At 66.4% G+C, this 54,628-nt stretch carries 60 protein-coding genes and 1 tRNA gene (2 of these 61 cut by a window edge); 35 read left to right on the top strand and 26 right to left on the bottom strand.

Features of this window, described 5'->3' with window-relative positions; translation table 11 throughout:
- The 9 genes from thrC to coxB form a co-directional block, all read right to left on the bottom strand.
- Positions 1-406: the 5' portion of a threonine synthase gene (gene thrC, locus NYR55_RS10045; RefSeq protein WP_260021136.1), read on the bottom strand. Its footprint begins 992 nt before the window's first position; the window shows 406 of its 1,398 coding nt (coding positions 1-406); its start codon is at positions 404-406; its stop codon lies beyond the left edge, outside the window.
- Between the two features lie 13 nt (positions 407-419).
- Positions 420-1,052, bottom strand: coding sequence for an SURF1 family protein (locus tag NYR55_RS10040; RefSeq protein WP_260021135.1), 633 nt, complete (start codon positions 1,050-1,052; stop codon positions 420-422).
- A gap of 170 nt (positions 1,053-1,222) precedes the next feature.
- The gene (locus tag NYR55_RS10035; protein ID WP_260021134.1) at positions 1,223-2,137 is read right to left on the bottom strand and encodes a cytochrome c oxidase subunit 3; all 915 of its coding nucleotides are present in this window, start codon (positions 2,135-2,137) and stop codon (positions 1,223-1,225) included.
- A gap of 112 nt (positions 2,138-2,249) precedes the next feature.
- Complete coding sequence (locus NYR55_RS10030) at positions 2,250-2,774, bottom strand: cytochrome c oxidase assembly protein (RefSeq protein WP_260021133.1); 525 nt, start codon at positions 2,772-2,774, stop codon at positions 2,250-2,252.
- The gene (locus NYR55_RS10025) at positions 2,771-2,905 is read right to left on the bottom strand and encodes a hypothetical protein (protein WP_260021131.1); all 135 of its coding nucleotides are present in this window, start codon (positions 2,903-2,905) and stop codon (positions 2,771-2,773) included. Before NYR55_RS10025 ends, NYR55_RS10030 begins: the two co-directional genes overlap by 4 nt.
- Positions 2,902-3,822: a heme o synthase gene (locus NYR55_RS10020; protein WP_260021130.1), complete on the bottom strand. Its 921-nt coding sequence runs from the start codon at positions 3,820-3,822 to the stop codon at positions 2,902-2,904. The genes NYR55_RS10025 and NYR55_RS10020 overlap by 4 nt, the downstream gene beginning before the upstream one ends.
- A 55-nt stretch (positions 3,823-3,877) precedes the next feature.
- Positions 3,878-4,519 carry a YoaK family protein gene (locus NYR55_RS10015; RefSeq protein ID WP_260021129.1) on the bottom strand — a complete coding sequence of 214 codons (642 nt, stop codon included), beginning with the start codon at positions 4,517-4,519 and terminating at the stop codon, positions 3,878-3,880.
- 82 nt (positions 4,520-4,601) lie between these two features.
- Complete coding sequence (gene ctaD / locus NYR55_RS10010; RefSeq protein ID WP_260021128.1) at positions 4,602-6,284, bottom strand: cytochrome c oxidase subunit I; 1,683 nt, start codon at positions 6,282-6,284, stop codon at positions 4,602-4,604.
- A gap of 4 nt (positions 6,285-6,288) precedes the next feature.
- Entirely contained in the window at positions 6,289-7,368 is a 1,080-nt protein-coding gene (gene coxB / locus NYR55_RS10005; protein ID WP_260021127.1) for a cytochrome c oxidase subunit II, read from the bottom strand.
- 223 nt (positions 7,369-7,591) lie between these two features.
- Between coxB and pyrE the strand changes: the two genes are divergently transcribed.
- From pyrE to NYR55_RS09950, 11 genes are all read left to right on the top strand, one after another.
- On the top strand, positions 7,592-8,173 hold the full coding sequence (pyrE, locus tag NYR55_RS10000) for an orotate phosphoribosyltransferase (protein ID WP_260021628.1): 582 nt from the start codon (positions 7,592-7,594) through the stop codon (positions 8,171-8,173).
- Positions 8,170-9,309, top strand: a complete 1,140-nt coding sequence (locus NYR55_RS09995) for a serine hydrolase domain-containing protein (RefSeq protein WP_260021126.1) — start codon at positions 8,170-8,172, stop codon at positions 9,307-9,309. The genes pyrE and NYR55_RS09995 overlap by 4 nt, the downstream gene beginning before the upstream one ends.
- Positions 9,306-10,034: a pyridoxine 5'-phosphate synthase gene (locus NYR55_RS09990; RefSeq protein ID WP_260021125.1), complete on the top strand. Its 729-nt coding sequence runs from the start codon at positions 9,306-9,308 to the stop codon at positions 10,032-10,034. The genes NYR55_RS09995 and NYR55_RS09990 overlap by 4 nt, the downstream gene beginning before the upstream one ends.
- Positions 10,035-10,179: 145 nt before the next feature.
- The gene (gene acpS / locus NYR55_RS09985; protein ID WP_260021124.1) at positions 10,180-10,584 is read left to right on the top strand and encodes a holo-ACP synthase; all 405 of its coding nucleotides are present in this window, start codon (positions 10,180-10,182) and stop codon (positions 10,582-10,584) included.
- Between the two features lie 12 nt (positions 10,585-10,596).
- On the top strand, positions 10,597-11,475 hold the full coding sequence (gene lepB, locus NYR55_RS09980) for a signal peptidase I (protein WP_260021123.1): 879 nt from the start codon (positions 10,597-10,599) through the stop codon (positions 11,473-11,475).
- Entirely contained in the window at positions 11,472-12,575 is a 1,104-nt protein-coding gene (locus tag NYR55_RS09975; RefSeq protein WP_260021122.1) for an AI-2E family transporter, read from the top strand. Before lepB ends, NYR55_RS09975 begins: the two co-directional genes overlap by 4 nt.
- Complete coding sequence (gene maiA / locus NYR55_RS09970; protein ID WP_260021121.1) at positions 12,575-13,204, top strand: maleylacetoacetate isomerase; 630 nt, start codon at positions 12,575-12,577, stop codon at positions 13,202-13,204. Before NYR55_RS09975 ends, maiA begins: the two co-directional genes overlap by 1 nt.
- 100 nt (positions 13,205-13,304) lie before the next feature.
- Complete coding sequence (locus NYR55_RS09965) at positions 13,305-14,228, top strand: hypothetical protein (protein WP_260021120.1); 924 nt, start codon at positions 13,305-13,307, stop codon at positions 14,226-14,228.
- Positions 14,225-14,755, top strand: coding sequence for a DUF2141 domain-containing protein (locus NYR55_RS09960; RefSeq protein WP_260021119.1), 531 nt, complete (start codon positions 14,225-14,227; stop codon positions 14,753-14,755). The genes NYR55_RS09965 and NYR55_RS09960 overlap by 4 nt, the downstream gene beginning before the upstream one ends.
- Before the next feature lie 28 nt (positions 14,756-14,783).
- Positions 14,784-15,974: a glycosyltransferase gene (locus tag NYR55_RS09955; protein WP_260021118.1), complete on the top strand. Its 1,191-nt coding sequence runs from the start codon at positions 14,784-14,786 to the stop codon at positions 15,972-15,974.
- A gap of 67 nt (positions 15,975-16,041) precedes the next feature.
- On the top strand, positions 16,042-17,661 hold the full coding sequence (locus tag NYR55_RS09950; RefSeq protein WP_260021117.1) for an alkaline phosphatase D family protein: 1,620 nt from the start codon (positions 16,042-16,044) through the stop codon (positions 17,659-17,661).
- Here the strand turns inward: NYR55_RS09950 and NYR55_RS09945 are convergent.
- Positions 17,658-18,029: a bleomycin resistance protein gene (locus tag NYR55_RS09945; RefSeq protein ID WP_260021116.1), complete on the bottom strand. Its 372-nt coding sequence runs from the start codon at positions 18,027-18,029 to the stop codon at positions 17,658-17,660. The two genes, NYR55_RS09950 and NYR55_RS09945, sit on opposite strands and share 4 nt — an antisense overlap.
- Positions 18,026-18,814: an SDR family oxidoreductase gene (locus NYR55_RS09940; RefSeq protein WP_260021114.1), complete on the bottom strand. Its 789-nt coding sequence runs from the start codon at positions 18,812-18,814 to the stop codon at positions 18,026-18,028. The genes NYR55_RS09945 and NYR55_RS09940 overlap by 4 nt, the downstream gene beginning before the upstream one ends.
- A 146-nt stretch (positions 18,815-18,960) precedes the next feature.
- Here NYR55_RS09940 and NYR55_RS09935 point away from each other — a divergent pair, with 146 nt between their 5' ends.
- A complete protein-coding gene (locus tag NYR55_RS09935; RefSeq protein ID WP_260021113.1) occupies positions 18,961-19,737 on the top strand; it encodes an ATP-binding cassette domain-containing protein in 777 nt (258 codons plus the stop codon).
- A complete protein-coding gene (locus tag NYR55_RS09930) occupies positions 19,734-21,284 on the top strand; it encodes an ABC transporter permease/substrate-binding protein (RefSeq protein ID WP_260021112.1) in 1,551 nt (516 codons plus the stop codon). Before NYR55_RS09935 ends, NYR55_RS09930 begins: the two co-directional genes overlap by 4 nt.
- On the opposite strand, the gene NYR55_RS09925 is transcribed toward NYR55_RS09930, so the two are convergent.
- Together NYR55_RS09925 and NYR55_RS09920 are read right to left on the bottom strand one after the other, a co-directional pair.
- A complete protein-coding gene (locus NYR55_RS09925) occupies positions 21,253-21,750 on the bottom strand; it encodes a DUF427 domain-containing protein (RefSeq protein ID WP_260021111.1) in 498 nt (165 codons plus the stop codon). The genes NYR55_RS09930 and NYR55_RS09925 overlap by 32 nt on opposite strands.
- The gene (locus tag NYR55_RS09920; protein ID WP_260021110.1) at positions 21,747-22,100 is read right to left on the bottom strand and encodes a DUF393 domain-containing protein; all 354 of its coding nucleotides are present in this window, start codon (positions 22,098-22,100) and stop codon (positions 21,747-21,749) included. The genes NYR55_RS09925 and NYR55_RS09920 overlap by 4 nt, the downstream gene beginning before the upstream one ends.
- A gap of 62 nt (positions 22,101-22,162) precedes the next feature.
- On the opposite strand from NYR55_RS09920, the gene NYR55_RS09915 reads away from it, so the two are divergent.
- The 3 genes from NYR55_RS09915 (at position 22,163) to NYR55_RS09905 (ending at position 24,935) form a co-directional block, all read left to right on the top strand.
- Positions 22,163-23,113 (top strand): FAD-dependent oxidoreductase, encoded by a 951-nt coding sequence (locus NYR55_RS09915; protein WP_260021109.1) that lies wholly within the window; start codon positions 22,163-22,165, stop codon positions 23,111-23,113.
- Positions 23,110-24,297, top strand: a complete 1,188-nt coding sequence (locus tag NYR55_RS09910; protein ID WP_260021108.1) for an NAD(P)/FAD-dependent oxidoreductase — start codon at positions 23,110-23,112, stop codon at positions 24,295-24,297. The genes NYR55_RS09915 and NYR55_RS09910 overlap by 4 nt, the downstream gene beginning before the upstream one ends.
- Before the next feature lie 272 nt (positions 24,298-24,569).
- On the top strand, positions 24,570-24,935 hold the full coding sequence (locus NYR55_RS09905; protein ID WP_260021107.1) for a hypothetical protein: 366 nt from the start codon (positions 24,570-24,572) through the stop codon (positions 24,933-24,935).
- Positions 24,936-25,290: 355 nt separating this feature from the next.
- Here the strand turns inward: NYR55_RS09905 and NYR55_RS09900 are convergent, their stop codons facing one another.
- The 5 genes from NYR55_RS09900 to ubiG all read right to left on the bottom strand — a co-directional run bounded on the left by NYR55_RS09900 (position 25,291) and on the right by ubiG (position 28,695).
- A complete protein-coding gene (locus tag NYR55_RS09900; RefSeq protein ID WP_260021106.1) occupies positions 25,291-25,422 on the bottom strand; it encodes a hypothetical protein in 132 nt (43 codons plus the stop codon).
- Complete coding sequence (gene ung, locus NYR55_RS09895; protein ID WP_260021105.1) at positions 25,419-26,117, bottom strand: uracil-DNA glycosylase; 699 nt, start codon at positions 26,115-26,117, stop codon at positions 25,419-25,421. The genes NYR55_RS09900 and ung overlap by 4 nt, the downstream gene beginning before the upstream one ends.
- Positions 26,118-26,122: 5 nt before the next feature.
- Positions 26,123-26,404, bottom strand: a complete 282-nt coding sequence (locus tag NYR55_RS09890) for a DUF427 domain-containing protein (protein ID WP_260021104.1) — start codon at positions 26,402-26,404, stop codon at positions 26,123-26,125.
- Entirely contained in the window at positions 26,404-27,864 is a 1,461-nt protein-coding gene (locus NYR55_RS09885; protein WP_260021103.1) for a S41 family peptidase, read from the bottom strand. The genes NYR55_RS09890 and NYR55_RS09885 overlap by 1 nt, the downstream gene beginning before the upstream one ends.
- A gap of 84 nt (positions 27,865-27,948) precedes the next feature.
- Positions 27,949-28,695, bottom strand: a complete 747-nt coding sequence (gene ubiG, locus NYR55_RS09880) for a bifunctional 2-polyprenyl-6-hydroxyphenol methylase/3-demethylubiquinol 3-O-methyltransferase UbiG (protein WP_260021102.1) — start codon at positions 28,693-28,695, stop codon at positions 27,949-27,951.
- 55 nt (positions 28,696-28,750) lie between these two features.
- Between ubiG and NYR55_RS09875 the strand changes: the two genes are divergently transcribed.
- Positions 28,751-30,007, top strand: a complete 1,257-nt coding sequence (locus NYR55_RS09875) for an aspartate kinase (RefSeq protein ID WP_260021101.1) — start codon at positions 28,751-28,753, stop codon at positions 30,005-30,007.
- 247 nt (positions 30,008-30,254) lie between these two features.
- Here NYR55_RS09875 and NYR55_RS09870 read toward each other — a convergent pair whose 3' ends face one another.
- On the bottom strand, positions 30,255-30,575 hold the full coding sequence (locus NYR55_RS09870) for a hypothetical protein (RefSeq protein ID WP_260021100.1): 321 nt from the start codon (positions 30,573-30,575) through the stop codon (positions 30,255-30,257).
- 449 nt (positions 30,576-31,024) lie between these two features.
- Between NYR55_RS09870 and NYR55_RS09865 the strand changes: the two genes are divergently transcribed.
- Positions 31,025-32,056 (top strand): nitronate monooxygenase family protein, encoded by a 1,032-nt coding sequence (locus NYR55_RS09865; RefSeq protein WP_260021099.1) that lies wholly within the window; start codon positions 31,025-31,027, stop codon positions 32,054-32,056.
- 159 nt (positions 32,057-32,215) lie between these two features.
- Here NYR55_RS09865 and ubiA read toward each other — a convergent pair whose 3' ends face one another.
- Positions 32,216-33,130 carry a 4-hydroxybenzoate octaprenyltransferase gene (gene ubiA, locus NYR55_RS09860; RefSeq protein ID WP_260021098.1) on the bottom strand — a complete coding sequence of 305 codons (915 nt, stop codon included), beginning with the start codon at positions 33,128-33,130 and terminating at the stop codon, positions 32,216-32,218.
- Positions 33,131-33,233: 103 nt separating this feature from the next.
- On the bottom strand, positions 33,234-33,890 hold the full coding sequence (locus NYR55_RS09855; RefSeq protein WP_279338687.1) for an HPP family protein: 657 nt from the start codon (positions 33,888-33,890) through the stop codon (positions 33,234-33,236).
- 144 nt (positions 33,891-34,034) lie between these two features.
- Between NYR55_RS09855 and NYR55_RS09850 the strand changes: the two genes are divergently transcribed.
- The 4 genes from NYR55_RS09850 (at position 34,035) to NYR55_RS09835 (ending at position 38,208) form a co-directional block, all read left to right on the top strand.
- On the top strand, positions 34,035-35,117 hold the full coding sequence (locus tag NYR55_RS09850) for an oxidoreductase (RefSeq protein ID WP_260021096.1): 1,083 nt from the start codon (positions 34,035-34,037) through the stop codon (positions 35,115-35,117).
- Between the two features lie 169 nt (positions 35,118-35,286).
- Positions 35,287-36,030 carry a 16S rRNA (uracil(1498)-N(3))-methyltransferase gene (locus NYR55_RS09845; protein WP_260021095.1) on the top strand — a complete coding sequence of 248 codons (744 nt, stop codon included), beginning with the start codon at positions 35,287-35,289 and terminating at the stop codon, positions 36,028-36,030.
- A 144-nt stretch (positions 36,031-36,174) separates the two neighbouring features.
- Positions 36,175-36,486: a GIY-YIG nuclease family protein gene (locus tag NYR55_RS09840; protein WP_260021094.1), complete on the top strand. Its 312-nt coding sequence runs from the start codon at positions 36,175-36,177 to the stop codon at positions 36,484-36,486.
- A gap of 348 nt (positions 36,487-36,834) precedes the next feature.
- A complete protein-coding gene (locus NYR55_RS09835; protein WP_260021093.1) occupies positions 36,835-38,208 on the top strand; it encodes a glutamate--cysteine ligase in 1,374 nt (457 codons plus the stop codon).
- Between the two features lie 4 nt (positions 38,209-38,212).
- Here NYR55_RS09835 and mnmA read toward each other — a convergent pair whose 3' ends face one another.
- A complete protein-coding gene (gene mnmA, locus NYR55_RS09830; RefSeq protein WP_260021092.1) occupies positions 38,213-39,322 on the bottom strand; it encodes a tRNA 2-thiouridine(34) synthase MnmA in 1,110 nt (369 codons plus the stop codon).
- A gap of 127 nt (positions 39,323-39,449) precedes the next feature.
- On the opposite strand from mnmA, the gene NYR55_RS09825 reads away from it, so the two are divergent.
- The 3 genes from NYR55_RS09825 to NYR55_RS09815 all read left to right on the top strand — a co-directional run bounded on the left by NYR55_RS09825 (position 39,450) and on the right by NYR55_RS09815 (position 40,534).
- On the top strand, positions 39,450-39,731 hold the full coding sequence (locus NYR55_RS09825; protein ID WP_260021091.1) for a hypothetical protein: 282 nt from the start codon (positions 39,450-39,452) through the stop codon (positions 39,729-39,731).
- A 75-nt stretch (positions 39,732-39,806) separates the two neighbouring features.
- Positions 39,807-40,106 (top strand): DUF1153 domain-containing protein, encoded by a 300-nt coding sequence (locus tag NYR55_RS09820; protein WP_260021090.1) that lies wholly within the window; start codon positions 39,807-39,809, stop codon positions 40,104-40,106.
- Between the two features lie 164 nt (positions 40,107-40,270).
- Entirely contained in the window at positions 40,271-40,534 is a 264-nt protein-coding gene (locus NYR55_RS09815) for a GlsB/YeaQ/YmgE family stress response membrane protein (RefSeq protein WP_260021088.1), read from the top strand.
- A gap of 65 nt (positions 40,535-40,599) precedes the next feature.
- On the opposite strand, the gene NYR55_RS09810 is transcribed toward NYR55_RS09815, so the two are convergent.
- Both NYR55_RS09810 and NYR55_RS09805 read right to left on the bottom strand, forming a co-directional pair.
- Positions 40,600-41,322: an SIMPL domain-containing protein gene (locus NYR55_RS09810; RefSeq protein ID WP_260021086.1), complete on the bottom strand. Its 723-nt coding sequence runs from the start codon at positions 41,320-41,322 to the stop codon at positions 40,600-40,602.
- A gap of 88 nt (positions 41,323-41,410) precedes the next feature.
- Positions 41,411-41,668: a GlsB/YeaQ/YmgE family stress response membrane protein gene (locus NYR55_RS09805; protein ID WP_260021084.1), complete on the bottom strand. Its 258-nt coding sequence runs from the start codon at positions 41,666-41,668 to the stop codon at positions 41,411-41,413.
- 249 nt (positions 41,669-41,917) lie between these two features.
- On the opposite strand from NYR55_RS09805, the gene NYR55_RS09800 reads away from it, so the two are divergent.
- The 3 genes from NYR55_RS09800 to NYR55_RS09790 are packed head-to-tail and all read left to right on the top strand — an operon-like array spanning position 41,918 to position 47,640.
- Positions 41,918-43,135 (top strand): efflux RND transporter periplasmic adaptor subunit, encoded by a 1,218-nt coding sequence (locus NYR55_RS09800; protein WP_260021083.1) that lies wholly within the window; start codon positions 41,918-41,920, stop codon positions 43,133-43,135.
- Between the two features lie 46 nt (positions 43,136-43,181).
- Entirely contained in the window at positions 43,182-46,340 is a 3,159-nt protein-coding gene (locus NYR55_RS09795; protein ID WP_260021082.1) for an efflux RND transporter permease subunit, read from the top strand.
- A gap of 31 nt (positions 46,341-46,371) precedes the next feature.
- Positions 46,372-47,640, top strand: coding sequence for a DUF445 domain-containing protein (locus NYR55_RS09790; protein ID WP_260021081.1), 1,269 nt, complete (start codon positions 46,372-46,374; stop codon positions 47,638-47,640).
- A gap of 2 nt (positions 47,641-47,642) precedes the next feature.
- On the opposite strand, the gene NYR55_RS09785 is transcribed toward NYR55_RS09790, so the two are convergent.
- The gene (locus NYR55_RS09785) at positions 47,643-48,383 is read right to left on the bottom strand and encodes an HAD-IB family hydrolase (protein WP_260021080.1); all 741 of its coding nucleotides are present in this window, start codon (positions 48,381-48,383) and stop codon (positions 47,643-47,645) included.
- An 11-nt stretch (positions 48,384-48,394) separates the two neighbouring features.
- On the opposite strand from NYR55_RS09785, the gene NYR55_RS09780 reads away from it, so the two are divergent.
- From NYR55_RS09780 to NYR55_RS09765, 4 genes are read left to right on the top strand one after another with little or no spacing between them, the layout of a single operon-like run.
- A complete protein-coding gene (locus tag NYR55_RS09780) occupies positions 48,395-49,510 on the top strand; it encodes an ABC transporter permease (protein WP_260021079.1) in 1,116 nt (371 codons plus the stop codon).
- Positions 49,507-50,307, top strand: coding sequence for an ABC transporter ATP-binding protein (locus NYR55_RS09775; RefSeq protein WP_260021078.1), 801 nt, complete (start codon positions 49,507-49,509; stop codon positions 50,305-50,307). Before NYR55_RS09780 ends, NYR55_RS09775 begins: the two co-directional genes overlap by 4 nt.
- 7 nt (positions 50,308-50,314) lie before the next feature.
- Positions 50,315-51,286, top strand: coding sequence for an MlaD family protein (locus tag NYR55_RS09770; RefSeq protein ID WP_260021077.1), 972 nt, complete (start codon positions 50,315-50,317; stop codon positions 51,284-51,286).
- Between the two features lie 5 nt (positions 51,287-51,291).
- Positions 51,292-51,891, top strand: coding sequence for an ABC-type transport auxiliary lipoprotein family protein (locus tag NYR55_RS09765; RefSeq protein ID WP_260021075.1), 600 nt, complete (start codon positions 51,292-51,294; stop codon positions 51,889-51,891).
- Positions 51,892-51,909: 18 nt separating this feature from the next.
- Here the strand turns inward: NYR55_RS09765 and NYR55_RS09760 are convergent, their stop codons facing one another.
- The gene (locus NYR55_RS09760) at positions 51,910-52,740 is read right to left on the bottom strand and encodes a peptidylprolyl isomerase (RefSeq protein WP_260021624.1); all 831 of its coding nucleotides are present in this window, start codon (positions 52,738-52,740) and stop codon (positions 51,910-51,912) included.
- Between the two features lie 175 nt (positions 52,741-52,915).
- Between NYR55_RS09760 and NYR55_RS09755 the strand changes: the two genes are divergently transcribed.
- From NYR55_RS09755 to NYR55_RS09745, 3 genes are all read left to right on the top strand, one after another.
- Positions 52,916-53,006, top strand: a tRNA-Ser gene (locus NYR55_RS09755).
- Positions 53,007-53,188: 182 nt separating this feature from the next.
- Positions 53,189-54,532 carry an integrase arm-type DNA-binding domain-containing protein gene (locus NYR55_RS09750; RefSeq protein WP_260021074.1) on the top strand — a complete coding sequence of 448 codons (1,344 nt, stop codon included), beginning with the start codon at positions 53,189-53,191 and terminating at the stop codon, positions 54,530-54,532.
- 48 nt (positions 54,533-54,580) lie between these two features.
- On the top strand, positions 54,581-54,628 hold the 5' end (the start) of the coding sequence (locus tag NYR55_RS09745; protein WP_260021073.1) for a type II toxin-antitoxin system RelE/ParE family toxin. Its footprint extends 291 nt past the window's final position; 48 of the gene's 339 nt are visible here — the first part of the coding sequence; it begins with the start codon at positions 54,581-54,583; the stop codon falls past the right edge of the window.

Here is a 54,628-nt window from a genome sequence, read left to right as displayed (position 1 = left end):
TGGTCAGGTGCTGGTCCGTGCCCTTCAGGAACTTTTCGAACAACAGGCCCAGCAATTGCAGCGCCACGTCCTTGAACGCCAGCGTCGGGCCGTGGAACAGCTCAAGCAACCAGTGGCGGTGATCCAGCTGGACCAGCGGCGTCACGCCCCGATGCGAAAACCGGCCATACGCCTGGGTGCACAGGGCGCGCAGCTCATCCTCGGACAGGGCGTCGGCAACGAAGGGCGCCATCACCCGCACCGCCGTTTCGACATAGTCCAGCCCGGCCAGCGCCGCGATCGCATCCCGGCTCATCACCGGCCATGTTTCGGGCACGTACAGCCCGCCATCGGCCGCCAGACCCGCCAGCGTCACGTCCCGGAACCCCAGAACGGGCGCATTTCCCCTGCTGCTCACATACTGCATAATGGCCGGGCGATTAGCCGCCGGGGCGCGGCGCGGCAAGCTTTGTTGCGCGCGCCCGCAGCGCCAGGAAATAAATGATCGCAGCGACCAGCGCGAAAAAGAACCACTGCCCGGCATAGGCCAGGTGATTGTTCGGCACATTGGCCGGGTCGGGCCGCGGGCTGGCGGCAAGGCCGGGGGCCGGCGTTTCGGATACCAGCATCAGCGGCCGGTCCGTTTCCCGGGATCCGGCCAGCCAGTCGCCCAGCACCGATCGCGTGCTCGGCGCTTCGGTGATCGTGCCGGTCACGTCCCCGCCGCGCCATTGCGGCCTGAAACCGGGATCACGGATCGACCCCATGTCGACGGGGATCAACGCGCCCTCCGCGCCGGTGCGGCATTGCGCGATGTGGCGATATCCGCCCTTGCCCGCGCCGCCCACGTCCCAGCGGACGACCTCCAGACAGAACAGGCTGGACCGGCGGAACATCGCGGCCGGATCGGCGGCGCGGGGAAAGCTCATCACCGGCAGGTCGCGATTCGCGGCATATTGCGCCAGCAACGCTTCCTTTTCAGACCGCCGCTGCAACTGCCACACGCCAAGGCCGATCATCACCGCAATGGCGGCGGCAACGATCAGGGTGGGGATCAGGGGCAGTCGCTTCACCTGGGTCAACTTTCGTGGGTTCATCCGGTCCGGCACGGACGACGAACCGGATAGGGCAATTTCCGGGGCGGCGCAAAGCGGCCTGTACACGCGGCGGTGCCCCGAATGGCAAACGGGCCGGCACCCCGATGGATGCCGGCCCGCTTGGCCTTTGTCTGTCGCGCTTGGGTTCAGCCGTGAACCGGCGCGCCCCAGCCACCCCAGACATAGACGACGACGAACAGGAACAGCCACACCACGTCGACGAAATGCCAGTACCAGGCAGCGGCTTCGAAACCGAAATGCTGGCGGGGCGTGAAATCGCCGCGATACAGGCGGGCCAGACAGACGATCAGAAAGATCGTGCCGACCAGCACGTGAAAGCCGTGGAACCCGGTCGCCATGTAAAAGGCGGAGCTGAAGTTCGATCCGCCGAAGCCGAACGGCGCATGGGCATATTCATATGCCTGCACCGCGGAAAAGATCGCGCCCAGGATGATGGTCAGCCACAGGCCCTTCTTGGCCGAATCCTTGTCGCCAACACCGATCAGGCCCCACAGGCCGCGCAGCTCGCCGCCGCGCTGGTTGTGGATGATGCCGTGATGGGCCCAGGTCACCGTGGTGCCCGACAACAGCAGGATCATGGTGTTCAGCAGCGGAAAGCCGAACGCATCGACCACTTCCAGCCCTTTGGGCGGCCATTGCAGCAGGGCAGCGGCGCCTTCCTGACCCAGCAGGTTGGTGACAGTCCCTTCAGCGTCGATTTCCAGCGGCACGGGGAACAGCGAAAAATCGAACCATGCCCAGAACCATCCGACGAAGAACATGACTTCGGATGCGATGAACAGGATCATGCCATAGCGCAGGTGAAGCTGAACGACGGGGGTGTGATCGCCCGCATTGGCCTCGCGGACCACATCGGCCCACCAGAAATACATGGTGGCCAGCACGCCGGCCAGGCCCATCAGGAACACCCAGCCGCCGCCGACCGCTTCGTGCATCCACATGATGCCGCCCGACGCCATCGCCAGCGCCGAGAAGGAACCCATCAGCGGCCAAAGGCTGGGGGGCAGAATATGGTAATCGTGGTTCTTGGCTCCGGCCATGATCCGTCCCTAGTCGAAAGTCTTTCCCTGCCGCCTTAAGCGGCGCGGCGGGGAGCGTCAACGGCTCGCACGGCGGATCGTGGCGGGCGTACCCAATGGGTTAACCGGCGGGCTACTCGGCCTTGCTGGGATAAAAGGTGTAGCTGAGCGTGATCGCCTGCACATCCTTGGTATCGGGATCGCTGTGCAGCTTGGGATCGACATAATAGATCACCGGCATCCGCACTTCCTGACCCGGCTGCAACGTCTGCTGGGTAAAGCAGAAACACTGGATCTTGGTGAAATACTGGCCCGCCGCGGCCGGGGTGACGTTAAACGTCGCGGTGCCGGTGATCGGTACCGAACTGGTGTTGCGGGCGGTAAAGAACGCCATGTTGCGGCCGCCGATATCGACCGACACCGAACGCTGTTCCGGCTGGAACTGCCATGGCAGCGACGGGCTGACATTGCTGTCGAATTTGACGACCACCTTTTCGCCGGTCGAACCGGGGGCCGCATCGCCGCGATTGGTGGTGCCGTTCAGGCCGGTGACCTGACAGAACATCTGGTACAGCGGCACGCTGGCAAAGCCCAGGCCAGTCATCCCGGCCACACCCAGCACCGCCAGCATGGCCGTCCGGATCTTGCGGTCGATCATTGGAACCCTGCCTTGATCTTGGCGATGGTGATGGCGAACATCAGCACGCAGAACGCGACCAGCAACAGCGCGGTGACGCGCGACCGGCTTTTCTGTCGCTCGCGGACCAGCTTTTCCTGTTCAGGGGTCATGCCACGAACCTGTCGACAACCAGCGCGCCGAACAGCGCGAACAGGTAAAGGATGGAATATTTGAACAACCGCTTTTCGGGCAGCATCCGGTCGTCCGGTCCCGTCGTCGTGCGCAGCGCGACCGGCACGGTCAGCGCGGCGAACAGGGCGGACAGCAGCACCGCCGACCAGCCATAAATGGCACCGGCCAGGCCCAGCGGCCACGGCACCACGGCACAGGCGGCCATGGGCAGCGTGTACAAGCCGATCTGATGCCGGGTCGTCCGCTCGCCCGCCACGACGGGCAGCATCGGCACGCCGGCATTGGCGTAATCCAGCCGTACGAACAGCGCCAGCGCCCAGAAATGCGGCGGCGTCCACAGGAAGATCAGCAGGAACAACAGGAACGGCAACAGCGTGACGTCCCCCGTCGCCGCCGCCCATCCGATCAGCGGCGGAAACGCACCCGCCGCTCCGCCGATCACGATGTTCTGCGGCGTGCGCGGCTTCAGCCAGATGGTGTAGATGACGACATAGAACAGGATCGATGCGAGCAGGATCGCAGCGGCCAGGTAATTCAGCGCCAGGCCCATCAGGATCACCGATCCGGCGCCAACGCCCACCCCGAAATGCAGCGCGGACTGTTTGTCCATCCGGCCCGCAGGCAGCGGCCGCTTGGCCGTGCGCTTCATCTTGCCGTCCAGCTCGGCCTCGTACCACTGGTTCAGCGCGCCTGCGGCACCGGCGGCCAGCGCGATGCACAGGATCGCAGTGAACGCCAGCACGGGCGGCAACTGAACCGGCGCGGCCAGCATCCCGGCCAGGCCGGTATAGACGACAAGCGTCATCACCCGGGGCTTGGTCAGCGCCAGGAAATCGCGCCAGTCGGCGGGAATCGCCACGGTCGCGGCGGGGGTGGCTGTGTTGGGTGTCATCATCGAACTCGCCCGCCCTATATAGGGCGGATTGGGGCGAAGGAAGGGCAGCAATCCATTACCCTGTCCGCGCCGGGACACGTTCGCGCAGGAACAGGGCTGCGGCGATCAGCAGCGCGGCCAATGCAGCGGGCCACAGCGCCTGAATGCCCAGCCAATGATGGGCCATGCCGCCCGCAACCGCGCCCAGGATCAGGCCGGCCCACAGGATGGCAAACGGGACCCATCCCCATCGGTCGCCGCCGGCCAGAGCATAGCCGATTCGTTGCCCGACCTTGACCAGTGTGCCGGTCATGTAGGTCAGGCTTACCGCCTCGCCCGCCACGACCAGCACGGCGTTCTCGGCACCCATGGCAAAGGCAAGGATGGCCAGCGTCGCGGACACCGGCAAGTAACCGGCCGTCGCCGCTGCGATTGCCACGCACAGGGCAACCAGCGCGACCAGCATCGACCGCCGGGTGATCCAGCGGCGGACCAGCGTGCCGGCCGCGACCCCGGCGACGAACGCGGCGATCAGCATGGCGGCGATGGCCGCATCGCCCATCCGCCCGGCAATGCCCACGCCGGTCCGCGTCGAATTGCCCGTCATGAACGACACGAAAAAGCCGCCGGACGCTACAAAACCGACCGCGTCGACATATCCCGCCAATGCTGCCAGCAGGATGGCGATCCGCCGCTCGGCCGGGTCCAGCCGGATCACCGGATGCCGCGCCCCGCCAATGACGAAACGCCCCGGAGTTTCCCCCGGGGCGCTCGTTCATTTCTGTCCGTCGGGACGGGGATCAATGACCCTTGCCGCCCTCGATCACCGGCAGCGTCTCGAACTGGTGGAACGGCGGCGGGCTGGACAGCGTCCATTCCAGCGTCGTTGCACCTTCGCCCCACGGATTGCCCTCGGCCTTCCGACCGGCGGCGAGCGAGTAGAAAATGTTGATGAAGAAGATCACCATGCCGGCGGCCATGATGAAATAGCCATAGCTGGCGATTTCATTCCAGTACGCCATCGCGTCCGGATAATCCGGGTAACGGCGCGGCATCGACTGGGCACCCAGGAAGTGCATCGGGAAGAACAGCACGTTCACGCCGATGAAGAACACCCAGAAGTGCAGCTGGCCGAGCAATTCGGAATACATCTTACCGAACATCTTCGGGAACCAGTAATAGAACCCGGCGAACAGGGCGAACACCGCACCCAGCGAGAGGACGTAGTGGAAGTGCGCGACCACGTAATAGGTGTCGTGCAGGATGTCGTCCACGCCGCCATTGGCCAGCACGACGCCGGTCACGCCGCCGACGGTGAACATGAAGATGAAACCGATCGCCCAGACCATCGGGGTCTTGAAGCTGATCGATCCGCCCCACATGGTCGCGATCCAGCTGAAGATCTTGATGCCGGTCGGCACCGCGATGATCATGGTGGCAGCGGTGAAGTACATCTTGGTGTTCACGCTCAGGCCGGTGGTGAACATGTGGTGAGCCCACACGACGAACCCGACAACGCCGATGGCGACCATGGCATAGGCCATGCCGAGATAGCCAAAGACGGGCTTGCGGCTGAACGTCGACACGATCTGGCTGACGATGCCAAAGCCCGGCAGGATCATGATGTACACTTCGGGGTGGCCAAAGAACCAGAACAGATGCTGGTACAGCACCGGATCGCCGCCGCCGGCGGGATCAAAGAAGGTGGTGCCGAAATTGCGGTCGGTCAGCAGCATGGTGATTGCCGCAGCCAGCACCGGCAGCGCCAGCAGCAGCAGGAACGCGGTGACCAGCACCGACCACACGAACAGCGGCATCCGGTGCAGCGTCATGCCCGGCGCGCGCATGTTGAAGATGGTCGTGATGAAATTGATCGCACCCAGGATCGAACTTGCACCCGACAGGTGGAGCGACAGGATCGCCATGTCCACTGCCGGACCCTGATGACCGATGGTCGACAGCGTCGGATAGACGGTCCAGCCGGTACCCGCCCCCGCGCCGAAGAAGGGCGAGGCGAGCAGCAGGATGAACGACGGCGGCAGCAGCCAGAACGAGACGTTGTTCATGCGCGGGAACGCCATGTCCGGCGCACCGATCATGATCGGCACGAACCAGTTACCGAACCCGCCGATGATCGCCGGCATGACCATGAAGAACACCATGATCAGGCCGTGCGCCGTGATCAGCACGTTCCACAGGTTCAGGCCCTGATCGAAACTGACCTGCGATCCGGCCAGATAGCTGGCCCAGGTGGGCAGATACTGGATGCCGGGCTGAGCCAGCTCGACGCGCATCAAGCCGGAAATCCCGCCCCCGATGATCCCCGCAAAGATCGCGAAGATCAGATAGAGGGTGCCGATGTCCTTGTGATTGGTCGACATGAACCAGCGGGCGAAAAAGCCCGGCTTGTGATCCGCGTCATGATGGTCATGCGCGTGGCCGTGCGCGTCGAACGCGCTGGGGTTGAGTGCAGAATCGGTCATGGCCTTAATTGCCCTGATTGCCGGCGGCCCAGTCGGCCGCGCTGTCATTGGTTACGGCGGCAGCATCGGCCGCATTCACGGTTGCCGCTTCCGGCGTCATCGTCGCGGCGGCGCTGGCGGCCGCGGTCGCGGCGCTCGGCATGGTGCCGCCCTTGGCAGCGACCCACTGCGCGAATTCGGCCTGCGACACGACTTCGACCGCGATCGGCATATAGCCGTGGCGGGCGCCGCACAGTTCGGAACACTGGCCGAAATAGACGCCTTCCTTTTCGATGGTGAACGTCGTCTCGTTCAGGCGGCCGGGGATCGCGTCCAGCTTGATCCACGCGGCGGGCAGCGCCCAGCTGTGGATCACGTCATTGGCTGTCGTGATCAGGCGGATCGGCGTGTTCACGGGCAGCACGACGCGCGTGTCGGTCGCCAGCAAGCGGGGGCCGTCGCGATCGGTGCGGAACCGGTCGCCCTTGCCGACCTCGCTCTGCTCCTTCAGCATGTTGGCGGTCAGCGACACGCCGCCATGATCGGGATATTCATACGACCAGTACCACTGGTTGCCGATCGCCTTCAGCGTCACGGCATTGGCTGGGGCAGGCTTGTACTGGTTGGCCAGCAGGCGGATCGACGGGAACGCGATGGCCAGCAGGATCAGCGCCGGCGCAACGGTCCACACAACCTCGATCAGCGTGTTGTGCGAATTCTTTGACGGCACCGGGTTGGCGGCGCGGCGATAGCGGAAGATCACCCAGATCAGCAGGCCGAGCACGAACACCGAGATGATCGTGATGATCGGCATCAGCATCACATTGTGCAGCCACAGGCCGTCGCGGCCATTGGGCGACACCTGATCCTGCAGGCCGATGGCGTTCGCAATCGGCTGACCCACGCCGGGGGTCGGCGCGCGCTTGAACGAGCCATCCGGGTTAAGCGTGGGGTCCGCCGGCTTGGCGGGCGTGGCTGCCGCATCGGCGGCCGGGGCGGCGGCGGTCGGCGCGGCGGCGGCGGGCACAACGGCCCCATCCACCGGCGCGGCTTGTTGGGCCAGGGCCATGCCAGGCCCGGCCAATGCAAGCAGGGCGGCGAGCATGAAGGATTTTCGTCCAGACAGATGCATCGTCGTCGTTCGTCCGTTTCTGATCCGCGCCCGCGCCAGACAATTCGGCCGGGTGCTGTGCGGGAAAATACCCGACAGGCGGCCTATACGACGCGTATTCCAGCGCCTCAAGCATTGATCCTGCCTTTTTTGGAAACATTGCAGCCGGGGTCCGGCGGCTCTAAGGGAACAGCGCGCGGATCACCGGGGAATGATGATGACCGACGAGGATATTCTGGCTGAATTTCGGGCGGCGGATGCGCTGCTTGAGGGGCATTTCATCCTGTCGTCCGGCTTGCGCAGCTCACGCTATCTGCAATGCGCACGGGTGCTGATGAACCCGGCACGGGGTGCCCGTCTGGCGAATGAACTGGTCGCCCGACTTCCCGAATCGGTTCGTTCCGCGATCCAGGCGGTCGTCTCGCCCGCCATGGGCGGCGTCATCGCCGGGCATGAAATGGGCCGGGCGCTTGGCGTCGATGCCATGTTCCTGGAACGGCCCGATGGGGTGTTCCACCTGCGCCGCGGTTTCCGCCTTGATCCCGGCACGCGCGTGCTGATGATGGAGGATGTGGTGACGACCGGCCTTTCCTCGCGTGAGGCGATCCGGGCGATCCGCGAAGCGGGCGGCGAAGTGGTTGCCGCCGCCGCCCTCGTTGACCGGTCCAACGGCACGGCCGACCTTGGCGTCCCCTTCCATCCGCTGATCCGGCTGGAAGTCGCCACCTATGCCGCCGATGCGCTGCCCCCCGAACTGGCAGCGATCCCCGCCATCAAGCCGGGCAGCCGCGCGGCATGATCCGCCGGCTGCGCGCCGCCGCCGCAGCGATGCTGTCCCCCCTGGCGTTGCTGGCAATGGGCGCGGCCGCGCATCAGGCCCCCTCTGGTCAGGCCGGCTCTGCCATCGATGAGGCGGCGCTGGCCGCTGCCGTGAACCCGGAAACCGCGCCGGGCACCATCCTGATCGCGCGAGGCGATACCGTGATCTACGAGCGGGCGTTCGGGCTGATCGACCCGCGGGCCACGGAGACCCACCGGCTGGGTGCCGTGTGGCGCTGGGCGTCGGTGACCAAACAGGTCACCGCCACCATGGCCATGCAGGAAGTGGCGGCAGGTCGACTCGATCTGGATGCGCCCATCACGCGCTACCTGCCCGACAGCAAGGCACCCTATGCCGGTCAGATCACGGCCCGGATGCTGATGCAGCACGTATCCGGCCTGCCCCGGACCGAAGAAGGGCCGGCGGGCATGGACGGCTGGTCGACCTTTTACAGCGTCGATCGGGACAGCCCGCAAACTGGGCGCAGCTGGTGCGAAGGGCCGACGACGCGCAAGCCATTGTCCGAATTCTTCTATGGCGACTGCGACTTCATCATAATGGCGGCGGTGGTGGAGGCGACCAGCTGCAAACCGCTTGCCACCCTGATCGACGAACGCATCGCCCGGCCGCTCGGCCTGACCAGCATCGGCCTGTTTCCCGGCGCGGCACCCACCGTGCCGGGCTTTGCCGACGGCAAGCCCGAATCAACGGCGTTCCGGCTGGAAAATTTCGGTGGAGCCGGCGCGCTGTACGGCACGACCCGCGATCTTCTGGCATTTGACCGAGCGTTGATGACCGGCAAGCTCCTGCCCGATCCGCAGCGGGCGGTGATGTGGACCGGCAAACCCGAATATGGCTATGCCGCACTCGGCCAATGGTCGTTCAGCTCGCCGTTGAAGGATTGCGGCAACGTGCCGGTGCGGATCGTCGAACGGCGCGGCTTTATCGGCGGGGTCGTCCTGCGCAACATCATCCTGCCCGATCAGGACATGGTCGTCATCATGACGTCCAACCGGGCCGAGGCCGAAGCGGCCTTTGGCGAAATCTGGCAGCAGGCGGGCATCACCCATGACGTGCTGCGCGCCGCCCTATGCTCAACCGGAGTGCCTTCATGACCGAATTCCTGCGTCTCGGCGTCAATATCGACCATGTCGCCACCGTGCGGAATGCACGGGGCAGCGGCTTTCCCGATCCGGTGCGGGCCGCGCTGCTGGCGGCGGATGCGGGCGCCGACGGCATTACCGCGCATCTGCGCGAGGATCGCCGCCACATCACCGATGACGACATCGCCCGCCTGTCAGACGGATTGCCGATCCCGCTTAACCTGGAAATGGCGATGACGGACGAGATGCTGGCGATTGCCTTGCGCCACCGTCCCCACGCCGCCTGCATCGTGCCGGAAAAGCGCGAGGAGCGGACGACCGAGGGCGGGCTCGATGCCACCGGTCTCCACAATCAGCTTGCCCGGTTCTGCGATGCGCTCACCGATGCAGGCATCCGCGTCAGCCTGTTCATCGAACCCGATCCGCGTCAGATCGAGGCGGCGCTGCGGCTCAAGGTGCCGGTGATCGAACTGCACACCGGCCTCTATTGCGAGCTGGAGGGCGAGGCACAGACCGCCGAACTGCGCCGGATCAGCGATGCCGCCGCGCTCGCCGCCAAGAACGGCATCGAGGTACATGCCGGGCACGGCCTCACCTTTGACAACGTGGTGCCCATCGCCGCCATCCCGCAACTGCGCGAATTGAACATCGGCCATTTCCTGATCGGGGAAGCGATCTTCGACGGCCTTGGCCCGGTGGTACGGCGGATGCGCAACCTGATGGATCAGGCGCGGTGAGGGCCTTTTCTGCGCCTCACGGCGGCACGGCACCGGCCCGCTCCCCCGCCCCGCCACCCATTTCAGCATATCCTGTCGATGGGTGGCGGGGCGGGGGAGCGGGCCGGTGCCGCCTTCCCGATCGTCAGATCGGGACAAAGGCTCCATGATCCTCGGCCTCGGCTCGGACCTGTGCAATATCGAGCGGATCCAGCGGTCGATCGATCGGTACGGGGACCGGTTCATGCGCCGTTGCTTCACCGAAATCGAACGGGCAAAGGCGCAGCGGCGGCCCTATACGGCGGCGGGAACGCTGGCCAAGCGGTTCGCCGCGAAAGAGGCGTTTTCCAAGGCGGTCGGCACCGGGTTCAGCCGCGGCGTGTTCATGAGCGACATCGGCGTGGTCAACGCGCCCTCCGGCGCCCCCACCCTGGCGCTGACCGGCGGGGCAAAGGCGCGACTTGACGCGATGACGCCGCCGGGCCACGCAGTCCGCGTGCATCTGACGATGACCGACGATCATCCATGGGCTCAGGCCTTTGTGGTGATCGAGGCGGTCCCGCTGACCTGAGTTAGGACGATTATGGCCGCCGATCCTGTGGCGACGACGAACGAAACCCCCGCCGCTGCGCCTGCAAAGGGCGGCACCGACTGGTGGGGAGAGGCAAAGGGCCTGTTCTGGCTGATCCTCGCCGTGCTCGGCTTTCACAGCTTCATTGCCAAGCCGTTCTACATCCCGTCGGAATCGATGATGCCGGTGCTGATGAAGGGCGACCGGCTGGTCGTCACCAAATATCCCTATGGCTATTCGTTCGTCAGCCCGACCTTTCACATCCTGCCCTTCATTCCGGGCCGGGTGTTCGGCAGCCTGCCGGAACGCGGCGACATCGTCATCGTCACCCCGCCCCAGTCCGGCACGGATTATATCAAGCGGGTGATCGGCCTGCCCGGTGACCGGATCGAGGTGAATAATGGCGTCGTCTCGCTGAACGACGAACCGCTGAAGCGGGTGCGCAGTGCCGACCGCATCATCCCCGTCGACGCCAATGCCCAGTGCGACCCGGCGCAATATCCCGGCGCGCGCTTTACCGCCCCCGATGGGCGCGATTATTGCCGCCTGCCCATCTATCGCGAAACACTGCCCGGCGGGCGCAGCTATGACACGATCGATGTCGAATTCCGCCCGCGCGCCGATAATTTCGGCCCGGTCACGGTGCCGGAGGGTCATGTGTTCCTGATGGGCGACAATCGCGACAATTCCGCCGACAGCCGCTTTTCCATTGCAGAGGCGGGGCTTGGCGGTCCGGTGCCGTGGGAAAATATCGGCGGACGGGCCGAATTCATCACCTTCAGCTTCGATGGCGAGGGGACGTGGAGCCCGCTGACCTGGTGGGGATCGCTGCGCCCGGGTCGCGCCGGCGAATCGCTTCGTCCGGAACAGGATAGCGACTCGGCCAAATGAGCAAGGTCGAGGAACTGGTCGATCAGGGGCCGGGTCCGAACGAACTGCGCGATCCGTTTGTCCGCCGCGAATTTCGCAAGGCGACCGTCTGGGCCAGTGTCGGCATCGCCATCGCGCTGATCGTGCTGCTGGTTCAACCGCTGCTGATCATCTTTGCCGCGCTCGTCTTTGCCTCGATGCTGGACGGCGGCGTGCGGCTGCTCGGCCGGGTGCTGCCGATCTGGCGCGGCGCGCGGCTGCTGATCGTGCTGGCGGCGGCGATCGGGTTTCTTGCCTGGGTGTTCTACACCGCCGGCGTCCAGATTTCGGTTCAGGCCGACCAGCTGCGTCAGGTGCTGGAGGTACAGGGCAACCGCCTGATCGACTGGGCGAACGACAACGGGCTGCTGCCCGACCGGCCCGCCCTGTCCAGCCTGGCGCAACAGGCGGCGGGATCGATCGGCCGGCTGACCAGCGCGGTCGGATCGCTGGTCGGCGGGGTGACGACGATGATCCTGATCTTCATCATCGGCCTGTTCGTGGCGATGGACCCGCGCATCTATGAACGCGGTCTTGCCTGGATGGTCCCATCCGGTGGGCGGCGCGATTTCGCCATCACGCTCGACCGCATGGCCTGGACCATGCGGCGGCTGCTCGCTGGACGGCTGATCGGCATGGCGTTCGAAGGGGTGGTGACGTGGATCGCCCTGTCGCTGGCCGGCGTGCCGATGGCGCTGGTGCTGGGCATCATCACCGGCCTGCTCGCCTTCATTCCCAATATCGGCGCGCTGATGTCGGGTATTCTGATGGTCGCGGTCGGCTTTTCGGCCGGGCCGGAACAGGGCGTCTGGGCCATCATCATCTATTTCGCGGTTCAGAATTTCGACGGCTATGTCGTCATCCCGATGATTGCCAAGCGCACGGTGGACATGCCCCCCGCCCTCACCGTGTCGTCCCAGATTCTCGCCTCCACCCTGTTCGGGGTGCTGGGGCTGGCGCTGGCCGATCCTATCGTGGCGATGATCAAGGTCGCGCTGGAACGCGAATCGGAACGCGAGGCGGAAAGCGCGACGCTGGACGCCGCGCTCAAGGGCGCCGGGGCGCAGGCAGAGGCTGGCTGATGCTGACATTGTATGACTATTTCCGCTCGTCGGCGGCCTATCGCGTGCGCATTGCCCTCAATCTCAAGGGTGTGGCCTATCGCCGCGTCCCGGTGTCGCTGATCGACAATGCCCATCACGCCGCCGACTATCTGGCCCGCAATCCGCAGGGGCTGGTGCCCGCACTGGACACGGGCGAGGGCGTGGTCACGCAAAGCCTGGCGATCATCGACTGGGTGGACGGGACCCAGCCTGGACCGCGCCTGATCCCCGCCGATCCCATGGCGCGCGCCCGCGCACTGGCGATGGCGCAACTGATCGCGTGCGATATCCACCCGCTGAACAATCTGCGCGTGCTGCGCTATCTGGAACAGCCGCTGGGGCTGGAAAAGCCGGTGCGCGACACCTGGTATGCGCACTGGATTCATGAAGGGTTCTCGGCGCTGGAACAGATGGCGGGCGACGGCCCGTTTCTGGGCGGCGATGCGCCCGACATCGCCGACATCTTCCTGGTGCCGCAAGTGGCGAACGCGCGCCGCCTGAATGTAGATCTGGCCGGCTATCCCCGGCTGGTTGCGGCCGATGCCCGCGCCTGCGCACTGCCGCCCTTTGCCGCCGCCCATCCCGACCGGGTAAAGCCGGAAGGCTGACGGATTTGCCGGGCCATCGCAAAGCGGCTATGCGGCCCGCCGGAGTTCGGCCGCCCCATCCGGCCGATCCGCCGTGCTGGCGGCTGAGGGAGGGTTGAGGATGGAGCAGCGGACGGCCGATACAGCGCCGATCGCGCCGTCCGACCTGGGCGGTCTCGAACCGATGCGCGGGACGGATTCGTCCTGGCCGAAATGGATTGGCATCGTCGTGTCGGTGCTGATGGCCGGCGGCCTTGCGCGCGAATTGTTCGATGGCGGGCTGGCCGGATTCAGCGCCCAATTGCCCCGCAATCCCGTGTTCTACCTGTGCTTTGCTGTGTCCTACATGGCATCGCCGCTGGGCGATTTCGTCATCTATCGCCGGCTCTGGGGCCTGCCCGTGTCGGGCCTGGGTGCATTGTTGCGCAAACGCATCGCGAACGATGTCGCCATCGGTTATTCCGGAGACCTGTATTTCTATGCTTGGGCGCGTCAGCGGATGCGGATGGTCACCTCGCCCTTCGGCAACGTCAAGGATGTGACGATCCTGTCCGGCGTCACCGGCAACATCGTCACGCTGACCATGCTGGCGATTGTACTGCCCTACGGCGCGGACCTGATCCCCGACCGCGATTTCCGCAACATCGCCCTGTCGGCTGTGGTGATGTTCATGCTGTCGGTGCCGTTCGTGCTGTTTTCCCGCAGGGTTTTCGCCCTGCCCTATCCCACGCTTTGGGCGATCAGCGGGGTTCACCTGCTGCGAATCGTCATCGACAGCATTTTCCTCAGCCTCGCCTGGCATCTGGCGATGCCGGACGTGCCGCTGATCGAATGGGCGTTTCTCGTTGCGGGACGCCTGCTTGTGTTCCGCCTTCCGCTTGTGCCCAACAAGGACCTTCTTTTCGCCAACTTCGCCATTATTTTTATAGGGCAGAGAGAAGCACTCAGCGATCTCGTCGCGTTCGGCGCGACGTTGACGCTGCTGGTGCATATCGGACTGGCGATCGTGTTCGCCCTGTCTGCGGTGACGAGGAAAGTGGAATGACCCTGTTTGCCAAGAGCGGCCGTGCGGCGCTTGGCCTTGCGGCTGCAGCGATGCTTGCGATGCCCGTTGCGGCCAAGCCGCCGCTGGGATCGGATTCGGCTGCGTGCGTCAATGGTGAAACGGCGATTCAGGTCAATGTAAACGGCCTGAAGGACAGGACCGGCCGGCTGAAGCTGGAATTGTGGCCCGCCAATGACGAGGATTTCCTGAAGGACGACAAGGTGCTGCGCGCCGAGGGCAAGTTCTTTCGCCGCGTCTGGGCCGACATGCCCGCCTCCGGCCCCGTCACCTTGTGCATCAAGGCGCCGGCACCCGGCCGCTATGCCCTGCTGTTCACGCACGACCGCGACGGCAAGAACAAGTTCAATTTCTGGCGGGATGGCGCTGGCTTTGTCAGCAACCAGAAACTGGGCCGCAGCAAGCCCAAGCTGGCTCAGGCGACCGTCACCGTCGGCAATGGCGTGACCACGGTCAACATCACGGCGCAGTATATGCGCGGCCTGTCCGGCTTCGGCCCGGTCGCCTGACGAAAGGGACCGGGCACCCGCCCCCGTCATGCGCGTCGTCGACGTCAACGAATATTATTCGCCCACCGGCGGCGGTGTGCGCACCTATCTGGACCGCAAGATGGAGATCATGGCCGAGCTGGGCCATGAGCTGTTCGTCATTGCGCCGGGCCGGGAAAGCTGGGTCGAGGAACGGCCCGGCGGCGGCCGCATCTATTGGGTGAAGGCGCCGCGCCTGATTTTCGATACCAATTACGGCATCTTTTTCTCCGGCCGCGAAATCCGCGCGCTGCTGGACGAATTGAAGCCCGATGTCGTCGAAACCAGTTCGCCCTGGCGGCCGGGCTGGATCGTCGGCAACTGGCAAGGTGACGCGCTCAAGGTCTATTTCGCGCATAACGATAATGTCGGCGCCTATCCGATGCGCTGGTTCGAAGGGTGGGCCAGCCCCGCCCGGATCGAGCGGGCGTTTCAGTGGTACACCGATTACATGGCCAGTTTCCTGGTCAAGTTCGACGCCTTTGTCAGCAATGGCCCCGCGCTGGCAAAGCGGCACCGGCGGCGCGGCCTGACCGTGCATCATTCCGCCGCACTGGGGATCCAGCCGGGCATCTTCTCGCCCGATCACCGGGACGAGGCGTTCCGCGAATCGCTGCTCGCCCAGCTTGGCCTGCCGCGCGATGCGCATCTGCTGCTCGGCCTTGGCCGGCACCACCCCGAAAAACGCTGGCCGATGATTTTCGACGCGGTCGAACGCGCCGGCTCTGTCATGCCGGTCGGCCTGATTCAGATCGGCGCCGGCGTCGACAGCCGATCGGTCCAGCGCCGGGTCAAGGACAGCCCGCACATCAAGCTGTTCCGCCCGATTTACGATCGCGCCCGCCTTGCCCGGATCATGGCCAGTTGCGACGCGCTGATCCACGGATCCGACGCCGAACCCTTTGGCCTGGTGGGGCTGGAGGCGATTGCGTCCGGCCTGCCACTGATCGCGCCGGACGAGGGCGGCTTTGCCGAAATCGCCGACCCGCTGATCGCCGAAACCTATGAGGCGCGCGACGCACGTTCCGCCGCCGCCGCGATCAAGCGTCTGTTCGAACGCGAACCGGCGATCCTGCGCGCCGCCACCCGGCGGGCCGCGGCACAGGTGCTGTCCGACCGTGAACATGCCGAACAGCTAGTCGCCTATTACCAGACGCTGCTCGATGCCCGCGCCGACCGGCGGGCCGCGGCGGCCGGCTGACCGGCCTGTAATCAACCCGACATGAAGCGGGTGCAGGGCATCGGAACCTTGTTCCGGGACCCCTGCCATGACCCTGATCCTTGATCGCCGCCACCTGATCCTGTCCGCGACGCTCGGCGTCGGCGCGCTGGCCCTGCCGCGCATCGCGCAGGCACAGGCATCGCAGCTTGGCTTTACCCACGGCGTTGCCAGCGGTGAGCCGGGCCAGACGCACATGCTGTTCTGGGCCCGCTATGTCCCATCGGGCGGCGGCGCGGTGAAGATCCGGGTAGAGGTGTCGGAAACGCCCGATTTCGCCCGCATCGCCGGCGGGGCGGAAGTCAGCACCGGCCCCTGGCGCGATCATACGGTCAAGGCGGTGGTGATGGGCCTGACCCCCGGTACGCGCTATCATTACCGCTTCATCGCGCCGGATGGCAGCATCTCGATGATCGGGCGCACCCGCACCCTGCCTGACGGCGATGTGCGCGATTATGGCATCGGCGTCTTTTCCTGCTCCAACATCGGCTTTGGCTGGTTCAACGCCTATGCCCATGCCGCCGCGCGCGACGATATCGACCTGACCGTCCATCTCGGCGATTATTATTACGAGTATCAGAAGGGCAATTACCCCGCCGATGCCCAGGCGATCGCATCGCGCGTTCCCCAGCCGCTGAACGAGATTCTGACGCTGGCCGATTATCGCCTGCGCATCGCCAGCTATCGCGCCGACCCCGACCTGATGGCGCTGCACGCGGCAAAGCCGATGATTCTGCAATGGGACGATCACGAAACTGCCAATGACAGCTGGGAAGGCGGCGCCCAGAATCATCAGGGGAATGAGGGCGACTGGGCCGTGCGAAAGGCGATGGCGATTCAGGCCTATCGCGAATGGCTGCCCGTGTCCGATGCCCCTTGGGCCAGCTATCAGATCGGCTCGCTCGCCACGCTGTTCCGCACCGAAACCCGCGTGCTCGCCCGGACCCAGGAAAAGGACATCGCCCCGCTGTTCAAGGCCGCCGATCCGGCCCGGGCTCTTGCCGAATTCCGCGATGGCGCGTGGATGGACCCGTCCGCCACGATGATGGGCCTGCCGCAGGAGGCGTGGCTGGCCGATGCCATGACCGCATCGGTGCGCGGCGGCACCCGGTGGCAGGTGGTCGGTTTCGGCACGATCATGGGTCAGACCCGCTCGCCCGCCAGCGCAATCGAGTGGATGGCAAAGGATGCGCCCGATTATGTCCGCCAATATGTGATGGCTGGCATCATGGCGTCAAAGGCGGGGCTGCCCCTCAACTTCGATGCCTGGGGCGGCTATCCGGCGGCGCGGGCGCGGTTCCTGAAATCGGCACAGGCGATGGGCGCCAACCTCGTCGTGATCGCGGGGGACAGCCATAATGGCTGGGCCTATGACCTGGCGCAGGACGGCAAGCCTGCGGGGGTCGAATTTGCCGGCCATTCGGTCACCTCGCCCGGCTATGAAGGCGCGCTTGCCGCCGACCCAGCGGTCGTCGCCCGTGCGCTGGTCGACACCAATCCCGAACTGAAATGGTGCGACACCAGCCGGCGCGGCTATATGAAGCTGACGCTGAACTCCGACAGCGTCCGCAACGACTGGGTGTTCATGGACACGATCCGCGACCGCTCGCCAAAGGGGCGGGTGGGCCACAGCGCAACCGTCGCGCGCGGCCGCAACGTCATGGCCTAATCCGCCGGGTTGCGGATCAGCCGCAACAGGCTGCCGTCCGGATCGATCAGATAGCCGATCGTCCGCCCCGATGCCGGATCCAGCGTCGGCGGGTGCAGCCGGGGAAAGCCGGCGCGCGCATCCGGCACCCCCGCCGCCAGCGCCGCTGCGCAGACCGGCTCGATATCGTCCATCCGCAGGCACGCGCCGAAACTGCTCGTCGCCGGATCAAGATCGGGCCAGGGAAAGAATTCCAGCGTCATCGCGCCCCGTTCCAGGATCATCCAGCCGCCGCCACGCCACGCCACCGCGAACCCCAGCGGCGCATAAAAGGCGATGGTCGTATCGAAATCGCGCGACGGCAGGTTGGGTGTCGCCTGATCGGTCACAACGATCCGCGCGCCTGCCGCCGCAGCTTGCCGGGCAGCCAGCGGGCGGCGAACTGCATCCGCTCGGCCGTCTTGCCCACCACGGTATGCACCTCCTTGCCATGCACGGCCCGCCACGCCGCCTCGGCCACCCGCTCGACCGGCGTCAGCTCCAGCCCCGCCCGCTGCACCCGCTCGCGGACATTGGCGTTGGACCCGACGACATTGGCGTCCAGCAGCGGCGTTTCGATAAAGCTGGGCATCAGCGATCGGACCTTGATCCCCGCCCGGTACCATTCGCCCTCCAGCGATTCGGTCAGGCCGCGCACGGCAAACTTCGTCGCTGAATAGACTGCCGTGCCGGACGTCCCGTAAATTGCGGCGGCAGAGGCGGTGTTGAGCAGGCAGGAACCCGGCGTTTTCACCAGATAGGGAAAGGCGAGCACCGCACCATGAACGACTCCGGTAAAATTGATGTCGATCAGCCGGTGCAGGTCATCCAGCGATGTTTCGTGCATCGGCCCGCCCACCGCAATCCCGGCATTGTTGAACAGCACGTCCAGCCGCCCGCCGCTCAGGGCGCAGAAATCGGCCAGCGCTGCCCGCCATTGTTCCGGTTCGCGCACATCCATCCGATAGGTGCTGGCCGTGCCGGGCGGAAAATCGGCCAGCGCCTCGACCAGCGCCGCCTCGTTCACATCGGCCAGCCCGACGCGCCACCCGCGAGAGGCAAACAGCCGCGCGGTCGCAAGGCCGATGCCCGATGCGCCGCCGGTGATGAAGATCGCACGCGCATCCCTTGCCATGGTCATCCCTCCTGCCTTCTGTTTTGTTGCCCCAACCTAGACCCGGCCTGGCACCGCCGCCAAGCCCCCCGCCGGATACCGACCGGCCCTCACAGGCAAAGTCGGCTTTTGACGTGGGCCGGGCTTTTCCCCACAATCGCGCATCCATGCCGGCCACCCCATCGCCCCCCGCCATCGCGCTGACCGATGTGACCCGCCGGCACGGTACGGTCGCAGCGATGGACGCGGTGTCGCTGGATATCGCGGCGGGCAGCTTTGTCGCGCTGGTCGGGACCAGTGGGTCCGGCAAATCGACACTGCTGAAAACGATCAACCGGCTGGTCGTGCCGGATGCTGGCCAGGTGCGGATCGACGGGCGCGACATCGCCGGTCAGGCCCCGGCCATGCTCCGCCGGAACATCGGCTATGTGTTTCAGAACATCGGCCTGTTCCCGCATCTGACGGTGGGGGAGAATATCGCGATGGCGCTGCGTCTGGCGGGACAGCGGCGGACCGGCGATCGCGTGGCCGAACTGCTCGCCCTGGTCGATCTGCCCGCCGATTACGCCTCCCGTTCGGCGACCGCCCTTTCGGGGGGACAGGCACAGCGGGTCGGCATTGCCCGCGCGCTGGCCGCCGCCCCGCGCATTTTATTGATGGACGAACCGTTCGGCGCGCTGGATCCCGTTACCCGCGATACGCTGGGCCGCGCCATCCGCGCGCTGCACGACCGGCTGGGGCTGACCACGCTGTTGGTCACGCACGACATGGCAGAGGCGCTGCTGCTGGCCGACCGGGTGCTGGTGATGGACCGCGGGCGCATCGTCGGCGACGGTTCGCCTGCCGATCTGATCGCAGGCAGGGCGGGGGCGGCGGCGGGCGCGCTGGTCGCGGTGCCGCGCGAACAGGCGCACCGGCTTGCCGCGCTGGAACGGGGCGAATGAACGGCGCCTTTGCCCGCGTGCCGGACCTTGCGGCCCAGCATCTGATCCTGGCCGGATCGGCGCTGCTGCTCGGCCTGATGGTCAGCGTGCCGCTGGCCGTGGTCGCCGCACGGCGACCCTGGGCGGCACGGATCGCGCTTGGACTTGCCAGCCTGGTTCAGACCATTCCGGCGCTTGCCCTGCTCGCGCTCTTTTATCCGGTGCTGACCGGACTGTCGGGGCTGGTCGGCGGCGGCGTGCCCGCGCTCGGATTTCTGCCCGCGCTGCTGGCGCTCACGTTGTATGCCGTGCTGCCGATCCTGCGGAACATCGTCACTGGCCTTGCCGGCCTCGACCCGGCGGTGATCGAGGCAGCGGACGGCATGGGCATGACCGCGTGGCAGAAACTGCTACTGGTCGAGGCACCGCTGGTTGCCCCCATCGCCATGGCGGGCATCCGCACCGCCGCGGTGTGGACGATCGGCGCGGCGACGCTGTCCACCACCGTCGGCCAGCCAAGCCTGGGCGATCTCATCTTTGCGGGGCTTCAGACGCAGAACTGGGCGCTCGTCCTTGCCGGATGCGTGGCGGCCGCCGGGCTGGCGCTGGCGGCGGATGCACTGCTTGGGCTGATCGAACGGGGTTTGCGGGCGCGGCGGCGATGGATGCTGTGGGGCGGGCTGGCGGCGATGCTGGGCGCGGTGCTGCTGGCGCTGGCCCCCGCGCTGCTTCCCGCCGCGCAGGGCCGCGTCGTCACCATCGGGGCAAAGGGGTTTTCGGAACAGTTCATCCTCGCCCGGCTGATCGGACAGCGGCTGCAGGCGGCGGGATACCGGGTCCGCTATCGCGAAGGGCTTGGCTCCGCCGTCGTGTTCGCCGCGCTGAAATCCGGCGATATCGACCTGTATGTCGATTATTCCGGCACGATCTGGACCAACGAGATGCGGCGCAGCGACGTTCCCTCGCGCGAGGCGATCGTTCGCGGTGTCGGGCAATGGGCGGCCCGCGACCATTCGGTCACGCTGCTGGGGCCGCTGGGCTTCGAAAACGCCTATGCCTTTGCCATGCGGCGGGCGGATGCAGAGCGGATGGGCATCGACAGCCTGGATGACCTTGCGCCCGCATCGCCGCGCCTGTCCTTTGCCACCGATGTCGAGTTTCTGGAGCGGCCCGAATGGGTGGCGGTTCGCCGCGCCTATCCAATCCGGTTCAAATTATCGACACCCTATAACCCCAGCTTCATGTATCGTGCCATCGAAAGCCGTCAGGCGGATGTCATCTCTGCCTTTTCCTCCGATGGGCGGATCGCGGCGCAGGACCTGAAGGTGCTGGCCGATCCGCGCCATGCCATTCCGGGCTATGACGCGATCCTGATGCTCGCCCCCGGCCGGGCCGACGATGCGGCGCTGGTCGCGGCGCTGCGTCCCCTGATCGGCGCGATTCCGGTAGAGGCGATGCGACAGGCCAACTGGATGGTCGACCGCGACACCGACAAGCGCAGCCCGGATCAGGCGGCGGCCTGGCTGGACGAACGGCTTACCAGAACTGGGTCCCCGGCGGCCCCTTGAACGGTCCGGCCACATGGCTGGTGATCCAGCCGCCGTAAAACCCGCCCGGTTGCGGCGTCACCTGTTCCCCGTCCACCCGAACCTCGTCGAACGGCGCGGGATAGAATGCGATGTGATCCTTCATCGCGGCAAAGGCGGGCGTCGGGCTGGGATAGCTCCACCCCACGCCCTCCATCCGCTCGCTGCCGATGACGAGGTCCCAATATCGAGCCTGCCCTTTCCATTCGCACATCGACCGGCGGGGATTGGGGATCAGCAGGCCGGGCACGATGGCATCGGGCGGCAGGTAATAGCTCGGCGGATGGCTGGTCTCCAGCACCTGAAACCCGCCGCGCGTTTCCGCCACCACGTGCCCCCGATGGCGGATCAGGATGTGGCGGGTGTTGGGCCGCAGCACTGCCGGGCGGGGATAATCCCACACGCTTTCCTGCCCCGGTGCGGTCGGATCGGGGTCCGGCCACCTCATCGCGCGGCCACCCAGCGTTGCAGGCGGGGCCGGATGCGCAGGAACCGGCGGTACAGCCATTCCAGCCCCGTCAGCACCAGCGGCACCCGCGCCAGCTCGCCCAGCGGCCGCAAGAGCGGGATCGCCCGCCACATGGCGGCAAAGGCTGCGGCGCCGGACAGCATCCGGTCCCCCTCCCGCGCGTGAAACCGGGCGAGCAGTTCGGCCCGGTCCACCGGGCAATCGGCGGGCGCATCCCCGCTGACATCCAGAAAGTTGATCCGCCCGCGCCGGTCCAGCAGCCGCATCAGCGCAATTTCCCGCGTACAGAGCGGACAAGCCCCATCGAACCAGACTGTCACCTGTGCCATGGGCGACCATATAGGTGGCGATGGGTGCCGGGATAAGCTGGACCAAAGGACGAAGGGCAAAGATGCGGATTGCGATCATCGGGGCGGGCATGGCGGGTCTGTCGGCGGCGGACGCGCTGACGGCGGCGGGCCATGCCGTCACCCTGTTCGACAAGGGGCGCGGACCGGGCGGGCGGATGAGCACCCGGCGCATGGCCCTGCCCGAAGGGGCCGCGGATGGCACCGAGGTCCAGTTTGACCATGGTGCGCAATATTTTACCGCCCGCGATCCGGGCTTTGCCGCGGCGGTCGAGGGGTGGGCACAGGCGGGCGTGGTCGCCCGCTGGCCGGTTGCGGGCGCGGATGCCTGGGTCGGTACGCCGGGCATGAACGCCGTGATCCGGGCGATGGCGGCGGCGCATGACGTGCATTGGGGCACGCGCATCGACGCACTGGTCGCCGACGGGGCCGGATGGCGGCTGACCGGGGCGGGCGAGGCGCAGGCGTTCGACGCGGTGGTCATCGCGGTGCCGGCAGAACAGGTGGCGGCGCTGGCCAGCCCGCATCTGCCGGACCTTGCCGCCGCGGCAGAGGCGACCCCCTCTGCCCCGTGCTGGACGATGATGGCGGCGTTCCCCGAAGGCATCGCAATCCCGGCCGACACCATCCGCGATGCCGGCGCCATCGGCTGGGCCGCGCGCAACAGCGCCAAGCCGGGCCGGACGGGGCCGGAGGCGTGGGTGGTGCAGGGATCGCCCGGCTGGTCGGCCGAGCATCTGGAGGAGGACGCCCCCGCCATTGCGGACGCGCTGCTGGCCGAACTGGCGGTCCATGCGGCATCGCCTCTGCCCCCGCCATTGCAGCTGACCGCCCATCGCTGGCGATATGCCCGGTCGGGCGGGCATGGCGGGGCGGCTATGTGGGACGCGGATCGGCGGATCGGCGCGTGCGGCGACTGGCTGATCGGCCCGCGGATCGAGGCGGCGTGGCTGTCCGGCCGGGCGCTGGCCAACCGGATCATCGACGCGGGATGACCGATACCTATGACGCCATCGTGCTGGGCGCAGGCGCGGCGGGCATGTTCTGCGCTGCCGAGGCGGGCAAGCGGGGCGTGCGCGTCCTGCTGGTCGATCACAATGACGCGCCGGGGCGAAAGATCCTGATTTCCGGTGGCGGGCGGTGCAATTTCACCAATATCCACACCGCGCCCGACCGGTACCTGTCGGCCAATCCGCATTTCGCCAAGTCCGCGCTGGCGCGGTACACCCCGGCCGATTTCGTTGAACTGATCGACCGGCATGGCATCGCCTGGCATGAAAAGACGCTGGGGCAGCTGTTCTGCGACGGGTCGGCGAAACAGATCGTGGCGATGCTGCGCGACGAATGCGATGCGGGCGGCGTCGACTGGGCGCTGGGTCAGGCGGTGGGCGAGGTGGGCCATGCCGATGGCTGCTTCACCCTGTCGCTGGCCGGGCGCCGGGTCAGCGCACCGCAACTGGTGATCGCGACCGGCGGCCCGGCCATCCCGAAACTGGGTGCGAGCGGCTATGCCTATGATTTGGCCCGCCGGTTCGGGATGAAGGTGGTCGAGCCGCGCCCGGCGCTGGTCCCCCTGACGCTGGGCGGCGACGATGTGCTGTTCCGCGAACTGTCCGGCGTGGCAGCCCCCGTGGAGGCAAGCGCGGGCAAGGCGCGGTTCCGCGAGGCGGCGCTCTTCACCCATCGCGGCCTGTCCGGCCCCGCGATCCTGCAGGCATCCAGCTATTGGCGGCATGGCGAGGCGGTGGGCATCGATTTCCTGCCCGATCGGCCCGCCGACTGGCTTGTCGCGGCCAAGCGGGCGCGGCCCCGGCAGACGGTGGCAAAGGCGCTGGCCGAGGCGCTGCCCGAACGGCTGGCCACCGTGCTGGCCGAACGGCTGGCGCTGGCCGGCGAACTGGCAGCGCAGACCGACCGCGCGCTGGCGGCGGCGGGCGAGCGGCTGGCGCACTGGCTGTTCCGGCCGAACGGGACGGAGGGCTTTGCCAAGGCCGAGGTGACGGCGGGCGGCATCGCCACTGCCGGGCTGTCGTCGCGGACGATGGAGGCGCGCGGCGTGCCCGGCCTTTATGCCATTGGCGAGGCGGTGGACGTCACCGGGTGGCTGGGCGGATACAATTTCCAATGGGCCTGGGCGAGCGCCCATGCCGCGGCGGAGGGGATGGCCGAGCGGCGCTGACCGGCTGACAGTTTTGACAGAATGACCCGGTTTCTGGCGCAAGGTGTCAACGACGCGACAGGCACGCGACGGAGGAGGTACCGGACGGGAGAGCGCGCGCTGCATCGACCAGGGTGAAGCACGCGAAACCCAACATTGCCATGATTTTTGCCTTGCCCAAGCTGGACCCCGGCACCAGGCCAGGGTGACGGTTGGGGCTGAGGCGAAGGGCAGAGCCATCCCCTTCGCCCGACCTGCCACGGGATCCCGGCAAACTCAGTGTAGATCAACCCGTGAACAGCAGGATCATCGCCGGGGCGCACCCAAACCTCTATTCGAACGGATCCGTGATTGACGGCTGTTTTGTCGGGTGGTTCGAAACAGACCATGTGATGGGTATCGCGAATGCCAAAACGAACGCGATTTGGATCAAGAACGGGAATAGAAACTCTTCCGGCTCCATCGACAAGAGCAGCATCAGAGACCAATCCGATGCCATTGCGGTAAGGATCACCACCGGAGAGATAGACAGCATCGACGATAGCATTGTCCGGCTAGCCACCGTCCATCCGGCCAGGAACCGCCGCAATGCAAAGGCGACGATGCCACCGAATAGCGCGCAGGAAATGGCCCACAGAACCATCACGATCATGCCGTAAACACTTCCCCTTATGCTTGCGGTCCAATCGGTGCTGAAAAACGGCAACATCCGCAATGGTTCTATGGCTGAAAGACAGCTTTCCGAAGCTGGTCCATGAACGCCATTTGCCCGGCAAAACCCGTTTGCTGCATCCTCACACCGACACCCGTCAGTGCGGCAATGGATGGCGCGCCAGTCGGGCGGGTAGCGCGCGGCGCGCTGGACCTTGGGGTTCGCCGGGGTGATGGATCGGGGGTGGGGCGGTGGCAGAGAAAACCCTCACCCTTCCCACCGCCTGCGGCGGCGGGCCCCTTCCCTCTCCCGCAGGCGGGAGAGGGAGGGAGGCGCGTCAGCGCCGGAAGGGTGAGGGTTTTCTAACGCGGTTCGTCCGGCTTTTCCGACTCGCCCTGACCGGCCATGGCGCGGGCCTGGGCCTTGCGGCGTTTCAGGTTGTCGCGCAGCGCCTGGGCGAGGCGGGCCTGGCGGTCGGCGTCCTTCTGGCTCATGCCGCCGCCTCTGCCGCGTCGGGCAGGCGCCAGTCAATCGTGCCCCTCCCCTGCGCGGCCAGAAAGGCGTTCGCCTGGCTGAAATGGCGGCAGCCGAGAAAGCCGGTATGCGACGACAGCGGCGAGGGATGCGGCGCGGTCAGCACATGGTGGCGGCCGCGATCGACGGCGGCGGCCTTTTTCTGCGCATGGCTGCCCCAGAGCAGGAACACGACCGGCTGGGGCGAGGCGTTGACCGCAGCAATCACGGCATCGGTAAAGCGTTCCCAGCCGCGCCCCTTGTGCGATGCGGCCTGCCCCATTTCCACGGTCAGGACAGTGTTGAGCAGCAGCACCCCCTGCCGCGCCCATGCCTCCAGATGGCCGTGCCGCGCGGGCGGGATGCCAAGGTCGCTGGCGAGTTCCTTGTAGATGTTCACAAGGCTGGGCGGCACGCCGACGCCGGGGCGGACGGAAAAGCACAGGCCATGCGCCTGACCCGGCCCATGATAGGGATCCTGGCCCAGAATGACGACGCGCACCGCGTCCGGCGGGGTCAGGTCAAGCGCGCGAAACCATTCGGACGCAGGCGGAAAGATGCGCTTGCCCGCCGCCCGTTCCGCCAGCAGGAACGCGCGCAATTCGGCCATATAGGGCTGGTCGAACTCGCCCCCGATCTGCGCCAGCCATTCGGGCCGAAGCCGCACCCCGGCCATGCGGATCAGCGAACCTCGACCCCGCGCCAGAACGCGATCCGGCCCTTGATCTCGGCAGCGGCGGGCTTGGGATCAGCATAATACCAGGCGGCGTCAGCGTTGACCGCCCCGTCCACCGACAGGCTGTAGTAATTGGCCGTCCCCTTCCACCCGCACACGCTGGTGCGAGTGCTAGGCAGCAGCACGGCGGGGTCGACCGCGTCGGCGGGGAAATAATGGTTCCCCTCCACCACCACGGTATCGTCGCTCTCGGCGATGACCCGGCCGTTCCAGCGCGCGGTGGCCATCAGAACAGCCCCGGCACTTCGCGCTGCGCGACGCTCGGCCGATCCGGGCTCAGCAACTGATAGGGGGCCGAATCGCGGAACCGGGTGGCCGATGCCGTCGCCCCGCCGCTGCTGATCGGGGTGCAGGACCGCCCGGCCAGAAAGCCCAGTGCGGCGCTGACCGATGCTTCCGACGGATCGCCCAGTGGCCGGGTGAAATCATCGCCCGCCTGGCACGTGCGCGGCATCACGCTGGCCAGGCCGTTGAAATATTCGCCCTGCCGGTCGCGGTTCTGGGTGGCAAAGGCGACGACGCGCAACCGGTCGTCGCACGCCGCGCGGTCCAGCGCGATCTGGCCCACTGGCTTTCCGAACGTATTGGTGCCGACAAGCGCGATGTTGTTGCCCAGATAGGGGATGAAGGAATTGGCGACCAGTTCGCTGGCCGATGCCGTGCCGCCGGTGCCGATGAACACGATCTTGGTCGCGGCAATCGACTGGGGCTGGGGCGCGAAATTGCGGGATTCGTCGAAACTGGATTTGGATGGGCGGAACGTCGTGCGGCTGAACACGTCGCTGGTCGCGCGGTTGCCGCCCAACAGGTCGCCGAACAGCTCGGCAATCCGCACCAGTCCGCCGCCATTGTAGCGGACATCGACGATCACCTCGGTCACGCCCTCTGCCCGGAACTGGGTAAAGGCGTTGCGAAGCTGGGCATCCGCCGTCGAGATGAAGGTGCGCAGGTTCACATACCCCACCTTTTTCCCGCCATCGTTCAGGATGCGGACGCCATAGCGGGTCGACACCGGCTGAATGTCGTAATTCCGCTTGGTCAGCGTCACCGTGCGGGTGCCGGCGCCGTCGCGCACCTGGAACGACCGGCTGGTGCCGACGGTGTCCGGGCCAAGCGAGGGGCCGAGCGATCCGCCATCCTCTCGCGCGATCTGATCGATGGTGCGCAGCGTCTGGGGCGTGGTGCCGATGGCCAGCACTTCTGCGCCGCGATCGACATTATTGTCCGTGGCGGGCGTGTTTTCGAAACTTTCCGCGATGAACAGGCGCGTCTGGCTGGGGTCGGTGGCGAGGCGGAAGCCAAAGCCCGCCGTCTGGCCGGAATTGTTGAACGCATTCTCCTCGGCAATCGAGGTGACATATGTGAAGAACCGGTCCCGCCGCTGGGCGCGGGCGGGCGCGACCAGCGCGTCGACATAATCGTCCAGATTGTTGAAACTGGACGCGTTGACGTTGGTGGCCAGCAGGTCGGGGAACAGATACCATTCGTTGATCTGTGCCGCGACCCAGTCCTGCCGCGATGCCAGCGAACAGGTGGTCGTTGCGGGCGGAGCAGGCGTGGGCGTCGGGGCTGGGGCCGGGGCCGGCGTGCTGATCGGCCCGCCGCCGCCGGACGACGATCCGCCGCCGCCCCCGCAGCCTGAAAGGAACGCAGCAAGGACGATTGCCGAAACGGCACGATTACGCATGACCATGAACTACCGGTTCCCTCTCAGGAAAATCCTGCGACATACCGACACAGTCATGCGACCGTTGCAAGCATTGCGTTCACTTCACGCGACGAACCGTGCGCTGACGATATAGTTGAGCGCCAAGTCATCGCCCAGATGAAGCCCGCGAACCGGGGACCAGGCGATGCCGCGCGGCTGCGATACCGTCAGTCCTGCGCCCTCCAGCATTTCGGTCAGCTCCGGCGGGGTCAGGAACTTGTCCCAGTCATGCGTGCCGCGCGGGATCATGCCCGTCGCCTCTGCCACGCCCACCATGCCGATCCGCGACAGGGGCGTGCGGTTCGGCGTGGACACGATCATCAGCCCGTCCGGCGCCAGCACGCGGGCGAGCGCCGCGACGAATGCGGCGGGATCGGCGACATGTTCGATCACCTCCATCGCGGTGACCAGGTCGAACCGCTCGCCATCGGTCAGCGTTTCCACCCCCACCGCCCGGTAATCGATGGCCAGGCCCATGGCGGCGGCGTGCGCACTGGCCGCGCCGATATTTTCCGGCGCCGCATCCAGCCCCGTGACCGCCGCGCCCATCCGGGCCAGCGGTTCGCACATCAGCCCCGCGCCGCACCCCACATCCAGCGCGCGCCGGCCCGCCAGCGGGGTGAATCCGCCCGCGCCGTCCGGCCAGTGCGCATCCACCGATTCCCGCACGAATGCGAGGCGGACGGGGTTCAGGCGATGCAGCATCGCGCTAGACCCCCTGGGGTTCCACCAGTCGGCGGCCAGCGTGCCGAAATGCGCGGCCTCCTTGGGGTCGATGCTGGACGGGGTTGGGATGCTTGCCTTTGCCATGGGACACTCCTATCAGGCGCCCCCATTGCTCCAAAGAGGCGTTTGGCGAAAGATTATGGCGCGGATCGTGATGAAGTTCGGCGGCACCAGTATGGCCGGGATCGAACGCATCCGCATCGTTGCGGCCCGCCTCAAGCGCGAATGGGAGGCCGGCAACGAAGTCGCCGTCGTCGTATCGGCCATGGCGGGCGAAACCGACCGGCTGGTGAATTTCTGTCGCGAGGCGTCCGCCCTGTACGACCGGGCCGAATATGACGTGGTGGTGGCCAGCGGCGAACAGGTGACGAGCGGCCTTCTGGCCATCGCGCTTCAGGCGATCGGCGTGCCCGCGCGCAGCTGGCTTGGCTGGCAATTGCCGGTGCGTACTGACGATGCCCATGCCAGCGCGCGGATCGGCGGGATCGACACCGATGCGCTGAACGCATCGCTGGCCGCGGGCAATGTCGCGGTGATCCCCGGGTTTCAGGGGATGACGGACGCGGGCCGGGTGACGACGCTGGGCCGGGGCGGATCGGATACCTCTGCCGTGGCGGTGGCGGCGGCGATGAAGGCCGACCGGTGCGACATCTATACCGATGTCGACGGCGTCTATACCACCGACCCGCGCATTGTGCCCCGCGCGCGCAAGCTGCGCCGCGTGACGTATGAGGAAATGCTGGAACTGGCGAGCGTGGGGGCAAAGGTGCTCCAGACCCGCTCGGTCGGTCTGGCGATGAAGGAAAATGTGCGCGTCCAGGTGCTGTCGAGCTTCGTGGACGCAACCGACGACCCGGAACCCGGCACGCTGATCGTCGGCGAAGAGGAGATTGACGACGTGGAACGCCAACTGATCACCGGCATCGCGCACGACAAGAACGAGGCGAAGGTGACGCTGACCGCCGTGCCCGACCGGCCGGGCGCGGTCGGATCGATCTTTGATCCGCTGGCCGAGGCGAACATCAATGTCGACATGATCGTCCAGAATATCGCGCATGAGGCGGGATCGACGGACGTGACCTTTACCGTGCCCAATGCCGAACTGGCCCGCGCGCTCGACGTGCTGGAAAAGGGCAAGGAGCGCATCGGCTATGGCGCGCTGCGCCACGACACCCGCGTTGCCAAGGTGACGATCGTCGGCGTGGGCATGCGCAGCCATGCCGGCGTCGCGGCGACGATGTTCAAGACGCTGGGCGAACGCGGCATCAACATTCAGGCGATCACGACCAGCGAGATCAAGGTCAGCGTGCTGATCGAGGAAGATTACACCGAACTCGCCGTCCGCGTGCTGCACACCGCATACGGGCTGGACGCGCCGGAGGCGATCACCGCCTGAAGCGGCCGCCGAAGGCCCGGCGACGTTTTCCCGGATGCCGGGCTCGCCCCCGATTTTTCGGATGAAGGGGCGGAAGCCTGTCCTTTATGGGGACGAAACTCTCGCGTGCCACGCCATCGCCCGTGGAACCGCAAATGGCTGCTTTCGGGTGCCTGCATAACTTCCGCTGATGGCGGCGGATGGGTGGGGAGCCGAATGGCCGGTTTCGGTGCTCACATATATGCGTGCACCAAACGCCGTGCAGCCATCATTTGGACGGATGCGCCGCAGCCCATTCCTCAAGCACTTGCTGACGGGTTCGCACGAGGCAGTTCTGAACTGTTTCGTTATTAAACGGCTCAACCCGAGCGCATCGCCTAACCGGTTCGCACATGGCCATATCGAACCGTCGATCTCCGGACGATCTGGTAGCCTTGCACCGGACTTTCCGGGTGCGATCATCGATGTTGAATTTGATCCGCACTTCTTTTGCTTTCTCGGCTAGAACGAGAATTTCAGGAACTTCAGAGTTCGCTTGGCTCTCGACCGCGCGCTCTGCCTGTTCGGCTGCGCTTACCGGCGCGGTCATCAGCGCGATGCACCCGATAATCTGGATAACGCTATGCATGCGATCTGGCCTCCTGCTTGCAACTTTAAGGGACCTAAACTGACAGCGGGCCCGGGCGACTGAACAACATCGGCTTCGTTAGAGAACCAGCTGGCCAAAATGGCGAACTGGGCGCTCGTGAACGGAGTAGGCGTGAGCGTCCGTGGGCGGTAGCCTGAGAGAGTACCGCGCACAAGCGTTCGCACCCAATGTCCGTTCTGGGGTCGGAAGCCGACAGGCCGCTATCCTGTGCTCGCAGCCACAAACCAGCCCACAACCCCGTTCGGGTCGAGCAGGGGTCGAACCCGTCGAGACGCCCTATCGAGACAAGCCGCCGCAGGGCTGTTCGGGACGAACGGGGACCGGTGCGGCGATGCCGCGATTGCCCGCCCGACTTGCCCACCGCCCCCGCCTGCGGCTAGGGCGCGGCGATGAGCGAGACGATTGATGCGGGCGCGGCGCGCCTGAAGGCGCTGATGGCACGGGGTGCGGCATTTCTGGGCACGGAAACGGCGATCCTGTGCGGGGCCATGTCCTGGGTGTCCGAGCGGAACCTGGTTTCCGCCATTTCCAACGCGGGCGGGTTTGGCGTCATTGCGTGCGGCGCGATGAGCCCCGACCTGCTGGAGCGGGAGATTGCGGCGACCAAGGCGCTGACGACCAAGCCGTTCGGCGTGAACCTGATCACCATGCACCCGCAGCTGTTCGACCTGATCGCGGTGTGCGGCAGCCACGGCGTCGGGCATATCGTGCTGGCGGGCGGCCTGCCCCCGGCGGGGTCACTGGAGGCGATCAAGGCGACGGGGGCGAAGGTCATCTGCTTTGCGCCCGCGCTGGTCCTTGCCAAGCGGCTGATCCGCACCGGCGTCGATGCGCTGGTGATCGAGGGGATGGAGGCCGGCGGCCATATCGGCCCGGTGTCGACCAGCGTGCTGGCGCAGGAAATCCTGCCCGAAGTCGCCGAACAGCTGCCCGTGTTCGTCGCGGGCGGCATCGGGCGCGGCGGCGCGATCGCCAGCTATCTGGAAATGGGCGCGGCGGGGGTTCAGCTGGGCACCCGCTTTGCCTGTGCCAGCGAGAGCATCGCGCATCCCGATTTCAAAAAGGCGTTTTTCCGCGCCAGCGCCCGCGATGCCGTGGCCAGCGTTCAGGTGGACCCGCGCCTGCCCGTGATCCCGGTCCGCGCGCTGAAGAACAAGGGCACGGAACTGTTCACCGTCAAGCAGCGCGAGGTTGCGGCATCGCTGGATGCAGGCGCGGTGGAGATGGCCGAGGCGCAGTTGCAGATCGAACATTACTGGGCCGGCGCGCTGCGCCGCGCGGTGATCGACGGCGATGTCGAAAATGGCAGCCTGATGGCCGGTCAGTCGGTCGGCATGGTGACCAAGGAAGAGCCGGTGGCAGAGATCATCGCGTCGCTGATGGACGAGGCGGCCGAGGCGCTGGGGCGGCGGAGCGTCTGACGCGCCATTGCGCGTGACCGGCACCGGCCCGCTCCCCCGCCCCGCCACCCATTTCAGAATATCCTGCCGATGGGTGGCGGGGCGGGGGAGCGGGCGGAACAGCCAAAGGTTCCGACGATCTGCAGGATCGGTGGAATGGCTGTGGAGGGCGGTGCTGCCTCAAACAATACTCGCCTGTCCCACCACCAGCATCGCCATGAAGATCAGCGCGCCGCAATTGCGGTTCGAGCGAAACCGGACCAGCGCGCTCATCGGATCGGCGCGGTCCAGTGTCGCGACCTGCCAGATCAGGTGCAGCGCGGCGGGAAGCAGCGCGGCGATGGCCAGGGGGTTGGCGAACACCTGCCAGATCGCGCCGCCCCATGCCGCCAGCGCCAGCGCGTAACAGACCGCGACGCCCGCCCGCACCCGCGGCCCCAGCGCGCGGGCGGACGAGCGGATACCGGCCAGCGCGTCGTCCTCCACATCCTGCACCGCATAAAGCGTGTCGTATCCGATGACCCAGGCGATGCTGCCCAGATAAAGGAGGATGCCCGCCGCGTTTACCTCTCCCGCCGTTTCGATCCACGCAACCGGCGCGGCCCAGCTGAACACGATGCCCAGCCATGCCTGCGGCCACCAGGTGATGCGCTTCATGAACGGATAGGCGGCGACCAGCGCCAGACTGGCCAGCGCCACGATCCGCGCGGGCCAGCCAAGCTGAAACCACACGATCAGGCCGGTCAGCGCGAGGGCGACCAGCCAGCCCCAGGCGGCGCGCACCGACACCTGACCACTGGGCAGCGGGCGGGTGCGCGTGCGTTCCACCCGTGCGTCCAGATCGCGGTCGACAATGTCGTTATAGACGCAGCCCGCCCCGCGCATCGCGATGCTGCCGATAAGCAGCCACGCGATCAGATCCCACCGCGCCACCGCCTGACCCGACAGCGCCACCGCCCAGGCACCGGGCCAGAACAGCAGCCACCACCCGATCGGCCGGTCAAGCCGCGCGAGCAAGGCATAGGGCCGCGCGGCCGCGGGCAACAGCGCCACAAGGCCGCGATGTTCGCTGTCCGGGGTGATGGTGGCAGTCATGGGGCGGCCTGTTGCCACACCGACGCGCGGGGGGCCAGTGCATGGGGCCGAACCGACACCCCTTGACCGCACCCCGGAATCAGCGGGGCGGACATTGCGCCACTTATCCCCGCCCCTTCGCATGGGCCTCGGCCCGGTCGAGCAGGGCGGCAAGGTCGGTGGGTGCGATGTCGAACGTCTCGCCCATTTCCGCCAGCGCGGCGTCGATGTCGGCGCGGCGCAGGGTGGGTACTGCGGCGGGCGGGGCGGGCCGATGGGGCCAGGCATGGCCGGAAATCAGGCGATGGAAGGCAAGGCCGATGACCACCATCGACACGCTGTTGATCAGCACCAGCAGCGGAAAGGCCATGCCCGCCGCCACCACCGCCTTGCCCCCGATCACGGCGGTCAGCGCGGATGCCCCGCCCGGCGGATGCGGGCTGCGCGTCGCTGACATGATCAGGATCGCGCCGCCCACCGCGATTCCGGCGGCCAGCGCGGGATGCGGGACCAGGCCGACGACGCCCAGCCCCCACAGCGCGGACAGGCTGTTGCCGCCGATCACCTGCCATGGCTGGGTCAAGGGACTGGTCGGCACGGCATAGATCAGCACCGCGCTCGCCCCCATCGGCGCGACGATGACGGGCAGCAGGTCGGGCGAAATCCCGGCCGCGATCCCGATCAGCGCGGTCATCGCGATGCCGAACGCCGCACCGAACCCGGCGATCATCCGGTCCCCCTGCCGCGCCCCGGCCAGCATCGGCCTGGACCATCGGATCATCGGATGCTCCCCCCCGTCATGGTTGCACTGCGCGCAACCGGTCTGGCTTGCCCTGCGGTCAATGGCCAGCCCAGGGGAGCTTTCGCGCCGACAAGGTTGCGTTGCCACCTTTGACGCCCGCGCCCGCCGCGCTAGGGAAAGGGGATGGACGATGCCCCTCTTTCCGTCGGTCTGATCGGCTATGGCTTTGCCGGGCGTACCTTTCACGCACCCCTGATCGCGGCGACCGAGGGGCTGGAGCTGACCGCCATCGCATCGTCCCGGCCCGAAGGGGTGGCGGTGGATTTTCCCGGCCTGATCGTCGAACCGACGGCAGAGGCGCTGATCGCCCGGCGCGACCTTGACCTGATCGTCATTGCCAGCCCCAACGATACCCACGCCCCGCTGGCCCATGCCGCCATCGCATCGGGCGCCCATGTGGTGATCGACAAGCCGTTCGCCCTGTCGCTGGACGAGGCGCGCGGCGTGATTGCCGCGGCGGAGGAGGCGGGCGTCACCTGTGCCGTGTTCCACAATCGCCGCTGGGACAGCGACTATCTGGGCGTAGCGCAGGCGGTGCAGGACGGCCTGATCGGGCGGCTGACGCATCTTGAGGCGCATTTCGACCGGTATCGCCCGGATGTGGTCGACCGGTGGCGCGAACGCGCGGGGCCGGGCGGCGGCATCTGGTACGATCTGGGCCCGCATCTGGTGGATCAGGCGCTGCTGCTGATGGGCCTGCCCGACCGGGTCAGTGCCAGCCTGGCCATCGCGCGCGACGGCGGACAGGCCGATGACTGGGCCCATGCCGTGCTGGATTATGGCGAGGCGCGGGCGGTGCTTCACGCGTCCATGCTGGTGGCGGGCGGGGCGGCGCGCTTTACCGTACACGGCACCGGCGGCAGCATCGTCAAGGCGGGCATGGATCAGCAGGAGGCGCAGCTGCGGTCGGGCATGACTCCCGGCGCGCCCGGCTGGGGTCAGGATGCCGATCCGCTGCTCTATTACGACGGGGCGGGCGAACCCGTCCGCGCCCGCGTGCCCGCCGGGGATCAGCGCCGCTTTTACGCCGGCCTGCGCGATGCCATCCGGGGCACTGCCGCCAATCCCGTGCCGCCGGTTCAGGCGCTGGCCGTGATGGCGGTGATCGAGGCCGCGTTCGACAGCGCGCGGGACGGACGCGCCATGCCCCTGCCCCTGACCGATGCGGAACGGGCGGCGTTCTACGCATCGCGGACCGACGATTGATGGCGCACCAGCGACGCACCCCGATCCTCCCCCGCCAGGGGGAGGTGCCGCGATCAGCGGCGGAGGGGGCGGAATCATGGCGGATCGTTCGGGCTTCCTCCCCCTCCGTCGGCGCTGCGCACCGCCACCTCCCCCTGGCGGGGGAGGATCAGAAGGCTTGTACACCGCGATGATCGCCACTCCGGCCTGGCCGCCGCAATCGACCCCGCGCCTGTTCGTCGATCAGCCGCTGAGCGAGGGGATGTCGCTGACCCTTGACGGCAATGCCGCCCATTATCTGGGGCAGGTGATGCGGATGGCGCCGGGCGATCCGGTGAAGCTGTTCGACAACCGCACCGGCGAGTGGCTGGCGGTGGCCGCCGACGTGGCGAAGCGGCGCGTGACGCTGACCATCGGCACGCTGCTCCGCCCGCGCGAGCCGGTGCCCGACCTGTGGCTATGCGCCGCGCCGATCAAGAAAGGGCGGATCGAATGGACGCTGGAAAAGGCGTGCGAACTGGGCGTCGACCGGATCGTGCCGGTGCTGACCCGGCGCTGCGTCGTGGACAAGCTGAATCCCGAACGGCTGGGCGCGCATCTGATCGAGGCCGCGGAACAATGCGGCCGTACCGCGCTGCCCGCGCTTGACCCGGCGGTGAAGCTGACGGCGATGCTGCGCGACTGGCCCGCGGGGCGCCACCTGTTCTTTGCGGACGAGGCGGGCGGCGAACCCGCGCTGACGGCCATGCAGGCGCGCCCCGGCCCGGCGGCAATCCTGATCGGGCCGGAGGGCGGGTTTGATGACGAAGAACGCGCGGCCATCCGCGCCTGTCCGGCGGCCATCGGCATCACGCTTGGCCCCCGCATCCTGCGCGCCGAAACGGCGGCGGCAGCGGCGGTCGGACTGTGGATGGCAGCGGCGGGGGATTGGTAGGGCGAGGAAGGTGAAACGGCCGCTTTTGGCGCGATGGGTGAACGACCGATTCCAGGCGGTTAGCTGCCGAACTCTCTACCGTCGCCCCGTGCCTGACACGGGGCTTGGCTTTTCTTCCTCGGCTGTTGCAGCGATACATGGATCATGGCGCAGGGCGGTTGGCTTTACATCATGGCGAACCGCTATCGCGGCGGGATGTATGTCGGCGTCACCGCGGATGCCATCCGCCGTGTCCATCAGCACCGCGAGGGCGAAGGTTCGCAGCACGTGCGCGATTTCGGCAAGCGGCGGCTGGTCTATGTCGAACAGCATGCCACCATCGAAGGCGCGATCCTGCGCGAAAAGCTGGTCAAGAAATGGCGGCGCGAATGGAAGTGTGCACTGATCGAAACGGATAATCCCGATTGGGATGACCTGTGGGAGCAGTGGTTTGCAGCCGAGATGCCGCAGAGATAGCCAAGCCCCGTGTCAAGCACGGGGCGACGATGCGCTGAAGTGGCCAGTTCGGGGACGGCTGCGGACGGGCGGCTGTTACTGTACCGCTGCTCTAAATCCTCCCCCGCCAGGGGGAGGTGGCCCGCGTCAGCGGGTCGGAGGGGGAGGTTATCCCAAACCTGATACAGTGGTTCCGCCCCCTCCGCCGCCCCTGGGCGGCACCTCCCCCTGGCGGGGGAGGATATGCTGTCCTGGCGGCCCCGCGCCTCTCGCATCCTTGCTCGGTTCCTCCCCGCAGAAGCGCGCACCGCCGCCCCCTCTGGCAAAATCGCGCTGGCGGCCCCATCCTTCCCGCATTAGGGGGGCGCGATGAGCACCAAGACGGTTTCGGATAGCAACGCGCCGGTCATTACCGACCGCGCCCAGTTGATCGCGGCCTTTGCCAAGGGCGAAAAGCCCAAGGATCGCTGGCGCATCGGGACCGAGCATGAAAAGTTCGTGTATCGCACCGCCGATCTGCGTGCGCCCGGCTATGACGAACCCGGCGGCATCCGCGACCTGCTGATGGGTCTGACCGAGTTCGGCTGGACCCCGATCGAGGAGGGCGGCAACGTCATCGCGCTGGCCGGACCCGACGGCAATGTCAGCCTGGAGCCGGCAGGGCAGCTTGAACTGTCCGGCGCGCCGCTCGACAATCTGCATCAGACCTGCGCCGAAACCGGGCGCCATCTGGAACAGGTCAAAGCGGTGGGCGACCGGCTGGGCCTCGGCTTTCTGGGCCTTGGCATGTGGCCGGACAAGACGCGCGCCGAATTGCCGATCATGCCAAAGGGGCGGTACGCGATCATGCTGCGCCATATGCCGCGCGTCGGCACGCTGGGCCTCGACATGATGCTGCGCACCTGCACCATCCAGACCAACCTGGATTATTCCAGCGAGGCGGACATGGTGCAGAAGTTCCGCGTGTCCCTTGCGCTGCAACCGCTGGCGACCGCTTTGTTCGCCAATTCGCCGTTTACCGAAGGCAAACCAAACGGGTTCCTGTCCTATCGCAGCCATATCTGGTCGGACACCGATCCGGCGCGCACGGGGATGCTGCCCTTCGTGTTCGAAGACGGGTTCGGGTACGAACGCTATGCCGACTATGCGCTCGATGTGCCGATGTACTTCGTTTATCGCGACGGCCGCTATATCGATGCAGCAGGCCTTAGCTTCCGCGATTTCCTGAAGGGTGAATTGTCGGTCCTGCCGGGCGAATTGCCGACGACGGACGATTGGAACGATCATCTGTCCACCGCTTTCCCGGAGGTGCGGCTGAAAAGCTTCCTCGAAATGCGCGGCGCGGATGGCGGGCCATGGGGCCGGATCTGTGCGCTGCCCGCGCTGTGGGTCGGCCTGCTCTATGATCAGGGCGCGCTGGATGCGGCATGGGACCTGGTCAAGGGCTGGAGCATCGAGGATCGCCAGACGCTGCGCGACTCGGTGCCGAAACTGGGGCTGAACGCGCCGCTGCCCGGCGGACGGACGCTGCGCGACATCGCCGGCGCGGTGCTGGACATCGCCCATGCCGGGCTGTCGGCGCGCGGGCGCACCGATGCGGGCGGCAGTGACGAGACGGGCTTTCTGGATCCGCTGCGCGACATCGTGCGCAAGGGGAAGGTGCCAGCGGAACAGTTGCTCGAACGGTATCAGCGCGCCTGGGACGAGGATGTCGCCGCGCTGTACCGGGAAAACCGGTTCTGACGGGTCAGGCCGCGGCCATCTCCGCTGCTTCGGTTTCCTCGATCCAGCCGCCGCCCAGCACCCGGTCGCCGCGATACAGGACCGCCGCCTGGCCGGGCGAAACGCCATATTCGGGCGCGTCGAACACCACCCGGTCGCCGGTCAGCCGCCCCGGCACCGGCCGGGCCATTGACCGCACCTTGACCATGGCGGGGCCGTCATCGTCCCCGGCCAGCCAGTTGATGCCCGAAATGCGCGCCGCCGATACCGCCAGCGCGCTGCGCGGCCCGACCACGACCCGTGCCATCTCCGCATCGACGGCCAGGACGTATAGCGGCTCCGGACTGCCGCCGATCTCCAGCCCCCGGCGCTGGCCGACGGTGAAATGGATGATGCCGCGATGCGTGCCCAGCACCCGGCCCGCCCGGTCGACAATCTCTCCGCCGCGCACCGCATCGGGCCGCAGCTTTTTGACCAGCGACGCATAATCGCCATCCGGCACGAAACAGATGTCCTGGCTGTCCGGCTTGCCCGCCACGCCCAGCCCCAGTTCGGCGGCCAGCGCGCGCACTGCGGGCTTTTCCATGCCCCCCAGCGGAAAGCGGAGGTAATCCAGCTGGTCCTGCGTGGTGGCGAACAGGAAATAGCTCTGGTCCCGCGCCGGATCGACCGCGCGGTGCAGTTCCGCGCCGCCCGGCCCCATCACGCGACGGACATAATGGCCCGTTGCCAGGCAATCGGCGCCCAGGTCGCGCGCCACCTTGAACAGGTCGGTGAATTTCGGCCCCATATTGCATTTGACGCACGGAATGGGCGTCCGGCCGGCCAGATATTCGTCGGCGAAATCGTCGATCACCTGTTCGCGAAAGCTTGATTCGTGGTCCAGGACATAATGCGCGATGCCCAGCCGGTCGCACACCGCGCGCGCATCGCGAATGTCGCGTCCGGCGCAGCAACTGCCCGCCCGGCCCACCGCCTCGCCATGATCGTACAGCTGCAGCGTCACGCCGATCACCTCTGCCCCCGTGCGCGCAGCCAGCGCGGCGACCACCGACGAATCGACCCCGCCCGACATGGCGACGACGATGCGGCGGGCACTGGCAGGGCCGGCAAGCTGGAACAGATCAAGCGACATTACGGCGGCAGATAAGGGCGCAATCGCGGATCGGCAAAGGCCAAACCGCATTCTTTCCCGGCCCTTTACCGGGTTTTCAGTGTTTTCCCGTTATCCCCGCCCAATGGTGATGCACGAACCGCCCCCAATGACCCTCGATCCCAAGTGGCTGCGGATCAAGGACGCACGGCCCGATCCGTCGGGGTTTCCCGATTTTTCGGTGATGCTGGTCGGGATCGTCAGCCGTCAGGCCGCAAGCCCGACCGCCCGGGTGCAGGCCCGGCTGTCGGCACCGGTCAGCGGTCGTCCGCTGCGCCCCGCAGATGGCCGGTTTCGCGGACTGGATGCCCATCCGGCCCGCGTCCTTCGCCCCTTTGCATCGGCCCACGCCGACAAAGAGGTGAAGCCGGCATTTACCGTGCCGTTTTAATCGATGTTCAAGTCCGCCGCCTAATGGTCGTTTTTAGCGTTTGAGAGGGGGGCCCCCGCCCCCGATCGAGGAAACATGATCGAGAACCAGAAAATCAGGCCAGCAAAGGTGATCGGACCCCTAGGGGAGCCGCTGACGCTCGACACGCTGCCGCCGCCCAACACGACCCGCTGGGTCGTGCGCCGCAAGGCAGAGGTTGTTGCCGCGGTGAATGGCGGGCTGTTGACCGTGGACGAGGTGTGCGAGCGTTATGGCCTGACGGTGGAGGAATTCGCTGCATGGCAGCGCGCGATCGACCGCGTCGGAATGCCCGGGCTGCGCGTCACGCGCATCCAGCACTATCGGTCGCTGTACGAGCGGCAACAGAAATTCTGAACTCGATCCCGGTCGGAAGCAGCATCGAAATCTGCCGGCCCGCCTTTCCCAACCGGAAGGCGGGCCGGTTCCGTTTCAGCCGCGCCCGGAACCATATCGCCCGGAAGGCGTCCTATCCCCCAGGGTTCGCCATGCGGCGAGCCGTTCATCAGGAGGGACGGGAAATGGGAATTATCGTCGCCATCATCGTAGGCGGAATCATCGGCTGGCTGGCCAGCATCGTCATGCGCACCGACGCGCAGCAGGGCATTTTGCTGAACATCGTCGTCGGCATTATCGGATCGTTCATCGGTAACGTCGTCGGCGGCATGTTCGGCTATGCCTCGACGCTGACGGCGTGGAGCCCGATCGGCCTGTTGTGGTCGTTCATCGGCGCGTGCATCCTGCTGGCGCTGATCAACCTGGCCCGTCGCGGCCGCGTCCGTTAATCATCGGACCACGAAAAACAGGGCGGCACTGCCGGGATGGGCAGTGCCGCCCTTTTCATATCCGCTTATTTCAGCAGGAACCGGACCGACACGGTCACATCGACCGACTGTTCGCCGGGCATGATCTTGCTGCTAGTGTCTGCTTCCATCCGCGCCATCATCACCGGCACCGGTCCGGGAGCGGAACTGCCGCCTTCGGAAATGGACAGGATGCGGTCGACGCGCAGCCCGGCGGCCAGCGCATAGATGTCGGCACGCGCACGGGCGCGGCGCACGGCATCGGTCCGCGCCTCGTCCATCGCTGCATCGGCGGCGTCGATCATCAGGGTGGGACCCTCGATCGTATTGGCCCCCTGCGCCACCAGCACATCGAGCGCCGCCCCGGCCCGCGCCACATCGCGCAGTTTCAGCGTAAGCTGGTTCGTCGCCTGATAGCCGGTGATGACCGGGGGCTGCCCCTCGGCATAGCGATATTGCGGCTGCAGGCTGATCTGTGACGTCTGGACGTCACGATCCGCGATGCCCAGCTTTTTCACGGCTGCCAGCACCGCCGTCATCCGGGCCGCATTGGCTTTCAGCGCAGCGGCGGCATTCGCATCCTGGGTCACGATCCCGGCGCGAACGATGGCAATGTCGGGCGTGCGCGTCACCCGCCCTTCTGCCATGACGTCCAGGACCGTGCCGTCAACCGGAACCGGCACGGCCATCGTCTGGGCCTGCAACGGGGCGGCAGCGGGCACGGCTATCAGGGCAGTGCCAAACAACAGCGGCAGCGAACGGTTCATCATCATCCTCCTTGGCGGGTGCAGCATTCGGTCACCCGCCTTGCAGAGGCTTTAGTCGGCGCCTGGCTACGGCGGATGAACGGCCGCCGGATCAGATGCGCCGCTTGACGACCTGACGATAGAGCCAGAGCAGCAACACCGATCCGCCAATGGCGACCAGATAGCTGGTGAACCAGCCCGTCGCCTCAAGCCCGACGAGCCGCGCAAGGAACCCGCCGATCAGCGCGCCGGCAATACCGATCAGGATGGTGACGATCAGGCCGCCGGGGTCGCGCCCGGGCATGATCGCCTTTCCGATCGCACCGGCGACCAGTCCGATCAGCAGCCATCCCAGAAACGAATCCGGCATCCCCGTTCTCCCAGCTCAATCCCTCGGCTTCGTTCTTGGCCGCGGGGCTGGAGCGATGCTGTGTCGTTACGGCCCCGGTGGCAAGACGTTTTGTCAGAGCAATGGTTTACGCCATTGCGGGGGCCATGCCGAGCGCGGTAAGAAGACGGGTCGCAAGCCTCAAAAAAGCCCGCTTGAGCGGGGTGATATATTCATATAATACAGCATGACAGACATTTGGCCTTGGGGGGCCGTGCAGGGAAGTGCCGGATGAACTTCGATAAACGTACCATGACGGACGATGCGACGCCCTATCTGATCGAGGATGGCAGCGAGCGTAAGAGCCGCCGCCGCTGGATCATCATCGGCGTCGCCGTCGCCGTGGTGGTGGCTGCTCTGATCGCCTTTTTCGCCCTTGGCGGTGGTGCCAAGGACGCCGAAAAGGCGCCGACGGCGGCAGCGAAGGGCGACGACAGCGGCGCCATGCCGTCGATCAGCGTCATGGTGCCGGGTCAGCAGACCGTGGCCCGGGTGATCAGTGGCACCGGATCGATCGCCGCGCGCCGCGAACTGCCCGTCGGCGTGGCGGGCGAGGGCGGCCTGGTCACGCGCGTGCTGGTGGATGCCGGCACCTGGGTTGCGGCGGGTCAGGTGCTGGCGACCGTCGACCGGTCGGTCCAGTCCCAGACCGCCGAATCGCTGGCCGCACAGATCCGCGTCGCCCGCGCCGACGCCCAGCTGGCGCAGGCCGAGCTGGACCGCGCGCTGCAGCTGGTGGATCGCGGCTTCATTTCAAAGGCGGATATCGATCGCCGGACGGCGACGCGCGATTCCGCCGTCGCACGGGTCCGCGTGGCAGAGGCGCAGCTGGACGAGGCGCGTGCGCGCAATGGCCGGCTGGATATCCGCGCCCCTGCCGCCGGTCTGATCCTGTCGCGCGCGGTCGAGCCGGGCCAGATCGTGTCGGGGGGCAGCGGCGTCCTGTTCCGCATGGCACAGGGCGGCCAGATGGAAATGCAGGTGCGCCTGTCCGAGGCGGACCTGACCCGCATCACCACCGGCGTGCCCGCTGATGTCACCCCGGTCGGCAGCGAGCGCAGCTATCGCGGCGAGGTGTGGCAGGTGTCGCCCGTGATCGATCCGCAGACGCGTCAGGGGATCGTGCGGGTTGCCCTGTCCTATGATCAGGCGCTTCGTCCCGGCGGCTTTGCCACCGCCCGCATCCAGTCGGGCGCATCGGTGGCCCCGCGCCTGCCCCAATCGGCGGTGCAGAGCGACGGCAAGGGCAATTTCGTCTATATCGTCGATGGATCGGGCACGGTCGTGCGCCGCGATATCCGCACCGGTGCGGTGTCGGACGACGGCGTGCTGATCGCATCCGGCCTGGACGGGACGGAGCGCGTGGTGGTCAGCGCCGGCGCGTTCCTGAATCCCGGGCAGAAGGTGAACGCCCAGTTGGTGAACGCACAGGACGGCAAGGCAAAGTAATCCGCCCACGTCGCCCCAGGATGAGCAAGCGAATCGGAACCCTATCATGAGCTTTCGGAACATTTCGGCCTGGTCCATCCGCAATCCGATGCCGCCGATCGTGCTGTTCATCGCGCTGACCATCGCCGGGATCGTCAGTTTCGCCCGCATGGACGTGAATAACGACCCGGACATCGATTTCCCGATCGTCTGGATTTCGATCAGCCAGCCGGGCGCCGCTCCCACCGAACTGGAAACGCAGATCACGCAGCGCGTCGAGGCTGCGGTGCGCAGCCTGCCGGGCATCGACCAGATGGAATCGACCGTCAGCGAAGGCAACAGCCAGACGGTCATCCAGCTCGACATCGGCACGCCGATCGACCGGGCCGTCAACGATGTGCGCGACGCCATTGCCCAGATTCGCGGCGACCTTCCCGACGGGATCCTTGAGCCGCAGGTCGGCCGGTTCAACACGTCGGACGAGGAAATCGCCAGCTTTACCGTCACCACGACGGACATGACGGTCGAACAGCTGTCCTGGTTCGTCGACAATAATGTCGCCAACGAACTGCTGGCCGTGGACGGCCTGTCGGGTGTGGAGCGCATCGGCGGGGTGACGCGCGAGATTCGCGTGATCCTGAACCTCGCGCAAATCCAGTCGCTTGGCCTGACCGCAAGCCAGGTGAACCAGCAGCTGCGTCAGGTGAACCTGAATGCCGCTGGCGGGCGCACGGAAATTTCGGGGACCGAACAGTCGGTGCGCGTGCTGGGCAATGCCGAAACCGCGCAGACGCTGGCCGATTCCATGATCGCGATCGGCGGCGGGCGCACCGTGCGGCTGGGCGACATCGCGCAGGTCCGCGACCTGTATGCCGAACAGCGCAGCCTGGGCGAATATAACGGCCGTCAGGTGCTGGCGTTCGACATCAAGCGGGCCAAGGGCGCATCCGACCTGGCGGTGTTCGCGGCGGCCGAAAAGAAGCTGAGCGAGATCGAGGCGCGCAACCCCAAGGTGAAGTTCGACGTCCTGTTCAACAGCGTCAAATACACCAAGCAGCAATATGACAGCGCCATGCACGCGATGCTGGAGGGCGCGGTCCTGGCAGTGGTCGTCGTGTTCCTGTTCCTGCGCGACTGGCGTGCGACGGCCATTTCGGCGCTGGCCATTCCGCTGTCGGCCATCCCGACCTTCTGGTTCATGGACATGCTGGGCTTTACGCTCAACCAGATGACGCTGCTGGCATTGAGCCTGGTGGCGGGCGTGCTGGTCGACGACGCGATCGTCGAGATCGAAAACATCGTGCGGCACATGCGGATGGGCAAATCCGCCTATCAGGCATCGATCGACGCGGCCGACGAAATCGGCGTCGCGGTGCTGGCCACCACCATGTCGATCGTCGCCGTGTTCCTGCCCGTCGGCCTGATGCCCGGCATTTCGGGTCAGTTCTTCAAGAATTTCGGCCTGACCGTGGTTGCATCGGTGCTGATGAGCCTGGTCGTCGCGCGCATGCTGACGCCGATGATCGCGGCCTATTTCCTGAAGTCAAAGGGTCATGCCGCCCATGGCGAGGGCCCGGTCATGAACCTGTACACCCGCACGCTGGCATGGACGCTGCGCCATCGCTGGGTCGCCGTCGCGACCTTTGCCATCGCATTGGTGTTCCAGATGTTCCTGGCGGTCGGCGGTCCCCTGCCCTTTACCTTCCAGCCGAGCCAGGATCAGGACGACATCACCGTCAACATCGAAATGGTGCCCGGCACCACGCTGGCCCAGACCAAGGCGGTGGTCGACCGGGTGTCCACCATCCTGCAAAAGCGCGATGACGTGGTGCAGAGCGTCTATGCCCGCACCTTCGTGGGCAATGGCCGCGTCACCGCGATGCTGAAGGACGAGCGGCCGGTGACCAGCACCGTGTTCGAACAGCAGCTGGGGCCGGAGCTGAACAAGATCGCCGATGCCCGCGTCAACGTGCGCGCACAGGGCGGCTGGGGCGGCAGTGGCCGTGCCATGTCGATCGTGCTGGGCGGCGATGATCCCAAGCTGCTCAACGACACCGCGCTCAAGATCGTGGCCGAGATGGAGCGGATGCCGGAAGTACGCGCCCCGCGCATTTCGGGCGACCTTCAGCGGCCGGAAATCGTCATTCAGCCGCGGACCGACATTGCCGCCGATCTGGGCGTGACGACCGCCGCCCTGTCCAACGCGATCCGCATCGCGACGCTTGGCGATATCGACCAGAACAGCGCCAAATTCTCGCTGTCCGACCGTCAGGTGCCGATCCGCGTCGCGCTGGCCGAGGATTCCCGCGCCGAACTGGATACGGTCCGCAACCTGCCCGTCCCGACCCAGGCGGGCGGTTCGGTGCCGCTGGGCGTCGTCGCTGACATCCGTTTCGGTGCCGGGCCGACCCGCATCGACCGGCTGAACCAGAAGCGCCGCCTGGTCATCGGTGCCGACCTTGGCACTGATCCCAAGACGGGCAAGCCCTATGTCTCCGGCGCGGTGCTGGCCAAGATCGACCAGTTGCCCAGCATGAAGAACCTGCCGATCGGCGTCGGCAAGCTGGAGGTCGGACAGGCCAAGTGGCAGGCGGAGATGATCCAGAACTTCGTCATCGCCCTCGTCTCCGGCATCTTCCTCGTCTTTGCGGTGCTGATGCTGCTTTACCGCGGTCTGATGGCCCCTCTGGTCAACCTGTCCTCGCTGCTGCTGGCGCCGCTCGGCGGGTTCATCGCCCTGTGGGTATCGGGCAATCCGCTGTCGCTGCCCGTGCTGATCGGCGTGCTGATGCTGTTCGGCATCGTCGCCAAGAACTCGATCCTGCTGATCGATTTCGCGCTGGAAGAAATGGAAAAGGGCGTCGACAAGTTCACCGCGATCGTCGACGCCGGGCACAAGCGCGCTCAGCCGATCGTGATGACCACCGTCGCCATGGTCGCGGGCATGGTGCCGACCGCCCTGTCGCTGAACGGCGACGGATCATGGCGTGCCCCAATGGGCATCACCGTGATCGGCGGCCTCATCCTGTCCACGCTGCTGACGCTGGTGCTGGTGCCGGCCCTGTTCAGCCTGGCCATCGGGTTCGAACGCTGGGTCGGGCCACGCCTGTCGCGCCGTCTGCTCACCTATCGTCCCGGCGACGATGGCAAGCCGGTGCTGGACCACCAGCCCGGCGGCCGCATCGGGTATCAGGGGGATGGCGGGCCGAACCAGCCGGCGGAGTGAACTTTCCCGGCGCTGGGGGATTGTTGCGGGCATGAAGCTGTTTCCCCGCCGCCCCGCCAGACTGGAGCCACCCCCGCCCCAGTTGACGCGGATGCGGCTGGTGGCGACCGGACTGCTGGTCGCGATGGCCGCGCTGTTCCTGATCGCCCGGTCGGTGGAGGGGGCGCATCCGGCCTGGGGCTATGTCAAGGCGTTTGCCGAGGCGGCGATGGTCGGCGGCCTGGCGGACTGGTTCGCGGTCACCGCGCTGTTCCGCCACCCGCTTGCCCTGCCCATCCCCCACACGGCCATCATCCCGCGCAACAAGGACCGGATTGCCGACACGCTGGCCCGGTTCCTGAAGGAAAATTTCCTGATCCCCGGCGTCGTCGCCCGGCGGATGCGGGGGGTCGATTTGGCGGGCGCGGCCGGACGATGGCTGACCCAGCCGGGCGGCGGCGTTGCGGGGCGGCTGCGCTATGGCGCATCGCGGCTGGCGGTGGACCTGCTGCAATCGCTGGATCAGGAACGGCTGGGCGGCGTCGTCCGCTCTGCCCTGTCCGATCAGCTACGCCGGCTCGACATCGCGCCCATGCTGGGTCAGGCGCTGCACGCCGCGATCGAGGAGGACCGCCACGCTCCCCTGATGAACGGCATGATCCGCTGGGCCGCGCGCGTGCTGGAGGCGAATGAGCCGATCATCCGCCAGATGGTGCACGACCGCGCGGGTTCGATCCTGCGCTGGACCGGGCTGGACGAGACGCTGGCCAACAAGATCATCGACGGGTTGACCGGACTGGTCAACGACATGGCGGAGGATCCCGGCCACCCCCTGCGGCACAAGGCGGAGGAGGGGCTCGCCCGGTTGGCCATCGACCTGAAATACGATCCCGACACCCAGGCAAAGGTTCAGGCGTTCAAGGCCGATCTGCTGAACAATCCCGCACTTGGCGACTGGTGGCAGTCGGTGTGGGAAATGCTGCGTGCGCGGATGATCGAAACCGCCGCCAATCCCGATGCGATGATGGCGGGTCAGCTGGGCGACGCGCTGCGCCAGCTTGGCCAGACGCTGCAGACCAATCCGGAGCTTGCCCGCACGGTCAACCGCTTTGTCCGCCGCGCGGCGGTGGGCGCGGCCAGCGACTATGGCGATGCCATCGTCCGGCTGGTGTCCGACACGATCCGCGGCTGGGACGAACAGACCATCACCAACCGGCTGGAAAATGCCGTTGGCCGCGACCTTCAGTTCATCCGGATCAACGGCACGCTGGTCGGCGGGCTGGTGGGATTGGCCATCCATGCGGTGGACGGCTGGCTTTGACGCTAATCCTCGCGATCCCAGTCGATGATCGTCCAGCCGCGCTGGCGGGCCAGCCGGCGGAGCGGCGGGTGCGGATTGACCGCAAACGCCTCGTCCGCCAGTTCCAGCATCGGGGCATCGCTGACATGATCGCTGTAAAACCGGATCGCCGTCCCCGGCCGGTCGATGCCCTGTTCGGCCATCCACGCCTCGACCATCCGCCGCTTGGCGGGGCCATAGCAATTCTCGCCATCGACCCGCGGCAGGATGTGGCCCAGATCGTTGCGCAGCGACCGGGTGGCGATCACTCCGTCAAATTCCAGCGCGCGCGCAATCGCGGCGGCATAGAAATCGAAACTCGCCGTCGCCAGCACGGTGCGATATCCCTGTGCCCGGTCGGCCAGCACGCGGGCGTGCGCACGGGCGAACAGGCCGGTGTCGACCACCCGCGCGGCATAGCTGTCGGCGATACGCTGCGCCTCATCCACGGTCAGATGGGGACCGATCACCCAATGCTGGGCCAGTTCCTTCAGCCGGGCCCGCGAAATCATGCCCATGCGAAAGGCGATTCCGGCCATCCCGGCCAGCGGCAGCAGGGCGAGCCGCCACGGGGAGCGACGGAGCGCGGCATGAACCAGGAACGGCGTCCAGGTGGGCACGCGCGTGATCGTCTTGTCCATGTCCCAGATGGAAAGGTGCGGCGCCGGCTGCATCGCCCGTTCAATGGCCGCTATCGCCTTGCCGCGCCAGCGCAAATGCCGCATGGGAGCGTCTTATGAGCGGAGCCGCGGATTTCAGCTATGATTCCAGCACGGCGCGGCTGACCCTGACCGGCGATCTGTCGCTGGCCCGGATCGGGGCACTGCCGGAACGGCTTGGCGCCATCGACGGCCCGGTTTCGGTCATCGACCTTGGCAGCGTCGAACGGCTCGACACCATCGGCGCGTGGGTCGTGCATCGCACGGCGACCACCAGGAATGCGTCGATCGAGGGGCTGGACGAGAACAAGCGCGTCATCTTTGAACAGGTGACCGCCGCCGATCAGCCGGTGACGGTCAAGCATCCCGGCCTGCCGTCCGGCCTGCGCATCCTGGACGAAATCGGCGCGGCGACGATTCAATCATTCCGCACGATGGCTGGTCTGCTCGGCTTTCTGGGCGCGACAGTCATTGCGTTCTGGTCCGTGATGGTCAGCATCGTGCGCCCGCCCAACCGGTTCCGGTTCCACGCAACGGTGCAGCGGTTCGAAGTGGTTGGCGTTTCCGCCCTGGGCATCATCGGCCTGATGAGTTTCCTGATCGGCATCGTCATCGCGCAACAGGGCGCGGTGCAGCTGCGCCAGTTCGGTGCAGAGGTGTTCACGATCAATCTGATCGGCCGCATCACGCTGCGCGAACTGGGCGTGCTGATGACCGCGATCATGGTCGCCGGTCGTTCGGGCAGCGCCTTTGCCGCGCAGCTCGGCACGATGAAGCTGACCGAGGAAATCGACGCGATGCGGACCATCGGCGTGTCCCCGATGGAGGCGCTGGTGCTGCCCCGGGTGGTGGCTGCGGTGCTGATGATGCCGCTGCTCGGCATGTACGCCTCGCTGGTGGCGATGATCGGCGGCGGATTGCTGTGCTGGCTGACGCTCGACATTCCGCCGATCACCTTCATCCAGCGCATCCGGGAGGTCGTGCCGCTGACCGACCTGTATGTCGGCCTGGTCAAGGCGCCGGTGTTCGGAGCGATCATCGCCATCGCCGGCTGTTTTCAGGGGATGCTGGTCGAAAGCGACGCCGAACAGGTGGGCAAGCGGACCACCTCTGCGGTTGTGCAGGCGATTTTCCTGGTGATCGTGCTCGACGCGTTTTTTGCGGTCTTCTTCACGTGGATCGGCTGGATATGAGCGAGCCGATCATCTGCGTGCGCGGCCTCAAGAACGGGTTTGGCGACCAGATCGTCCATGAGGGGCTGGACCTTGACGTGCGCCGGGGCGAAATCCTGGGCGTGGTCGGCGGGTCGGGCACCGGCAAATCGGTGCTGATGCGCTCCATCGTCGGGCTTCAGCAGCCGCTGGAAGGCACGATCCGCGTGTTCGGTGAGGAAACGATCGACCGCGATCCCACCGAAGCGGTCGATGTGCGCAAGCGCTGGGGCGTGCTGTTTCAGGGCGGCGCCCTGTTTTCCACGCTGACGGTCGCCGAAAATGTTCAGGTGCCGCTGCGCGAATTCTATCCCGGCCTATCGCAGCAGCTGCTCGACGAAATCGCCGGGTACAAGGTGGTGATGACCGGCCTGCCTGCCGAGGCAGGGCCGAAATATCCGGCCGAACTGTCCGGCGGCATGAAAAAGCGTGCCGGCCTTGCCCGCGCGCTGGCGCTTGATCCAGAACTGTTGTTCCTGGACGAACCGACCGCCGGGCTCGACCCCATCGGGGCGGCTGCGTTCGACGAATTGACGCTGTCCCTGCAACGAACGCTGGGCCTGACCGTTTTCCTGATCACGCATGACCTGGATTCGCTCTATGCCATTTGCGATCGGGTCGCCGTGCTGGCGGACAAGCGGGTGATTGCAGTGGGCACAATCGACGAATTGCTGGCCATGGATCACCCATGGATCCAGACTTATTTCAATGGACCGCGCGGACGCGCGGCCGTCGCCTCGGCCGAACGGGCCGGGTCGGCGCCGGCCACAGGGGCATGAAGGGCTGATGGAAACGCGTTCCAATCATGTGCTGGTCGGCGCGGTGGTGCTGATCCTGTTGCTAGTGACCGCCTTGTTCACGGTGTGGCTTGCGCGGCTCAACACCAACACCGCGCGCGAATATGACATCTTCTTCCGCCAGGCGGTGGACGGGATCGCCAAGGGGTCGCCCGTGGTGTTTTCCGGCGTTCCTGCCGGTCAGGTCGTGTCGATCAACCTGTACAAGCCCGACCCGTCGGTGGTGCGCGTGCGCGTTTCGGTGAACGAGGATGTGCCGATCCTGGTCGGCACCACCGCCGCGATCGAGGGCGTCGGCTTTACCGGCGTCAGCCAGATCCAGCTGCAGGGCGCGACCAAGGGCTCGCCCCATCTGGAATGCCCGGAGACGCGTCCGGAAAGCGTGTGCCCGATGGGCGTGCCAGTCATTCCGACCAAGCGCGGCGGCCTTGGCGCGCTGCTCAATTCCGCGCCCGCCATTCTGGAGCGGTTGACGGCGGTGCTGGAACGGGCGAATGAGCTGTTGTCCGACAAGAATCAGGCGCGGATCAGCTCGATCCTGGCAAATACCGACCGGCTGACCGACAGCTTTGCCGATCAGGGCCCGGCCATTGCCCAGACGCTTCAGGAAACACAGGTCGCCATCCGCGCCGCCACCGACGCCGCAAATCAGCTGAGCCAGCTGGCCGGCACATCGAACCAGCTGGTGTCGGAGGATGTTCGTCCGGCGCTGAAGAACCTCAATGCCACCATCGCGTCTGCCCAGCGCAGCATGGAGGCACTGGAAGGCACCATCGGCGATGCGCGCCCCGGCGTTCAGCGGCTGACCCGCGAAACCCTGCCAGAGGTCAGCCAGCTGGTCGGCGAACTGCGCGAGGCGACGACCAGCATCAATGCCATTCTGCAAAAGGTCGATCGCCAGGGCGCGGCCTCCATCATCGGCACCAGCAAGCTGCCCGATTACGATCCAAAGGGGAAATGACGGCCATGACGCGCCCTGCCATTCGCTATGCGATCCTGATTGCCGCCGCACTGCCGCTGGCCGGCTGTCTCAGCTTCGGGCCAAAGACGCCGCCGATGCTGATGGCGCTGGAACCGGCAACGGCTCCGGCAACGGGTCAGGTCGCCAATTCCGGCGTTGCGCCCACGATCACCATCGCCACGCCGGTGGTGCCGCAGGAGATTGCGGTCAATCGCGTGCCCGTGCGGTCGGACGCAACCACCCTTTCCTATGTCAAGGACGCCCAGTGGGTGGAGCCGCCGGCCTATCTGTTCCAGCGGCTGTTGTCCGACACGCTGGCCGCGCGTTCCGGCTATGCCGTGCTGACCGCGCGGCAGATCCTGGTCGATCCGGGCGCGTCGCTGTCGGGCGAATTGCGCAGCTTTGGCATTGATGCGCGGACGGGGGAGGCGATCGTCACCTATGATGCCGCGCTGGTGCGAAAGGGCGCCGAATCGGTCGAAAAACGCCGGTTCGAAGCGCGCGTGCCGGTCAGCCCCGTTGAAGCGGGACCGGTTGCCGCCGCGCTGAACGAGGCGGCGAACAAGGTTTCGGTCGATGTCGCCGACTGGGTGGCCGGCCGCTGATCCGGAGGATCGGCCGGCTTAACGGGGCGTCGGCCGCACCGGCACCGGGACATTGCAGATATCCGCGCCGCCCGCCGGCACGGTGAAAAACGGCGGTTCCCGGTTTTCCCGCGCCCGGACATAGGCGGCAAAGCGGGCATTGTCCGTTGCGCGATACTGAAAACCGGGCCGTTCCGCGGCCGGAATGTCGCTGGCCAGCCGCACCGTCTCGATTGCGACCCGCTGGGCGGGCTTTTCGTAAAAGCCCAGATTGCCGGTCCCGCGCGGCAGCGTGGACAGATGCTCGATCCCCTGGATCACCCGGCCGACCAGTGCGATGTTGCGATCCAGATGCCGGGGCGCATGGCCGATCACCGTGTACAGTTCCGCCCCCGAACCCGTGCTGGGCGCCAGATCGCGCGCCACGCCGACCATGGCATAGCAATGCGGCAACCACGCCCGGTCTGTCGCCTGATCGGGGCGATAGGGGCCGGTCAGTTGCGGCCAGCCATCGGCGGTCATCCCGGCGCGCAGGGCATAGGGATCGGGCAACGACAGTCGCGCCGCCAGCGGCCGGGCGGCAAACTCATATTCGGCCGGCGGATTGGCGACGACATCGGCGGGCAGCGGCTTCTGCTCGGTCGCATCGCCCCATTGCGCGACATAATTGTCCTGGACGCGATAGACGCTGGTGCCGTCCCACCATCGGGCCCGCGCCAGCTTGCGGATATTGTCCACATGAACGGGGGCGTGATCGGGGGCCAGGCGGATGACCACCCGCCGCCCGCCGGCAAGGTCGATTACCAGCAACTGATCGTCGGGAATGGCGCGCCAGTCCGCCGCGATCGCATCGCCCGGTGCGGGGGGCATGGCTGGCGCGGTCTGCGCGGTCTGCGCGGTCTGCGCGGTCTGCGCAAGGGAGGCGACGGCGGCGGCAAGTGCGATCCAGTGCATCATCGCCAATGGATTGCATGCACCGGCCCGGCTGACAATGCTTGCAGCCGCGCCCGCACCGTTCTAGGGAGCGCAACCTGCCAGGACATGCGGAGCGGTGGCCGAGTGGTCGAAGGCGCTCGCCTGGAAAGTGAGTATACGGCAAAACCGTATCGAGGGTTCGAATCCCTCCCGCTCCGCCACCGGCCATTCCACAAGGGTCCGCACAAGACCGGTGGGATCGACTTTTTCTCCCTGATTACCGACGCTTAGCAGACCGGTTCGGCCTCGGCCGTCCGTGCCCGTCCATGCCCATCCGACGAATTGGGAGGGCGAAAACGAGGTACGCGCGGTCGAAAAACGAGGTATTTTTGGAGACCGACCGATGCTGACCGATGCAAAGGTGCGCAGCGCCAAACCGCGCCCAAAACCCTATAAGATCGCCGATGCTAATCGCCTGTTTTTGATGGTGACCCCGAGCGGCGGCAAGCTGTGGCGCTGGAACTACGAATATGACGGCAAGCATAAGACACTCGCCTTGGGCGCTTACCCACGCTTGTCGCTGGCCGATGCACGCGAAAAGCGTGACGAAGCCTGGTCGATGCTGTGCGAGGGGCTTGATCCCAATGTCGCAAAACGGCTGAAGATCGAGGCGAACCTCGAAGCTTCCCGGCAGACGTTCGAGCGCGTGGCGCGCGAGTGGCATGGCAACGCCAAGGCACAATGGGCCATCATCCATGCGAGCGACATTATACGGAGCCTTGAGCGTGACGTCTTCCCGACCATTGGCGCGTTGCCGATTGCCCAGCTCACCCCGCCCCTGATTCTTGGTGTCTTGCGAGAGATCGAGAATCGAGGCGCGATCGAGACAGCGAAGCGCGTTCGGCAGCGCATCTCGGCGGTGTTCGTCTTCGCCATCGCTAAGGGCATCGCGACAAGCGATCCTGCCGAAAAGCTGGGCTCTGTCCTCAAGCCGCTGCGCAAGGGACGCCAGCCTGCGATCACCGAGATCGGCGCCCTGCGCACGATGATCCGTGCAGCCGAGGAAGATAATGCACGGCCGGTCACCCGGCTCGGCCTTAGAATGCTGGCACTCACCGCCGTCAGGCCCAGCGAGCTGCGCGGTGCAGAATGGGCTGAATTCGAAGACCTCGATGGCAAGCTGCCGCTATGGCGCATCCCTTCGGCCAGAATGAAAGGCGACCTGGAACGCAAGGAAGCAATTGATGGGGATCACCTTGTTCCCCTGACCCCACAAGCGGTGGCGGTGCTACGCGCGATCTGGCCACTGACGGGTGGGGGACCATTGGTTTTTCCCAGCAACCGGCATGCGCACCGCCCGATGAGCGAAAACGCCATCGGCTATCTGTTGAACCGGGCCGGCTATCATGGACATCATGTGCCGCACGGATTTCGGGCGGCCTTTTCGACGATCATGAACGAATGGGCGGAGCGCAATGGCGATCCGCATGACCGCAAGGTGATCGACCTGATGCTGGCCCATGTCCCGAAAGACAAGGTCGAGGGCGCCTATAACCGTGCGGCCTATATGCCCCGCCGACGCGAGCTGGCGGCGATCTGGGCCGATATGTTGAGCGAGGGCCTGCCTGATCCGGTTGAACTGGTTGGTCGGCCAGTGAAGGAAATCAGGTCCTGGTCGCGCCGAAGGCTACCCGCCCCCGTCGAGCCGGACTTTCGATTTCCTGCCCCGCGTCGTCACGCACGATGATTGTCACTGGCCAAATGGTAACTTATATGTTACCAGAAAGCGGATGACTTGATTGTTGAAGAATATGTTCGCGAGGACGGCTCATGCCCGTTTCGA

Source organism: Sphingomonas sp. BGYR3 (assembly GCF_025153455.1).
Taxonomy (GTDB): Bacteria; Pseudomonadota; Alphaproteobacteria; order Sphingomonadales; family Sphingomonadaceae; genus Sphingomonas.
The sequence above is the reverse complement of the archived record's forward strand: the minus strand, read 5'-3'. Positions and strand labels throughout refer to the sequence as shown.

Bases quoted from the DNA above. Each gene is read 5' to 3' on its own strand.
- NYR55_RS10035 (WP_260021134.1), bottom strand. From the start codon at position 2,137: ATGGCCGGAGCCAAGAACCACGATTACCATATTCTGCCCCCCAGCCTT.
- NYR55_RS10030 (WP_260021133.1), bottom strand. From the start codon at position 2,774: ATGATCGACCGCAAGATCCGGACGGCCATGCTGGCGGTGCTGGGTGTG.
- NYR55_RS10025 (WP_260021131.1), bottom strand. From the start codon at position 2,905: ATGACCCCTGAACAGGAAAAGCTGGTCCGCGAGCGACAGAAAAGCCGG.
- NYR55_RS10020 (WP_260021130.1), bottom strand. From the start codon at position 3,822: ATGATGACACCCAACACAGCCACCCCCGCCGCGACCGTGGCGATTCCC.
- ctaD (WP_260021128.1), bottom strand. From the start codon at position 6,284: ATGACCGATTCTGCACTCAACCCCAGCGCGTTCGACGCGCACGGCCAC.
- coxB (WP_260021127.1), bottom strand. From the start codon at position 7,368: ATGCTCGCCGCCCTGCTTGCATTGGCCGGGCCTGGCATGGCCCTGGCC.
- pyrE (WP_260021628.1), top strand. From the start codon at position 7,592: ATGACCGACGAGGATATTCTGGCTGAATTTCGGGCGGCGGATGCGCTG.
- NYR55_RS09995 (WP_260021126.1), top strand. From the start codon at position 8,170: ATGATCCGCCGGCTGCGCGCCGCCGCCGCAGCGATGCTGTCCCCCCTG.
- NYR55_RS09990 (WP_260021125.1), top strand. From the start codon at position 9,306: ATGACCGAATTCCTGCGTCTCGGCGTCAATATCGACCATGTCGCCACC.
- acpS (WP_260021124.1), top strand. From the start codon at position 10,180: ATGATCCTCGGCCTCGGCTCGGACCTGTGCAATATCGAGCGGATCCAG.
- lepB (WP_260021123.1), top strand. From the start codon at position 10,597: ATGGCCGCCGATCCTGTGGCGACGACGAACGAAACCCCCGCCGCTGCG.
- NYR55_RS09975 (WP_260021122.1), top strand. From the start codon at position 11,472: ATGAGCAAGGTCGAGGAACTGGTCGATCAGGGGCCGGGTCCGAACGAA.
- maiA (WP_260021121.1), top strand. From the start codon at position 12,575: ATGCTGACATTGTATGACTATTTCCGCTCGTCGGCGGCCTATCGCGTG.
- NYR55_RS09965 (WP_260021120.1), top strand. From the start codon at position 13,305: ATGGAGCAGCGGACGGCCGATACAGCGCCGATCGCGCCGTCCGACCTG.
- NYR55_RS09960 (WP_260021119.1), top strand. From the start codon at position 14,225: ATGACCCTGTTTGCCAAGAGCGGCCGTGCGGCGCTTGGCCTTGCGGCT.
- NYR55_RS09955 (WP_260021118.1), top strand. From the start codon at position 14,784: ATGCGCGTCGTCGACGTCAACGAATATTATTCGCCCACCGGCGGCGGT.
- NYR55_RS09950 (WP_260021117.1), top strand. From the start codon at position 16,042: ATGACCCTGATCCTTGATCGCCGCCACCTGATCCTGTCCGCGACGCTC.
- NYR55_RS09940 (WP_260021114.1), bottom strand. From the start codon at position 18,814: ATGGCAAGGGATGCGCGTGCGATCTTCATCACCGGCGGCGCATCGGGC.
- NYR55_RS09935 (WP_260021113.1), top strand. From the start codon at position 18,961: ATGCCGGCCACCCCATCGCCCCCCGCCATCGCGCTGACCGATGTGACC.
- NYR55_RS09930 (WP_260021112.1), top strand. From the start codon at position 19,734: ATGAACGGCGCCTTTGCCCGCGTGCCGGACCTTGCGGCCCAGCATCTG.
- NYR55_RS09925 (WP_260021111.1), bottom strand. From the start codon at position 21,750: ATGAGGTGGCCGGACCCCGATCCGACCGCACCGGGGCAGGAAAGCGTG.
- NYR55_RS09920 (WP_260021110.1), bottom strand. From the start codon at position 22,100: ATGGCACAGGTGACAGTCTGGTTCGATGGGGCTTGTCCGCTCTGTACG.
- NYR55_RS09915 (WP_260021109.1), top strand. From the start codon at position 22,163: ATGCGGATTGCGATCATCGGGGCGGGCATGGCGGGTCTGTCGGCGGCG.
- NYR55_RS09910 (WP_260021108.1), top strand. From the start codon at position 23,110: ATGACCGATACCTATGACGCCATCGTGCTGGGCGCAGGCGCGGCGGGC.
- NYR55_RS09900 (WP_260021106.1), bottom strand. From the start codon at position 25,422: ATGAGCCAGAAGGACGCCGACCGCCAGGCCCGCCTCGCCCAGGCGCTG.
- ung (WP_260021105.1), bottom strand. From the start codon at position 26,117: ATGGCCGGGGTGCGGCTTCGGCCCGAATGGCTGGCGCAGATCGGGGGC.
- NYR55_RS09890 (WP_260021104.1), bottom strand. From the start codon at position 26,404: ATGGCCACCGCGCGCTGGAACGGCCGGGTCATCGCCGAGAGCGACGAT.
- NYR55_RS09885 (WP_260021103.1), bottom strand. From the start codon at position 27,864: ATGCGTAATCGTGCCGTTTCGGCAATCGTCCTTGCTGCGTTCCTTTCA.
- ubiG (WP_260021102.1), bottom strand. From the start codon at position 28,695: ATGGCAAAGGCAAGCATCCCAACCCCGTCCAGCATCGACCCCAAGGAG.
- NYR55_RS09875 (WP_260021101.1), top strand. From the start codon at position 28,751: ATGGCGCGGATCGTGATGAAGTTCGGCGGCACCAGTATGGCCGGGATC.
- NYR55_RS09870 (WP_260021100.1), bottom strand. From the start codon at position 30,575: ATGACCGCGCCGGTAAGCGCAGCCGAACAGGCAGAGCGCGCGGTCGAG.
- NYR55_RS09865 (WP_260021099.1), top strand. From the start codon at position 31,025: ATGAGCGAGACGATTGATGCGGGCGCGGCGCGCCTGAAGGCGCTGATG.
- ubiA (WP_260021098.1), bottom strand. From the start codon at position 33,130: ATGACTGCCACCATCACCCCGGACAGCGAACATCGCGGCCTTGTGGCG.
- NYR55_RS09855 (WP_279338687.1), bottom strand. From the start codon at position 33,890: ATGATCCGATGGTCCAGGCCGATGCTGGCCGGGGCGCGGCAGGGGGAC.
- NYR55_RS09850 (WP_260021096.1), top strand. From the start codon at position 34,035: ATGGACGATGCCCCTCTTTCCGTCGGTCTGATCGGCTATGGCTTTGCC.
- NYR55_RS09845 (WP_260021095.1), top strand. From the start codon at position 35,287: ATGATCGCCACTCCGGCCTGGCCGCCGCAATCGACCCCGCGCCTGTTC.
- NYR55_RS09840 (WP_260021094.1), top strand. From the start codon at position 36,175: ATGGCGCAGGGCGGTTGGCTTTACATCATGGCGAACCGCTATCGCGGC.
- NYR55_RS09835 (WP_260021093.1), top strand. From the start codon at position 36,835: ATGAGCACCAAGACGGTTTCGGATAGCAACGCGCCGGTCATTACCGAC.
- mnmA (WP_260021092.1), bottom strand. From the start codon at position 39,322: ATGTCGCTTGATCTGTTCCAGCTTGCCGGCCCTGCCAGTGCCCGCCGC.
- NYR55_RS09825 (WP_260021091.1), top strand. From the start codon at position 39,450: ATGACCCTCGATCCCAAGTGGCTGCGGATCAAGGACGCACGGCCCGAT.
- NYR55_RS09820 (WP_260021090.1), top strand. From the start codon at position 39,807: ATGATCGAGAACCAGAAAATCAGGCCAGCAAAGGTGATCGGACCCCTA.
- NYR55_RS09815 (WP_260021088.1), top strand. From the start codon at position 40,271: ATGGGAATTATCGTCGCCATCATCGTAGGCGGAATCATCGGCTGGCTG.
- NYR55_RS09810 (WP_260021086.1), bottom strand. From the start codon at position 41,322: ATGATGAACCGTTCGCTGCCGCTGTTGTTTGGCACTGCCCTGATAGCC.
- NYR55_RS09805 (WP_260021084.1), bottom strand. From the start codon at position 41,668: ATGCCGGATTCGTTTCTGGGATGGCTGCTGATCGGACTGGTCGCCGGT.
- NYR55_RS09800 (WP_260021083.1), top strand. From the start codon at position 41,918: ATGAACTTCGATAAACGTACCATGACGGACGATGCGACGCCCTATCTG.
- NYR55_RS09795 (WP_260021082.1), top strand. From the start codon at position 43,182: ATGAGCTTTCGGAACATTTCGGCCTGGTCCATCCGCAATCCGATGCCG.
- NYR55_RS09790 (WP_260021081.1), top strand. From the start codon at position 46,372: ATGAAGCTGTTTCCCCGCCGCCCCGCCAGACTGGAGCCACCCCCGCCC.
- NYR55_RS09785 (WP_260021080.1), bottom strand. From the start codon at position 48,383: ATGCGGCATTTGCGCTGGCGCGGCAAGGCGATAGCGGCCATTGAACGG.
- NYR55_RS09780 (WP_260021079.1), top strand. From the start codon at position 48,395: ATGAGCGGAGCCGCGGATTTCAGCTATGATTCCAGCACGGCGCGGCTG.
- NYR55_RS09775 (WP_260021078.1), top strand. From the start codon at position 49,507: ATGAGCGAGCCGATCATCTGCGTGCGCGGCCTCAAGAACGGGTTTGGC.
- NYR55_RS09770 (WP_260021077.1), top strand. From the start codon at position 50,315: ATGGAAACGCGTTCCAATCATGTGCTGGTCGGCGCGGTGGTGCTGATC.
- NYR55_RS09765 (WP_260021075.1), top strand. From the start codon at position 51,292: ATGACGCGCCCTGCCATTCGCTATGCGATCCTGATTGCCGCCGCACTG.
- NYR55_RS09760 (WP_260021624.1), bottom strand. From the start codon at position 52,740: ATGCCCCCCGCACCGGGCGATGCGATCGCGGCGGACTGGCGCGCCATT.
- NYR55_RS09750 (WP_260021074.1), top strand. From the start codon at position 53,189: ATGCTGACCGATGCAAAGGTGCGCAGCGCCAAACCGCGCCCAAAACCC.